Here is a 50,279-nt window from a genome sequence, read left to right as displayed (position 1 = left end):
CGGCCGCGGCGCCGCCGTAGCCGCTGCCGACGATGAGCACGTCCACGGCGGCCGGGCCGGGCGCGGGCGCGCCCAGCCGCTCGACCATCCAGTCCTCCAGCGGACGCGACAGCCAGCGGGTGCCCAGCGGCCGCCGGCCGGCGGCCTCACCGTCAGACGGGGCTGGCGGCGCCTCCTCGAACGGACGAGACATCGACACCCTCCCTGCGGTACTCGGCCAGCGCGGCCTGCATCGCGTTGATCAGCAGTTCTTCGGTGACCGGCTTGTGCAGCAGCGTCAGGCCCGCTTCATGGGCCTCGCGCAGCCGCTCCGGCGCGGTGTCGCCGCTGACGATCAGCGCCGGCAGGCCGGGGAAGGCGCTGCGCAGCGAGCGCACGGCGCTGATGCCGTCCTCGCCGCCGCGCAGGCGGAAGTCGGTCAGCAGCAGGTCCGGCTGCTGACCCATGCTCTTGAGCAGGCCCTCGCGCGTGCTGCCGGCCAGCAGCACCTGGCAGCCATGCGCGCTCAGCAGCGCATGCATGGCCACGCGCACCGGCTCCTCGTCGTCGATCACCAGCACCCGCATCGGCGGCAGCGCCGGGCCCTGTCTCGGCGCCGCGCCGGGTCTCACCAGCGCGATGTCCGCGGCCGTCACGTTCAGCATGAAGCTGGAGCCATGCCCGGGCGCCGATCTCAGCGCCAGATGCAGGTCCAGCAGGTCGACCAGGCGGGTCACGATGGACAGACCCAGACCCAGGCCCTTGGCGCGGTCGCGCTCCGGATTCCCGACCTGATAGAACTCCTCGAAGATGCGCTGCTGCTCGTGCTCGGGAATGCCCATGCCGGTGTCACGCACCGACAGGCGCCAGACTTCCTCGTCCTGGCCGCGGTTGACCTCGATGGCCACCTCGCCGCGCATCGTGTACTTGATGGCGTTGTCGATCAGGTTGCGCACCACGCGCTCGAGCAGCACCGGGTCGCTCTCGACGCAGGCCTCGGGCGGGCAGTCCAGGCGCAGCAGCAGGTGCTTGCGCAGCGCGGCCGGCTGGAACTCCCGCTGCAGCCGGCCCAGCCAGGGCTGCAGGGCGAAGACCTGGTTGTTCACCGGCACCACGTTGGCATCCAGCTTCGAGATGTCCAGCAGCGCATCCATCTGCGAGGACAAGGACTGCAGCGCCAGGTTCATCTGCGTCACGATGACGCGGCCTTCGTCGTCCATCGGCCGCTTGTCCAGCGCCGCGCCGAACAGCGACAGCGTATGCATCGGCTGGCGCAGGTCATGGCTGGCCGAGGCGAGGAAGCGCGTCTTGGCGGCCATCGCGGACTCCGCCTGCGACAGCGCCTGTCGCAGCTGCTGGTTGCTCTTGTTCTGCTGCAGCCGGATCAGCACCGACTCGGCGAAGACGCGGTAGGTGTCGCGCGCCAGGCCGGTCAGGATGACGCCGAAGAAGACGATCAGCCCCGACAGCACCCAGTCGAGCCAGCGGTGCTGCTCGCCGGGCTGGTGGAACAGGCCCCAGGCCAGCGCGTTGGCCAGCGTGACGGGCCACAGGAAGACCTGGAACACGATGCGGTGGCCGGCGGTCGTCGCGACGGCGCCGGCGCACAGGCCCAGCAGCACGATCGTCTGCACCATCCGCTGGAAATCGCTCAGGTGCGGTGCCGCGACCAGCGACACGCTGAACACCAGGCCATTGGCCAGACTCAGCCAGATCGCCCAGTCCAGGCGCTGCTCGAGCGGGCGCTCGTGCATCTCGGGCAGCCGGCCCAGCACGGCCCAGCGCGCCGCCAGCACCACGAAGACCGTCGCCAGCCAACCGTAGGCCAGCCAGGGCGACATCACCTGCGCCGCCATCACCGCCATCATCAGCGCGGCGATGCTCACCGGGTAGGGGACGCGGCGGCCCTGCTTGCCGATCAGGCGCAGCAGCTCGAGCTCGACGCTCGCCTGCTCGGCGCTGCGCTCACCCGCCATGACCGGAGGGGGCAGCGCCTGGCCGCTGCCGCGAGTGGAGATGCATGGGTTGTGTAAGGCTTGTACTGGGCCGGCAATATATCTTGCCGAACCCTCATGCCCAAGTACCGCCGCTGGGGGCAGCGCCCCAGTGCGACCGGGTCGCCATGCAAATCGCGAGAAAGGCTAAAAAGCGCAGCGCGGATAAAACTATGCCGACCACCGCCACCCCATCGGGCTTTGGTAGGTCGGCATAGCACTCCTCCCCTTGATCACGACGCTGAGGTCCAGGCAGCGCGCGATCGGTGCCCAGTATGCGAAGGCGGGGCATCGCCCGATATCCCCCTCAAGAGGGAGAGCCCCGAAGGCATCGACCTTGTGGGCCATCGGCCCTGCGCGCCTGGCGCTCAGGCGATGCGCAGCCGCTCCGGCGCATGGCTGTCGCGCAGCAGTTCCTCCAGCAGCGCGAGGTAGTAGCCGAGCGGCGGCGTCCGCATGCCCGGCCGCTTGGCCAGATCGTCCCAGCGGCGCAGCTGCAGCGCGGCGCTCGCATGCCGCTGGGTCATGAAGCGCAGGCGCTCCTCCGCGTTCATCGGACCGCCCTGCAGCGCCAGGCTGTGACGCGAGGCCTCGGACAGTCCGGGCCCATAGGCGGGATCGGTGCTCACCAGATAGCGCTTGGCATCCACATGCAGCCGGATCGGCTCCAGCACATCGGGTCCGAGCCCGCCCGCGCGCAGCAGCGGCAACGCGGTCAATTCATGCTTGTCATCCCGCAGAGGGGCCGTTGAACCACCGTCCATCAGTTGGCCGATGTCATGCAACAGCGCCGCGGCTACAAGGCTATGCTCCGCGTGCGCCCACTCGGCCAGTTGGGCGCATTGGAGCGCGTGCTCCAGCGCGGTGACCGGCTCCCGGCGCTCGTCGCCGTACTGCAGATGGCCGCGGCGGTGAAACACCGCCTCGACCTTGGCGATCAGGTCCATGACGAATCCTCGACATCGCTCCAAGGGCGGAGCGGCGCCAGTCTCAACCCCGCCGATGACGGATCTGTGAAGCGCCGATGGGGTTCTCATTCAAATCGACTGAACAGTGGCCTCAGTTCCGATGAACCGACGACGTACGGCGCACACGGACACTTGCCTCCATTCCGGACACCTGGGCCCCTCGACGGCCCGGGGCCTGCCCCAGGAACCTGCCCAGGACGCGAGCTTTCCATGACCACGATCGACGACCAGCCTCACGACCCCGACAACGCCCCGACGCAGCCGGCCGAGACGGCCGCCCTGTCGATGGCGCCGGTCGCCGAGCCGGCGCCGATGCCGGCGGTCAAGACCCGCTACGACGGCGTGGCGATGCTGTTCCACTGGGTGCTGGCGATCGCGATCATCGGCACCTTCTCGGTGGGCTGGTACATGGCCGACCTGCCGTTCTCGCTGACCCGGCTCAAGCTCTTCAACTGGCACAAGTGGGCCGGGGTGACCATCCTGGCGCTGTCGGCGCTGCGGCTGCTGTGGCGCCTGTGGCATCGCCCGCCGGCGGACCTGCCGATGCCGGCCTGGCAGAAGCTGGGCGCGCACGCGGTGCACTGGCTGCTGTACGCGGCGTTCTTCGCAGTGCCGCTGAGCGGCTGGGCCTACAGCTCGGCGGCCGGCTTCCCGATCGTGTGGTTCGGCGTGCTGCCGCTGCCGGACTTCGTGCCCAAGGACAAGGCGCTGGCGGAATCGCTCAAGCAGCTCCACCAGCTTTTCGCCTACGGCCTCGGCCTGCTGGTGCTTGCCCACCTTGGCGCCGTGGTCAAGCACGTCGTCCTCGACAGGGACGGCCTGCTGCGGCGCATGCTCCCGGGCCGCGCCTGAGCGGCATCGGCGCGGCGTCCCCCTGGACAACACCTGACCCCCAAGACTTCCGACCCCGCAGAGGATTCCATGACTGCACGTATGGCCACCCATCTCTCGATCACCGCGCTGTCGGTGCTGAGCGCCGCCTTCATCCTGGTCGCGCCGGCGATGGCGCAGACCAAGCCGGCAACGCCCGCCACCGCGGCCGCGCCCGCCAGCGCCAAGCTGGTGCCGGCGCAGAGCGACATCGCCTTCACCTTCCGCCAGATGGGTGTGCCGGTGGACGGCCACTTCAAGAAATTCGACGCCCAGGTGGCCTTCGATCCGAAGAACCCGGCCGCCGGCAAGGTCTCGCTGTCGATCGAACTGGGCAGCGCCACGCTGGGCGACGCCGCGACCGACGCGGAGCTGGTCAAGCCCGAGTGGTTCAACGTCAAGAAGATCCCGACCGCCACCTTCCAGAGCACCGCCATCAAGGCGCTGGGCGGCGGCAAGTTCGAGGCCGCCGGCAAGCTCACGATCAAGGGCCAGGCGAAGGACGTGGTCGTGCCGGTGACGCTGGCGCAGGCCGGCGGCACCACGACCGCCACCGGCGCGTTCGCGATCAAGCGGCTGGACTTCAACATCGGCGAGGGCGAGTGGAAGGACACCTCCATGGTCGCCAACGACGTCCAGGTGAAGTTCAAGCTGGCCCTCACCGGCATGGCGCCGCTGTAAGCGGCCGCCGCTCCTCCCGATTTCCCGAGTTCCTCCAACCGGTCCGGGTCCTCGCCCGGTTCCTTTCCCACCCACTGTTCGACAGGACCCCACGATGATGAAGAAAGCCCTGCTGCTCGCCTCCCTGATCGCCGCCGCCGGCCTGGCGCAAGCCCAGAGCGCGACCTACGCGATCGACCCGACGCACACCTACGCCACGTTCGAGATCAAGCACTTCGGCACCTCGACCAACCGCGGCCGCTTCGACAAGAAGGAAGGCACCGTGCAGTTCGACAAGGCCGGCAAGTCGGGCAAGGTCGAGGTCACCTTCGACATGAACGGCATCAGCACCGGCTCGACCCAGTTCGACAACCACCTGAAGAGCAAGGACTTCTTCGACGTGGCCAACAACCCGACGGCCAAGTTCGTCGGCGACAAGTTCACCTTCTCGGGCGACAAGGTGGCCTCCGTGTCCGGCCAGCTGACGCTCAAAGGCAAGACCGCCCCGGTGACGCTGACCGCGACCAACTTCAACTGCTACGACAACCCGATGCTCAAGCGCGAGGTCTGCGGCGGCGACTTCGAAACCACCTTCGACCGCACCGCCTTCGGCGTGGACTACGGCATCCAGTACGGCTTCTCGAAGGACATCAAGGTCATCATCCAGGTGGAGGCGGTGAAGCAGTAATTCCCCCGGGAATCCTTCACACCCAATGCCGGAAGGCCCGCGAAAGCGGGCCTTTCGCGTTTGCGGCGGGCCCCCCGACGGGGGCCGGGCGGCCGCGCCGACGTCCCGGCCTGTCGCGGATCGGCGCAGTCCATCCCAGCCCCCGCACGGCGCGTCGCCCACCCCCTCGGCCGGCCAGGGGACTTGCGTACAGTGCGCCCCATACGACAGGTCCTCCCATGAACGCGCCGACTCCCGCCTCCCCCACCCCGCGCCAGCGTTGGCAAAGCTTCATGAAAGCCGCCGAGCAGGGTTTTCACAGCTACGGCAGCTGGCTGGTGTCCATCACCTGGAAGCGCTTCACGCTGCTGTCGGTGATGCTGATCATCGGCGCCAACATCCTCCAGACCCTCCCCCCCTTCTCCTTCAGCTGGCAGTTGCCGGTCGAGACCACCGAGACCATCCACCCGCCCAAGGACCTGCGCCGGGATCGTGATCGCGAACGCGAGAAGGCGGCGGAGAAGGCCGCCGCGAAGGCCGAGAAGAAGGCCGCGGAGGCCGAGCGGGCCGCCCGGTCGCGACAGTCGGGCGAGGACGCCGAGGCCGAACAGGCGGCCTCCGCCGCCAGCGGCATCCAGGCCGAGGACCTCGAAGGCCTGCGCTACGAAGTCCAGATCGACAAGCGCGGCGTGCGCATCGTGCCGCGCAAGCCGCTCGGCGCCGCCAGCGCGGCGGCCAGCGGCAGCGCCTCCGACGCCGAGGTGACCGATCCCAACCTGCCGGCCATCGACATCCGCATTCCCAACGAGAAGCAGCGCGACGCGGTGCGCGAGGCGGTCCGCACCGCGGTCAACGACGCCAAGCGCGTGCTGGAAGAAGCCGCCGAGGAAGCGCGCCAGGCCAAGGCCGAGGCCGAGGAGGCCAAGGACGAACTCGAACAGGCCCAGCGCGAGACCTCCCGCAAGACCCGCTACCGCACCGTCCACCTCGGCGACTTCCTCGACAAGCTCGCCATCCTGGTGGTGCTGGCCTCGGCCCTGCTGAAGGCGACCTACAAGGGCCGGCTGCAGGCCGAGGTGAAGGCCGCCAAGGCCACCGAGACCGCCGAGGCCGAATCGCTGCGCCGCCAGGTGGTCGAGGCCCGCATGGCCGCGATGCAGGCCCAGGTCGAACCGCACTTCCTGTTCAACACGCTGGCCTCGATCGATCACCTGATCGAGACCGATCCGCCGCGCGCCTCCCAGATGCAGCGCAACCTGATCGCGCTGCTGCGGGCCTCGATGCCGACGATGCGCGAGGCCAACGCCAACGGCGGCGTGCGCGACCTGGGCCGCGAGATGGCGGTGATCCGGCCTTACCTCGAGATCCTGCAGGTCCGCATGGAGGAACGGCTGGTCTCCCGCATCGACGTGCCCGACGGCCTGCTGTCCGCTGAGTTCCCGCCGATGATGATCCAGAGCCTGGTCGAGAACGCCATCAAGCACGGCCTCGAGCCCAAGGCCGAGGGCGGCAGCTTGACCCTCAAGGCCGAGATCGTCCACGGCAAGCTGCAGGTCACCGTCGCCGACACCGGCCTGGGCTTCGGCCGGGCCGCGACCTCCGGCACCGGCGTCGGCCTGGCCAACATCCGCGAGCGCCTGTCGCTGCTCTACGGCAAGGCGGCCAGCCTGACCGTCGCGGAGAACCAGCCCTCCGGCACCGTCGTCACCATCACCGTCCCCTACCGGACGTCCGCTCACCACGCGCAGGAGCAAGGAGCACACGCATGAAAACGCTGTTCAAGACCCTTCTGATCCTCGGCTTCATCCTGGTCGGCGTTGCGACGCTGCTGGGCTGGGGCGCCGTCCACCTGCTCGGCGACACGCCCGGGGTGCATCTCACCATCGACGGCGACGACGTCGTCTGGACCAGCCTCGGCTTGGCCGATGCCTTCGGCGCCGGACTGGGCCTGATCATCGCCATCGGGGTGATGTGCCTGATCGTGCCGCTGCTGCTCCTGCTCGGCCTGGGCCTGCCGCTGTTGATCATCGGCGCGCTGGTGGTGGCCGGCCTGGCGGCGCTGGTGGGCGTCGGCGCGATCGTCGGCTCGCCGCTGATCCTGATCGGCTTCGTCATCTGGCTGCTGGTGCGCGACAAGCCGCGCAAGGCGCCTGCGGTGCCGCCCGCCGCGCCGATCGCCTCGACCGGGCCCGGCGCGCCCACCGAGCCGACCCTGCACGCGTGAACCTCCCGCCGGTCTCCGGGCCGGCGCCTGCCCTAACATCGCCCCTCATGAGCGACACCACCCCCGCCCCCCGCGCCGTCCTCGCCGACGATGAACGACTGATGCGCGAGCAGCTGCGCAGCCGCATCGCCGAGGTCTGGCCCGAGCTCCAGATCGTCGCCGAGGCCAAGAATGGCCTGGAGGCCGTCGAGCTGGTCAAGGAACACCGGCCGGATCTGGTCTTCCTCGACATCCGCATGCCGGGCCTGACCGGCGTGGAAGCCGCCAAGCAGATCGCGCAGCTGCCCGACGACGACGAGTGGGCACTGCCCGAGATCGTCTTCATCACCGCCTACGACCAGTACGCGGTCGAGGCCTTCGAGCAGGGCGTCTGCGACTACGTGCTCAAGCCCGCCGAGCGCGACCGGCTGCAGGTCACCGTCGGACGCATCAAGAAGCGCCTGGCCCAGCGCAGCGGCGAGGCCGAGCCCGACGGTCCGGCCACCGGCACGCTGCAGCAGCTGCTGCACTCGCTGTCGGCGCGGGTGAACAACGCCAGCGGCGCACCCAAGTACCTGCAATGGATCCAGGCCTCGGTCGGCCAGACCATCCAGATGATCCCGGTGGAGGACGTGCTGTTCTTCATCAGCGACGAGAAGTACACCCGCGTCCAGACGCCGACCGTCGAGGCGCTGATCCGCAAGCCGATCAAGGAGCTGGTCGAGGAGCTCGACCCGCAGCTGTTCTGGCAGATCCACCGTTCGACGCTGGTCAACGTGAAGGCGATCAACGGCATCAGCCGCGACTTCCGCGGCCGCCAGCTCGTCGGCGTGCGCGGGCTCGACGAAAAGCTGGAAGTTAGCCGCAGCTACACCCACCTCTTCAAAGGCATGTGACGCGACTGCGAGTCGGGCGCCGGGCGGTGTTGCAAATCCTCGCCATAGCGCTGCTATGGCTGCGGTTTGCGCCTAGCCCGGCACCCGACTCGCAGCCGCGTGCCTCGGGGGAGGCATTCTTTTAAATTCAGCGGGGGGCTTTGAGCTTGACGCCGGCCGCCTTCATCGCGCGGCGGACTTCCGGGGCGCTCTCGAAATCGGAATCCATGTCCGGCTGCACCGTCTCGAGGCCGTGGGTGGAGTCCAGGTCGCCGGGGCCGCGGGGGCGGCGCGAGGGCGTGCGCAGGCCAAGGCCCAGCGCCATCAGCGCGTAGAACAGGAACGCGATCCGCGGGGCGTCGATCAGGCTGTCGAAGAGGCCGACGATCACGAAGGCCGACAGGCCGCCCACCACCGCCGGCGACAGCGGATGACGGCGGCCAGCACCGAAAGTGCAGCGCCACAGCACCGTCACCAGCAGGCTGCTCCACAGCGCCAGGCCGAAGAGGCCCTGCTCGAACAGCACATGCAAGGGCAGGCTCTTCATGTGGAAGGGCATGTGGTTGCGGTCGCTGGTGAAGTACCAGCGCGCCAGGCCCTCGCTGAAATCGCCGTTGTGCAGCAGCGGACCGTGCACGCTGTCGGCGACCGACACCGACGCGATCTCCAGCACGCCGCCGCGCCAGTTCTGCGTCACCGACGCCACCAGCCGCCGCGGCGCCCAGGTCGAACCGCCGAAGTCCGGCGGCGCATGCCCGAGCTTCAGCTGCACCGGCTGCCAGGCACCGCCCAGCGGCTCGACGTCGGCTTCGCGGTCGACGCAGCGCAGCGGATAGAGCAGGAACTTCTCGCAGATCTCGACGCGCAGCCGCGTCTTGAACTGGGTCCGCAAGGTCACCGTCGCCGCCACCTCGCCCGCCACCGCTGGCACCCGCTGGCTGAGGCGGAACATCTCGCCGTTGCCCATCATGTGCAGGCCGCTGGTCAGCGTGACGGTCGGTCGCGGCGATGGCTCCGCGCCCGGCAGCCCGGCAGCCAGGCCGTCTCCGCGAGCGGGATTCAGGCGATAGTCGCCGACGCGCTCATCGAAGGGACCGCCATTGGCGAAGCTCGCCGGGAAGCGGCCGCTGCCCTTGCCGAGCAGCCATTCGTCCATCGTCTTGAGCAGGTCCAGGCCGACGCGCCAGTGCTCGAGGCGCCCCTCGAAGTCCTGCTGCCCGGTCGACATCCGCTGTCCGATGTAGGCGCCACCGCCCAGGGCCGCGACCACCGCACAGGCCAGCAGGCAGCCGGTCCAGACCAGGCCCCGGATCCGCCAGCCGACGGTGCGCAGGTCGGCGCCAACGCGCGGCGACCATTGCGTCGAGATCCACGCGATCGCCAGCACGGCCAGCACCGCCGCGACCGGTCCCAACCCCCGACCATCGCCCCAGTGCGCCGCGACCAGGCCGGCGCCCACCAGCGTGGCCATCCACACCACCGCGAACGCGAAGGCCTGCGCCGGCTGCGTCAGCCCGCCACGCCACAGCCAGCCCAGCCCCAGGCCCAGCAGCACCACCGCGCCGTCGATCAGGTAGGCACCCTTGGGCACGAGGTCGATCAACAGCCCGCCGCCGAGCGCCAGCAGCAGCGCCGGCAAGGGCGACAGCAACAGCAGCGCCCGCTGCTGCCCGCGAGGCCAGGCCGCGCGCGAGGCCGGCATCGCCAACAGCACCGCGACGCTGCCGGCGAGCGCGAGCAAGGCCCGATAACCGCCGGCGCCAAACAGTACCCAGGCCGCCAGCCCGGTGCCTGCGATCACGCCGGCGGACCAGCCCAGCGGCACTGAGCCGCTCACCTGGACCCCGCTGCCGGACAGCGATCCTTCCTGCCGCGCCGCCGCCAGCGCCTCGCGGCGCTGCACCGCCCACAGCAGCGCGCACAGCGCCATGCCGACCGGCACCGCCAGATAGACGCCGCGGGAGAAGGTCGTCAGCGACGCATAGAACGCCAGCAGCAGCACCGCCAGCGCACCGAGGAAGCGCAGCGGGCGGCGCTCCCGCATCGCCCACAGCAGCGCGAACGGCAGGCTCAGCGCGAGGGCGCCGTCCAGCGACGCGCCACCGACATTCATCTCCCAGAACAGCGAGGTGGTCCGGTAGTCGGTCGAGAAGTCCAGCAGCCCGGTATAGACCCAGCGCTCCCACAGCGCGCCCAGCGAGGTGCTCAGCAGCACCAGCACCCAGGCCGCGCGGGACAGGCGCTGCACCGACGAGGGCCGCAGGTCGGAGGCCTTCTGCCACAGCGGCAGCAACAGCAGCACCAGGAAGAAGCTCTTGCCGGCGCGCAGGCTGTTCATCGGCTCCTGGAAGCCTTGCCAGAAGCCGGATTGCATGCCGCCGGCGTGCTCGAAGCCGCGCCACACGGCGATGAACGTCGACAGGGCGAAGACCGCCATCAGCACCCGCACGGCAGCGCGCCAGCGCAGCGTGCGGTAGCGCCACGGCACCGGCTTCTGCGCGGGCGCCGTGAGCGCGAGCGCTGCATAGCCGCCCGCCGCCACCGCCAGCACGACCAGATCCAGTTCCTCGAAGGTGATCCAACCGGTCCAGGGCGCGAAGCCGATCGCCGGCACCAGCGCCGGCACCAGGAAGGGCAGCGCGCGCCAGCCGAAGAAGCTGGCGACGGCCAGGGCCGTCCAAAGTGCCACGGCGGCGACCGGCTCGATCGGGTAATGACGCGCGAGCCAGAGCCCGGCAACCGCGCAGGCGGCACTGGCCGCCAAGGTGGCCAATGCCGGCAGGCGCCGAGGCAGGACGATGTTCATGCGCGTGCTCGTCCCAGGCTGCTGGCGATGCACCATTGCGCCGGCCAGTAGCTCGCCAGCACCCAGAAGCTGGCCATGTCGAGCGGGCCGGCGAACTTGTTGATCGCCAGCATCGCGTCGGACAGCACGAACAGCGTGCCGCCCCAGGCGGCCCAGCGCGCCAGCGGCTCGTCGGACTGGCCGACGCTGCCGCGCCACCAGGCCCACGCCTGCGCGGCCATGGTCGCCAGGCAGACCACGTAGACCACCACCGGCGCCTGCAGCGCGGCCGGAATGCTGGACCAGAGCCGGCCCAGCACCATCGCCGCGATGACGCCGAACATCAGGAAGGGCCAGCGCACCGCGCCCAGCCGCTTGCGCGTGCAGAAGCCGACGATGTAGCAGACGTGCGCCGCCAGGAAGCTCACCAGCCCGGGCAGGAAGCCCTGCTCCGGCCAGAGCAATGCCACGTCACCGACCAGCGAGCACAGCAGGCCGGCCCGCAGCCAGCGCGCCAGGCGCGGCTGCTGCAGGCCCCGCGGCCAGGCGTACAGCAGGATGAGGACGGTCGTCAGCGGCTTGAAGACGAAGGCTAGCGTCGGCGGCAGCTGGGGCGGCTGGGACAGCGCGAGGATGGCGAGGGCGGCGCTGAGGAAGGTCAGCAGCGGCAATGCGACACCCATCCGGGAGGCGGGCTTGGCAGCGGAGGCGGTCATGCGGCCGCATTCTGCCGTTTGCCGATGGCCTCCATCCCCCTGGACCCGGTGACATGGCAGACCTTACAGGGGGCAGGAGGCCGCGCGCCGCGGTCAGAGATAGCCGCTCCCGCGGTCGAGCGCCTGCATCCGTTCATGCAGCGAGGCCTCGGGGACCTGGAACTTCTGCGCCAGCTTGCGGGCGCTCAGCATGCCGTGGTCCATCAACCGGTAGATCGCGACCTCCGGCATCAGCAGGTCCAGCGCGAAGTGGTGGGCCTCCTGCTCGATGCGCTGCGGGCAGCAGGTCGACAAGGTGGTCAGGGTCTCCGGCGGCACCGGCCCGTGGCCCAGCAGGTGGTGGCCCAGCGCATGCGCCAGCACGATGCGCCGCCGCAGCGCCTCCTCGCCCAGGTTGATCTCGATCACCGGGCGGTCGTCGAGGTAGAGCAGGCGGCCGCGATACGGGTACAGCGGCTCCTGCGCGCCACCGCGATCGCGCACCTCGACGCCCGCGCCCTCGGCCAGGCGCTGCGCGTTGATCGGCAGGGTGGCCGGGTTCCAGTGGGCCTTGCGAAGTTCGTCAGCGATCGTGCCGATGAGGCGGTGGCGAGCGGCGGCCTCTTCGGGCGGCAGCGCGTCGCTGAAGCGCGACTTCGGGAACGGAGCGGCGGACATGGGGTCTCCTCGGCGGGCGCAGAGGGACCGGATGCTAGGAAGGCGGACTGGGCCTCGTAATGACCCGAACCAGTAAGAATCTTTGGCTCGCGCCCCTGCCGCCGTGGGTCGGCTGACTGGCGTTGCTCAGCGCTCGTCCTTCGCCGCCTGCGCCTGCCGGGCCGCGGTCTCCGCAGCCTTGGCGGCCAGTTGCTCGCGCATGCGCTTGAGCTTCTCCCGCGGGTCTTCCTTGATGCCGCTCTCGTTGAGCTTCATCTCCGCGATGAAGCGCGAAGGCACGCCCACCACGGTCTCGCGATTCTTCTTGCGACGGCGCAGCGTCGACACCGCCAGCGTGCGTCGCGCGCGGGTGATGCCGACGTACATCAGCCGGCGCTCCTCCTCGACGCGCTGCGGCGTGAGGTCCTCGTTCTCCGCCTTGAACGGCAGCAGGCCCTCGTTGACCCCGGCCAGCAGCACATGCGGCCACTCCAGGCCCTTGGAGGCATGCAGCGTCGTCAGCACGACCTGGTCCTGCTCCTCCTGGCGTTCGGCCAGCGACAGGATGACGCTGATCGTCTGCGCGACCTCCAGCAGCGATTGGCGCGGGCTCTCGGTGGTGATGCCGCCGTCGGTGGAGATCTCGCCGCCGCAGCGCTTGGCGACCCAGTCGACGAAGTCGAGCACGTTGCCCCAGCGGGCCTGCGCGACCTTCTCGTTCTCCTCCTGGTCGACGAGGTACTGCTCGTAGCCGATGTCCTTGAGCCACTCCATCATCAGCGCCTTGCCCTCCTCGCCCCCGACGGCATGGCGCGCGCGGTACTCGAGGTCGACGACATAGCGGCCGAACTCGTGCAGGCCGTGCAGCGCTTTGCTCGACAGCGTCGCCTTCAGCGATTCGGCGAACAGCGACTCGAACATCGACAGCTTCCACTTGGCCGAGAAGTCGCTCAGGTGGCCCAGCGTCTGGTGGCCGATGCCGCGCTTGGGCGTGGTCACCGCGCGCAGGAAGGCCGGGTCGTCGTCCTGGTTGACCAGCAGGCGCAGCCAGGCGCAGAGGTCCTTGATCTCGGTGCGGTCGAAGAAGCTCTGGCCGCCGGAGACCTTGTACGGGATCTCGGCCCGGCGCAGCGCCTGCTCGAAGATGCGGGCCTGGTGGTTGGCGCGGTACAGGATGGCGAAGTCGGAGAACTTGGTCGTCGGATGGTTCGCGCGGATCGACTGGATGCGCGCGACGGCACGTTCGGCCTCATGCTCCTCGCCATCGGCCTCGATCAGCGTGATGGGATCGCCTTCGCCGAACTCGCTCCACAGCGTCTTGGGGAACAGCTTCGGATTGCCGCCGATCACGTTGTTGGCCGCGCGCAGGATCGCGCTGGTGGAGCGGTAGTTCTGCTCCAGCGGGATCACCTTGAGCTGCGGGAAATCGACCGGCAGCTTCTTGAGGTTCTCGATCGTCGCGCCGCGCCAGCCGTAGATGGACTGGTCATCGTCGCCCACGGCGGTGAACATCGCGCGCTCGCCCACCAGGCACTTCAGCAGCTCGTACTGGACGGCGTTGGTGTCCTGGTACTCGTCGACCAGCACGTAGCGCAGCGTCTCCTGCCACTTGCCGCGCGCTTCCTCGTTGGTCTGCAGCAGCCGCAGCGGCATGCCGATCAGGTCGTCGAAGTCCACCGCCTGGTAGGCGGTCAGGCGTTCCTGGTAGCGCTGCATGACGACGGCGGCGGCGCGCTCCATGTCGTCCTTGGCGTAGGCCAGCGCCTGCTGCGGGCTGAGGTTCTGGTTCTTCCACAGCGAGATCGTCCACTGCCAGGACTTGGCGGTCGCCGCGTCGGTGGTGCCGCCCGCGTCGCGGAGCACGGACAGCACGTCGTCCGAGTCCAGGATCGAGAACTGCTCCTTGAGCCCGAGGTGGCGGCCGTCCTCGCGCAGGATGCGCACGCCCAGCGAGTGGAAGGTCGAGATCACCAGCTCCGAGCCCGCCTTGCTGCCCACCAGATGCTTGGCGCGCTCGCGCATCTCCTGCGAGGCCTTGTTCGTGAAGGTGATCGCGGCGATGTTCTTCGGCCGGTAGCCCTCGGACATCAGCTTGGCGATCTTCTGCGTGATCACGCTGGTCTTGCCCGAACCCGCGCCCGCGATCACCAGGCACGGTCCCGCGAGGTGATGCACGGCCTGCAACTGGGCGGGATTGAGCTGCGTCTTGGACATGGAACGTGCGGGACAGGGAACTGCGGGCGGGCCGGGGATGATAGCGGGACGTAAAGTGCGAACCATGAACACAGCCGCCAACATCGTCGTCGCGCTTGTCGCGCTCATCCACGTCTACATCCTGGTGCTGGAGATGTTTCTCTGGACCACGCCCACCGGCCGGAAGGCCTTCGGGCTGACGCCCGAGTTCGCCGAGGCGAGCAAGGTGCTCGCCGCCAACCAGGGCCTCTACAACGGCTTCCTGGCCGCGGGCCTGATCTGGGGACTGGTGCTGGGCGCCGCGGGCGGTCCGGTGAAGGTCTTCTTCCTGGCCTGCGTGCTGGTGGCCGGGCTCTACGGTGCCGCGACCGCCAGCCGCAAGATCCTCTTCATCCAGGCGCTGCCGGCCGCGATCGGCCTGGCGCTGCTGCTCCTGAGCTGAGCGGGCAGCGCGCGCCGCTCAATCGGGCAGCACGACGCCGCGCCGCGCGGCCATCTGCTGCAGTTCGCCGCTGGCGCGCAGGCGCTGCATGCCGGCGTCGACCAGCGCGAGCCAGGACTCGCCCGCCGGCTCGCGACCGAATGCGAAATGCCCCTTGAGCTGCGCGAATGGCGGCGCGCAGAGGACCACCTGGTCGCCCAGGCCCAGCTCCTGGATCACCGGCTCCGAGTTGCGCTGGTTGGCGGCGATCAGGTCCAGTCGCCCCAGCTGCAGCATGCGCAGCGCGGTGGCCAGGTCACGCACGACGGTGACCGTCAGCCCGGCGCGCGCCTGCTCGAAGCGCTCGCCGTAGACCCAGCCCTGCACCGCGCCGATGCGCAGCCGCTGCAGCGCCTGGAAGTCGCCCCACCACAGGCCCTCTTCCCGCCGGCGCGCGTAGAAGACCAGTGCGTCCTCGTAGAAAGCCTGGCGAGAGAAGCGCATCAGCCGCTCCCGCTCCGGCGTCCGGTAGGGACCGACCAGGATCTGTGCCGGGCCGCGCTCGATCATCGATTGCGCCCGCAGCCAGGGATAGAACTCGTAGCGCGGCGTGTGGCCCGCAGGAATCAGGATCGCATCAAGCAGGTCCACCGCCAGGCCGCGCGGTCTGGCACTGTCGGCGCCAGGCTCGAAGAGCCGGGCGAAGGTGGTGCCCACGATCCGCACCGGCCCCGATCGCGGCCGGCCCGGTGCGGCATTGCCGCTCGGGTGGCCGCCCTGCAGGGGCTCCGTCCGGACCGCCCCGGACACGGCCAGGGCGGTGGCGCCGAGCGCGGCATGGCGGAGCAGTTGGCGGCGGAGGGCGTCCATGTGAGCGCCCATGATAGGCGCCCGGTCCGGCCGGAGGCAGCCCCGCGACGCGGGGTTGCGGCCTCAGGAACCGCGGGTCTCGGCGGCGAGGTGCTCCGGCATCAGCGCCCCGGGAATGAAGACCGGCTCGCGGATCGGATCGCGGCCGATGTCCTCCGCGTACGAGCCATGCACCGCGAAGGCGGCGGACAGCACCGCATGGACTCGGGCCATGGCGTCGTAGGACGGCGAGGAGCCGCCCGCGAAGAACACCTTCGACTCACCCACGCCCAGGCCGCAGAGGCCATAGAGGCGCTCGCCGACCCGGGCGCAGAACTGGTCGGAAATCTGCCGCCCGATCAGCGAAGGCAGCCGGACCAGGTAGTCGCCGGTGGCGCTGTCCACCGCCCAGCGTTCGGACAGGCGGATCCAGTGCGCGTTCTTCCCGTCGATGCAGCTCTCCAGCACACCGCGCAGCCAAGGGGAGCATTCGGGATCGGTCACCGCGTCCCGCCAGCAGGTCCGCCAGTCGGCGACCGACATCGACCGGATTTCGAAACTCACGCGCATCTCCTCGCGTCACCATCCACGGCGACAGGAGGACGATCGTAGGAAGACGCCCGCGCCCGAACAATTCGCCTGAACTCGGGCGCGTGTGACACATCGGTGGCGCCCCACCTCGCGAAGTAGTCGATTCGCCAGGGCGTTCCGACGCACCCGACAGCGGGTTGCGCGAGATGACTAGCTCATCGAGGTCGTCACCCCGTCATCTGGTCGGGGCGATCCCGGGGCGTCCGCGCTCAGCCGGTGCGCAGCAGCAGCCAGGCGACGACCGCCGCCAGCGCCAGGACCAGCGCGACGCCGGCCAGCCGTTCCGCCAGCGACGCGCCGGGCGCCTTGGGACGCTCATCGGCCTCGTGTTCCAGCGGCGGCGGTGGCGGCAGCAGCGGCATCGGCGCGGAGGCCGGCGCGCCAGCGGAGGTGGATCGCGTCGCCGGCGCGGGCTCCGCTTCGATCCAGTCGCGCACCGCCTGCGCCAGCAGCTGGCGGTCGGTGAAGGAGCGGCCGTCCATCATGGCGCGGTCCAGCAGTTGGTCCAGGCTCTCGCGCTGAGCGGCGGTCAACGACAGCCACGACTGCAGCGAGGCGACCGGCGTCGCCCCCGGCTCGGGTTCTTCCTCGAAGCCTTCCTCGGTCGCGTCTCGGCGCGGCAGCCGGCCATTGACCAGCAGCCCCAGCAGGCGGCCCAGCGTGTGGGCCTCGCTGTTGGCGTCCGGCCGCCCGCCGGCGCGCTGGCGCGCGTTCGCCAGCGGCTCGGCGGCGCGCACCAGCGCGGCGGGGGCCTGGCTGTCGCGCGGGGCGAGGCCCTGGCCGAGCCAGTGCAGTTGCTGCGCGGGGCTCAGCCACAAGGTGCCGGGATCGAGTTCGTGCAGCACCAGGCCCTGGGCATGGGCGGCTTCCAGCAGGTCGACGAGATCCAGCAGCAGCTGCATCCGGCGCTTGAGCGGCAGCGCCATCGCGACGCGCAATAGCGGCGCGCCCTCCATCGCGGGCACCACGAGGTAGGGCAAACCGGTCGGGCTCAACCCGCTGTCCAGCGGCGCGCCGTAGGCCGGATGCTGGAAGCGCGACAGGGCCTCGGAGTCCTCGGCGAAGCGCATCAGCACGGCCTGCGCGTCGACCTCATGGCGATAGACCAGCGCCAGGCCGGTCTGGGCCGCGGCCTTGCCGTGCTCGACGCGGAACCAGAAGCCGGAGGCGCATTCGAACAGCTCGGCGGCGACGCGCCAGACGCCCAGGCGCTCCCCGACCGCCGGCAGCGCGGCGACCGCCCGGCCGGCCTTGGCAGCGGCCGGATCGTGCGGGGCGCGGGATTCCGGCGCGTGCGGGGCGGGCGGCTCGATCATGGGCGCGAATCCTAGCGCAGCGATACTTCGGCCCCATGTCCTCCCGCGTCCCCTCTGTCGGCCTGATTCGCCCGCCCGTCGGTGCCCTCGCGGCCCTCGCCGTCATCACGCTGCTGACGACCACCCTACCCGGCCCGGCCGGCGCGGCGCCCTCCCCGTACAAGCAGCCGTCGGCCGCGATCCGCGAACTGCTGGACACGCCTGCGCTGCCGCGGCTCCTGCCCTCGCCGGACCGGCAATCGTTGGCGCTGGTCGAGCAGCGCCGGTACACGCCGCTGGAGGAACTGGCCCGACCCGGACTGAGGCTGGCCGGCGCGCGCTTCGATCCGCGCAATGCGAGCCAGCAGAACCTGGTCGCGGTGCAGCGTGTGCGGTTGCGCTCGCTGCTCGATCCGGAGGCGGCCGAACGCGACGTCGAGCTGCCGGTCGGCGGCACCTGGCACAACTTCGTCTGGGCGCCGGACGGGCAGCGCTTCCTGCTCTCGCGGCGCACGGACACGGCCGATGAACTGTGGGCCGGCGCGACGTCCAACGGCCAGCTCTGGCGCATCTACAACGTGCGTCTGAACAACGCCATCGATCCGGACGACATCGCCTGGCTGAATCCGCGCGAGGCGGTGGTGCTGACCGTCCCCGACGACCGCGGCCCGGTGCCGAACCGGCCGCAGACCGGCCCGGCGATCCAGGAAACGCATGGCAAGGCGTCGCCCGAGCGCACCTATCCGGACCTGCTGCGCAACCCGCGCGACGAAGACCTGTTCGAGTACTTCGCGCGCTCGCAGCTGACGCTGATCGACATCGCCAGCGGCCAGAGCCGCGACATCGGCACGCCGGGCCTGTTCACCAGCGTGTCCAGCGTCGGCAACGGGCAGGCGCTGCTGACCGAGCGGCTGGTGCGGCCGTTCAGCTACGCGCTCACCTTCGACGACTTCCCGACCGTCGTGGAGGTGCGTCAGCGCGACGGCAAGGTCCTGCGCGAGTTGGCCAAGATGCCGCTCAAGCAGGGCGTGGCCATCGATGGCGCGCTGCCTGGCCCGCGGGTCTTCTATCCGTCCCCGACCAAGGACGCGGCGATCTACTGGGTGGAAGCGCTCGACGGCGGCAACCCCGCCAACCGCGCCGCCTTCCGCGATCGCGTGATGCGGCTGGACCCGCCCTACACCGGCGAGCCCTCCGAGGTGCAGCGCATGCCCTACCGCTTCACGCGGCTGCGCTTCCTGGACGACGGCGTGCATGGCCTGTTGACGGAGGAGGACCGCAACCGGGGCTGGTCGCGGACCTACCTGCTGCCGCTCAACGGCCGGCAGAGCCGGCCCTTGTTCGAGCACTCGGTGCGCGAGCGCTACCGCCACCCCGGCTTCCCCTTCATGCGGACCCTGCCCAACGGGCATCAGGTCGCGCAGACGCTCAACGGCGACCTGCTGCTGTCGGGCCAGGGCGCGAGCCCGAAGGGCGACCGGCCGTTCCTCGACAAGCTGTCGCTGCGCGACCTGAGCGTGCAGCGGCTGTTCCAGTCGGCCGAGGGCGTGTACGAGCAGCCGGTGGCGCTGCTGGAGGACCGGCGGCTGGTGACGCAGCGAGAGACCGAGCATGAGCCGCCCAACCTGAGCCTGCGCGAGAACGGCAAGGTCACGCCGCTGACGCGGATCAAGGATCCGGCGCCACAGCTCAAGGCGGTGCGGCGGGAGCTGGTGAGTTTCAAGCGCAGCGATGGCGTGGAGCTGTCGTTCTGGATGTACCTGCCGCCGGATTTGAAGGAGGGCGAGAAGCGGCCGGCGCTGGTGTGGGCGTATCCGCTGGAGTTCAACGATGCTGCGATCGCGGGTCAGTTGAGCGGATCGCCGGGCCGGTACATGAGCTTCTCGGGCATCAGTCCGTTGAATCTGCTGATGGATGGGTATGTGGTGCTGATGGACGCGACGATGCCGGTGGTGGGTGACTCGCGGAACATGAATGACAGCTTCATCGAGCAGGTCACGTCGAATGCGCGGGCGATCGTGGACAAGGCGGAGGATCTGGGCGTGGTGGATCCGAGGCGGGTGGCGATTGGTGGTCACAGCTACGGGGCCTTCATGGCGGTGAACCTGCTGGCGCACACGAAGCTGTTCCGATGCGGCATCGCTCGCAGCGGGGCCTACAACCGCACCCTGACGCCGTTTGGTTTCCAGAGCGAGCGCCGCTCCCTCTGGGATGCAAAGGATGTCTACCTGAAGCTGTCGCCCTTCCTTTTTGCGAACCAGATCAAGGATCCGCTGCTGCTGATTCATGGTGAGGCGGACAACAACTCCGGCACTTTCCCGATGCAGAGCGAGCGTCTGTACCAGGCCTTGGCGGGTCTGGGCGGCACTGCCCGCTACGTGCTGCTGCCTTTCGAGGCGCACGGCTACACCTCGCGCGAGTCAGCTGGCCAGGTGCAATGGGAGATGAGTCAATGGTTGAAGGGATGTGTCGGCGATCCCCGAGCCGAAGCCCGCCCCCGGGCGTCCCCTGGCTCCGCCCCCCCCACCACCGCCCCGCCGTCGTCGCAGTGAGCGACTCGTCCGACGTGCTTGGCCGAGGCCGCCGGCGAAGCCGAAGCGTCGTCCTCTGACTGGGCGCCGTCTGTTTGAGCAGAGCGAGCCGAAGGTGAGCGTCGCGAGTTGGCGCCCCGAGCTTCGGCTTCGCCGGCGGCCTCGGCCAAGCGCGTTCGCTCCGTCTTCCACGCGCCTCCCGCCGCCTCACCCAGATCGACCGCCTCGCTCAGATCTGCCGCGCCGCGAACGTATCGCAATCTCTGAGATCCCCCTGTGCCATTCCGCGCTTGAACCACCGCTGCCGCTGTTCGCTGGTGCCGTGGGTGAAGCTTTCTGGCACGACCGCGCGTCCGGCGTTTCGCTGAAGTGTGTCGTCGCCGATTTTGGCGGCTGCATTGAGGGCTTCTTCGACATCGCCGGCCTCGAGCCAGCCTTTGGTCTGCTGGGAGTGGTGAGCCCACACGCCGGCGAAGCAATCGGCCTGGAGTTCGACGCGAACGCTGGTGGCGTTGGCTGCTTGTTCGGATTGCCGACGACGAGCCGCTTCAACCTTCTGGGTGATGCCGAGCTGATGCTGGACGTGATGGCCGACCTCATGGGCGATGACGTAGGCCTGGGCGAAGTCGCCGGGGGCGCCGAGGCGTTCGCGGAGGGTCTGATAGAAGCTGAGGTCGATATAGACCTTGCTGTCGCCGGGGCAGTAGAACGGTCCCATGGCGGCCTGGCCCATGCCGCAGGCGGTGGGTTCGCTGCCTTCGAAGAGGCGGAGCTTGGGGGCTTGGTAGGTCTTGCCGCCGGCCTGGAAGAGCTGGGTCCAGACCTCTTCGGTATCGGCCAGCACCACGCTGACGAATCTGGCGGGCGCGTCCTGCGGATGGCTGGGCGCGACGGGCCGCTGCTCGCCGCCGGTCTGGACGGTGCTGCCGTCGAGTGCGCTGAGCACCGTCAGCGGGTTGATGCCGAAGGCCCAGGAGGCCAGCAGGGCGATGACGATGCCGCCGATGCCGATGCCGCGTCCGCCGAGCATCGGGAAGCCGCCTCCGCCGCCACCGCCGCCGCGTGCGTCCTCGACGTTGTCGCTCTCGCGTTGTCCTTCCCACTTCATGGTGCACTCCTGCCGCCGGCCCGCCGGCTCCAACGATGCGCAAGGATGGCACAGCGCGCCGGACGGCGCTGTCGGACGGCGCCTCGCCATGCCCGCGCTGCCTCGATCAGGGGACAGCGACGGCTCAGTCGGCCGCCAGCGCGCCGCCGCCCGGCGCCGTCGACTCGTTGGCAGGCAGGATCAGATGGAATTCGGCCCCGCCGCCTTCGCGGTTGGCGGCGTACAGCCGGCCGCCGTGCATCTCGACGATGCGCCGGCTGATCGGCAGGCCCAGGCCGGTGCCGCCGGAGCCGTCCTTGGTCGTGCTCGACTGGACGAAGGGATCGAAGATGCGCTCCAGTTCGTCGACCGGAATACCCGGTCCGCGATCGGCCACGCACAGGTGCAGCGCGCCATCGGGGGTCCGTTGCCCGCGCAGCTCGATCGTGCCGCCCTGCGGCGCGAACTTGATCGCATTGGCCAGCACGTTGCGCACCGCCTGCTGGAAGCGCAGCGGATCGACGCTCGCCGGCAGCGGCTCGGGCAACTCGGCGGCCAACGTCAGCTGCCGCTTGGCGGTCAATGGCGCGAGTTCCCGCATCACCGCGCCCACCGGCTCGCGCAGGTCCTGCGCGCGGAGGTCCAGCGCGCCGACGGCATCGAGCTTGGACGCATCCAGCAGGTCGTTGACGAGCGCCAGCATGCGCTGGCCGGAGCCGTGGATGTCCGAGAACATCGCATGCAGCCGCTCCTGCCCGCCGCTGCGCGCCATGCCCAGCTCGGAGAAGCCGAGGATGGATTGCAAGGGCGTGCGCAGCTCATGGCTGATGTTGGCCAGGAATTCGGTCTTGGTGCGCGAGGCCTCTTCCGCCGCGTCGCGCGCCTGGCGCGTGAGCCGCTCGGCCGCGGCGCGTTCGGTGATGTCGACCGCGCTGCCGGCGTAGCCGAGCAGTTCGCCGTCGCGGCGCAGCGGCACCGTCGCGATCTGGTAGCGACGTGGGGCGCCCTCGCCGTTGCGGATGGTGGCCTCGACGCTGCGCACGCCCTCGTCGCCGCCGAAGAGCCCGGCCACCGCCTCGCGGTCGGCCGGCTCGGCGAGGTCGGCCAGCCGGCGGCCGACGGCCTCGTCCGGACGCCCACGATGCAGCGTCGTCCAGCGTGCGTTCACGAAGGTCAGCGTGCCCGATGGATTGGTGCGGAAGATCACCTCCTGCACGCTCTTGAGCAGCACGCGCATGTCGCGCTCCCGGTCGGCGAGCTGCTCGTGCGCGCCCTCCAGGGCTTCCATCGCCTCGGCCCGCGCCTGCAGGCTGCGCCTCACGGTGACCGTCGCCAGCGCGATCAGGGCCAGTGCCAGGGCGCCGATCAGCATCAGCCAGCGCAGGCCGGCATGCCAGCGACCGAGGACCTCCTCGACCGACTGTTCGACGCCGACCATCAGCGAGCGCCGCGGCGCCGCGCGGTAGGCCACGACGACCTCGCCCGGCAACGCGCCGGCGCCGATGTAGGTGCCGTGCTCGCGCCCGCGACGCAAGGCGTCGAACGCGGGGTGGCCGTCCAGCCGCTGGCCGGGCAGCTGGTGCAGCGTTTCCATCGCCGCGAGCAGCTGGCCGTCGGTCGAGGCGAGCCACGCGGCGCTGTGCCCGGTGGGCAGCGCCCGCTGCTGGACCTGCGTCAACGCATCCGGATTGATCAGCGCCAGCAGCCAGCGCGGCTCCCGCTCGCGCGCGCCGGGCGCGACCCCGGCTTCCGTGGTCACACCGCTTGCCGCGGCGTCCGGCGGTGCCGGCAGTTGCAGCAGCAGCGGCAGCATCCCCACCGGCGAACTGCGCGGTGGTCGGCCCCGAGCCAGGTCCGCGAGCCCGCGCCCCGGCCGCAAGGGCATCAGCAGGTCGCGATCCGGGCCGGGCAGCCGGCCGAAGTCGTCCAGCGGCACTTCCAGGCCGATCTCATCGGCATTCGTGCTGATCAGGACCTTCCCGCGGGTATCCAGCAAGGACACGCTGCGGATGAACGGCAGGCCCACCAGCACATGGCTGAAATGCGCCTCCAGGTGTTCGGCTTCATGCGGATCGGCGATCGACCGCGTCAACCCGTCGCCGATCGCATGCAGGGACAGCGACGCGGTCTCGATGGTGCGGCTCGCGTCGCTTTCCAGCACCTGCGCCAGCAGCGCGCCACGGGCGCGGGCTTCGTCGATCGCTTCCTGGCGGCCGACCCAGGCCGGGCCGATCAGGCCCGCCAGCGTGCCCGCCGCCACGACGACGCCCGCCCACAGCGCCGCGCGGCGCAGGCGCTGAAGGGATCGGACGGCCGGACCGAGCATCGCCGAGACTCCGCCTCAGGGCACCACGATCGCGCCCAGCCCGTGACGCTCCGCCGCGGCCCGCAGCCGGCCGTCGCGCTTGATGCGCGCGACGAACTCGTCGAGTCGCACCAGCCAGGCCGCATCGCCGCGCCGGATCGCGTAGGCATACGGCAGGACATGGAAGGGTTTGGGCGGCGCGATCAGATGCGCCCAGTCGGCGTTGTCGAGCAGCCGCCGGCTGTAGGGGTAGTCGGTCATGAAGACGTCGGCCCGGCCCGACTCCAGTTCCCGTTCGCGCGTCGCCGGCGGCTGGACGATCAGGAGCCGCGCGCGCTTGAGCGCCTCGCGCATCACCTGCTCCATCGAGGTGCCCGCCTGCACGGCGACCACCACGCCCGGCTGGTCGATGTCCTCCCAGCGCTTGACGACCCGGCTCGCGCGGCTCGCGATCGCGTAGATGTCGCTCTGCAGGTAGGGCTGGGTGAAGGCCAGCGCCGCCTTGCGCTGCGGCAGCACGGCCACCGCGAACATCGCCACGTCGCAGCGGTCCCCTTCGAGATCCGGAATCAGGCGCTGGAACGAGGACTCGACATAGCGCAGGCGCACGCCCAGGTCCTTGGCGAGCTCGTTGGAGAGATCGATGTCCAGGCCGCTGAGCGTCTCGTCGCGCGGATGGCGGTAGGTGATGCCGTAGTAGTCCGGCCAGATGCAGACCCGCAGCACGCCGCTGGACTGGACCCGCTGCAGCGTGCCGCCGGCGCTCGGCATGGCGGTCGGCGCGGACGCCGTCGGGGCGCCGCGCACGGCCGGCGCGGCCGCAAGCAGCCCCACGGCCGCCGTCATCACGGCAAGCCGGCCCGCCATGGCCCATCCGGTCCTTCGCATCGTCATCGCATCTCCTCGGACCCGGATTGCACCAGAGTTCGCCCCACCGGACCGCAAGGGATGCCCCGATCTCCCACGGATGTCACATCGACTATCAGTTTTATCGCTTATTAATGGGGATATTGCCCACCTAAAAGTTTGGGAAATTCGGCAAAATCGACTCATGACTGCCATTGCCCGGACCCCTGACGACATGCAAGAGGACTTCAGCACCCGCGAAGTCGCGCAGCGCCTCGGCATGGCGGTCCGATCGGTACAGCTGATGGTCGATCGCGGGGAACTGCAAGCCTGGCGTACCCCGGGCGGTCACCGGCGCATCCTGCGGGCCTCGCTCGACGCCTGGCTGACCGGCCGGGGCCTCGCGCCGACCAAACCCGCCGAACTGGCGCCCGCCGACGGCGCGCCGCAGCGGCTGAAAGCGCTGCTCATCGAGGACTCGGTCCATTACCAGAACCTGGTGATGCTGCTCGCGCAGCAGGAGTTCCCCGACCTCGACCTGCACACGGCCAACGACGGCATCGGCGGCCTGGTGATGTACGGGCAGCTGCAGCCGGAGATCCTGCTGGTCGACATCCTGCTGCCCGGCATCGACGGCGCGGCGCTGGTGACCAGCCTGCGCTCGCAGCCGCAATTCGCCAGCAGCGAGCTGATTTTCGTCACCGCGCTGGACGAACAGCAGCGCTCGCCTTACGCGTTCGCGCTCGCCGGCCTGCCGCTGGTGCACAAGCCGCGGCTCGTCACCGATCTGCCACCGCTGCTCGCGGCGGCTGTCCAGCGCATCCAGGCCCGTCAGCCGCAATTCGCCGGCTGAGCATGGCCACCCGCATCCGGGTCCTCCTGGTGGAGGACGACACCACGCTGCAGCGCTTCGTCGCGATGGCGCTGGAGGACGACGAGGTGCGCCTGCAAGCCTGCATCTCGGTCGACGAAGCGCTGCTGGCACTGGCGACGCAGAGTTTCGACCTCGTCATCAGCGACCTGATGCTGCCTGGCCGGCACGGGCTGGACTTGCTGCAGACGCTCAAGCAGCGGCCCGAGCTGCGCGGCAACGCGCGGCTGGCCGTGTTCAGCGCCGGCCTGAATCCGACGGTGCGCGAGCAGCTCGAGACGCTGGGCGTGACGCGTTTCCTGTCCAAGCCCTGCTCGCTGGCGGACCTGCAGTCCTGCCTGGACGGCCTGCGCGACGCACCGCCGCAACCTGCGGCGATGCCGTCGATCCATCGCGCCGCGATCGAGCAGTACTTCGGCGGCAATGCCGCGCTGTACCAGGCGTTCCTGGCGCGCTGCAGGCTGCAGTTCCCGATCGACATCGCCAGCGGCCGCAGCGCCTGCGAGCGAGGCGAGCATGTGAAGCTCCGCCACCTCGCGCACAGCCTCAAGAGCGTGCTGCTGACGCTGGGCCACGCCGACGCCGCCGAGGTGGCGCGCCAACTCGAGCTGGATGCGCTGGAAGCCGCCTCCGGTTCGGAAGACGCGCTGGCCGCGGTGCGCGCCGCTTGGCCGGTGCTCGAGGACGCGCTCGCGCGCCTGCTGTGAAGCGGTGCCCGCAGGCGCCTCAGATCGCCAGCGGATCGACGTCCACCGCCCAGCGCGTCAGCCCCTTCTGACGGCGCTTGAGCGCGTGCAGCTCGGGCAGCCAGGCCCGCAGGAAGCGCTGCAGCTGCGCGCGGCTGCCGGCCTCGATCAGCATCTGGAAGCGCTCGCTGTCCGCGACCCGCGCCACCGCCATCGGCACCGGCGGATACAGCAGCAGCCCGAGCGACAGGGGCAGCGCCTGCGCCGCCTCCTGCGCCGCGGTCAGGAAGTCACGCGCGGCCTCGACGCTGCGCCCTTCCGCGCGCACCAGCGCCAGATGCGCGAACGGCGGCAGGTTGGCCGACATGCGCTCATGCAGCTGGCTCGACGCGAAGGCCTCGTAATCGTGCTTCTGCAGCGACTGGTAGAGCGCGTGCTCGGGATACCAGGTCTGCACCCACATCTCGCTGGCGGCGGCCTGCGCCGCGTCACGGCCCGCGCGCCCGCCCGCCTGCATCAGCAGCGAGAAGAGCCGCTCCGGCGCGCGGAAGTCGCTGCTGAACAGCGCGCCGTCCGGGTTCACCGCCGCGACCAGCGTGATGCGGCGGAAGTCGTGTCCCTTGGCCACCATCTGCGTGCCGACCAGGATGTCGACATCGCCTTCATGCACCGCGGCCAGCTGCGATTCGAGGCTGCCCTTGAGCTTGGTGGTGTCGGCGTCGATGCGGGCCACGCGTGCGCCGGGCAGCGCCAGCGCGAGCTGCTCCTCCAGGCGCTCGGTGCCGCGTCCCAGCGGCGCGATGTCCGGATTGCCGCAGGACGGACAGGCACGCGGCACGCGGGCCGACACGCCGCAGTGGTGGCAGCGCAGCGTGCGGTCCTCCTTGTGGAAGACCTGATGCGCGCTGCAATGCGGGCAGTCGCTCTTCCAGTTGCACTGGTCGCAATGCAGCACCGGCGCGTAGCCGCGGCGGTTCAGGAAGACCAGGCTCTGCTCGCCGCGATCGAGCCGCTTGCGCAGCGCGTCCAGCAGCGGCACCGACAGCGTGGTGGTGACGCCCTTCTTGCGCTCGAGCCGGTTCATGTCGAACAGCCGCACCCGCGGCAACGCGCCGCCGCCGATGCGCTCGGTCAGGTCGATGCGTCGGTAGCGGCCGCCGAGGGCATGCTGCCAGCTCTCCAGCGAGGGCGTCGCCGAGCCCAGCAGCACCGGGACCTTCTCCAGGTGGCCGCGGTAGACCGCCAGGTCCCGCGCCGAGTAGCGCGCGCCGTCCTGCTGTTTGTAGGAGGGGTCGTGCTCCTCGTCGACGACGATCAGTCCAAGCCGCGGCATCGACGCGAAGACCGCCAGCCGCGTGCCCAGCACCAGCTGCGCACGGCCCAGGTGTGCCGCGAGCCAGTGGCGCAGGCGCTGCGCCGGCGTGAGCCCGCTGTGCAGCGACACGATCGCGTGGCCGGCGAAGCGCTCGGCGAAACGCGCCTCGAGCTGCGGCGTCAGGTTGATCTCGGGCACCAGCACCAGCACCTGCTGGCCGCGCTCGAGCGCGGCCTCGGCGGCGCGCAGGTAGATCTCGGTCTTGCCGCTGCCGGTCAGGCCCCAGAGCAGCGCTGGCTGGGGGGCCTCTCGACCCGCCAGTTCCAGGACGGCGTCGAGCGCCGCCTGCTGCTGGGCGGTCAGCGCGGGACGGTCAGCGGGCGTGATCGGCGCGGCCGCTGCTTGCGTCGCCGCGGCCGCGTCGGCCTTGTCCAGCTTCTTCAGCCGGGCCTGCAGCTGCTTGGCATCCAGGTCCCGCAGCTGCGGCGGCAGCACCGCCAGCGCCAGTTCGCCGATGCTGCGCTGGTAATAGCTCGCGGCGAATTCCACCAGTCGCCGCCAGCGGTCGGACAGCGGCGGCAGCGCATCGAGCGCCTCGCCCACCGGGCGCAGTTCCGATTCGGGCAGGCGTTCGTCCTCGGGCAAGTCCTGGCCCTCGGCCAGGTCGTCCCACACCAGCCCCATCACGTCCCGGCGGCCCAGCGTCACATGCACCAGGGTGCCCGGGGTCAAGTCTTGCGGCCCGAGGTAGTCCAGCGGTCCGGTCAGCCCGCTGTGCTGCGGCGCCTCCACGGCGACCCGCACCCGGCGTGAGGGCGGCGCTTCGCTCATCGGGCGCGTCCTCTGGATCGTTCGCGTCCCGTCGCGGCGTCGCCTGCGGCCTCCATCGGCCATGAGGAAAACGCGCCAAGTGCCTGATTTCCAACGGTGTTCACAACGGGGTCGACAGCCTGTGGATAACTTTGTGGGAAACGTCCCGGGATTTTCGAGGCCGGCGGGATTGCCGCCGCGAGGGGCTGTCGGCGTCAAATTCCGGGGAAACACTGCCTCCCCTTTGGAATCAACGACTTACGCGCCCATCGGGGAAAGCCCTAGCTGCAGGCCGGCGCATGTGCTGCGTTTGGGTGACATGCACGGATTTGGGGATAACTAGGCCGCCTCGCCGCGCAGTTTGCGCGAATGCCGGTGCACTTCGTCGACCAGTTCGGCCACGCTTTCCGGCGGCGTGAACTGGCTGATGCCATGGCCGAGGTTGAAGACATGGCCGCCCCATGCGCCATCCGCGCGGCGCGGCGCGCCGAAGCTGTCGAGCACCGCGCGCGCCTGCTCGCGCACCGCGGCCGGCGGCGCGAACAGCACATTCGGATCGAGGTTGCCCTGCAGCGCGACGCGGTCCTGCACCTGCGCCCGCGCGCGGCCCAGGTTCACCGTCCAGTCCAGGCCGACGACATCGGCGCCAGCGTCCGCGATCTCGTCCAGCCACAGGCCGCCGCCCTTGGTGAACAGCAGCTTGGGAATGCGTCGACCGTCATGTTCGCCCTTGAGCTGCGCCAGCACGCGGCGCGAGTAGGCCAGGCTGAACTGCTGGAACTGGCCGTCGGCCAGCACGCCGCCCCAGGAGTCGAAGACCATCACGGCCTGCGCGCCGGCCTCGATCTGCGCATTCAGGTAGGCGGCGACCGCGTCGGCGTTGATGGACAGGATGCGATGCATCAGGTCCGGGCGGGCGTACATCAGGCTCTTGACGTGGCGGTAGTCGTCGGAGCCGCCGCCTTCCACCATGTAGCAGGCCAGCGTCCACGGACTGCCGGAGAAGCCGATCAGCGGCACGCGACCGTTCAGCGCGCGGCGGATCGAGCTCACCGCGTCGAAGACGTAGCGCAGTCTGTCCATGTCGGGCACGGCCAGCGCGTTCACCGCCGCCTCATCGCGCACGACCTTCTCGAACTTGGGGCCCTCGCCCTGCGCGAACGACAGGCCCAGGCCCATCGCGTCCGGCACGGTCAGGATGTCGCTAAAGAGAATGGCCGCGTCCAGCGGATAGCGCTCCAGCGGCTGCAGCGTGACCTCGGTCGCGTAGTCCGTGTTGGTGGCCAGGCCCATGAAGCTGCCCGCCTTGGCGCGGGTGTCGCGGTATTCAGGCAGGTAGCGGCCGGCCTGGCGCATCAGCCAGACGGGGGTGTATTCGGTGGGCTGGCGCAGGCAGGCGCGCAGGAAGACGTCGTTCTGAAGGGGGGCGCTCATGGGAGGGCGATTATCCTCGGGGCTCCCTGCTCTTGAATTCCCGTGGCTGGCACACGATATGCCGGTGCGCATATGGAGGATCCGCGAATGACATCGACCCCGTCCCGTTTGCTTGCCGCCGCGCGCACTGCAGCGGCCGCCACGCTGATCGTTGGCGCGCCCCTGGCGCTCACCGGCTGCGGCTACAACGAATTCCAGAGCCTCGACGAGCAGGTCAACGCCAGCTGGTCCGAGGTGCTGAGCCAGTACCAGCGCCGCAGCGACCTCATTCCCAACATCGTCAACACGGTCAAGGGCGAGGCCAACTTCGAGCAGGAGACGCTGACCAAGGTCGTCGAGGCCCGCGCCAAGGCCACCAGCATCCAGGTCACGCCGGAGCTGGCGCGCGACCCGGCCGCGCTGCAGAAGTTCCAGGCCGCGCAGGGCGAGCTCTCCAGCGCGCTGAGCCGGCTGATGGTCGTCAGCGAGCGCTATCCGCAGCTGCAGGCCAACCAGGGCTTCCGCGACCTGCGCGTGCAGCTCGAGGGCACCGAGAACCGCATCACCGTCGCCCGCAACCGCTACATCAAGTCGGTGCAGGAGTACAACGTGCTGACGCGGCGCTTCCCCACGAACTTGACGGCGAAAGTCTTCGGCTACGAGGTCAAGCCCAACTTCACCGTGCAGAACGAGGCCGCGATCTCCGCGCCGCCGACGGTGAGCTTCGACAAGCCCGCTCCGGCCACGGCACCCGCCACGCCGGCGCCGGCCGCCTCGCCGGCGTCGAACTGAGGACCCGCGCATGCGGGCGGCCTCGGTGGCGGCGCGACTCCCGGCGATGAACGAGGCCGGCGTCGGGCGCTGGCCCGCGGTGCTGCGGCTGTTCGCGCTCGCCTGTCTGGGCCTGCTGATGAGCGCCGGCCTGCTGCCGCGCGCGCGGGCGCAGGATGTGCAGGCGGTGCCTGCGCTCAGCGGTCGCGTCGTCGACCAGACCGGCACGCTGAGCGTCGCGCAGCAACAGGCGATCGATGCCAAGCTCGCCGCCTTCGAGCGCGAGGCCGGGCCGCAGATCGTCGTGCTGATGGTGCCGACGACCGCGCCCGAGGACATCGCGGCCTATGCGCAGCGGGTCGGCGACCAGTGGAAGATCGGCCGCCGGGAGGTCGGCGACGGGCTGCTGATCGTCGTGGCCAAGAACGACCGCCGCATCAACATCCAGACGGCCAAGGCGCTGGAGGGCGCGGTGCCGGACCTTGCCGCGCGCCAGATCATCGAGCGCGACATCACGCCCGCCTTCAAAGCCGGCGACTACGCCGGGGGACTGAATCGGGCGATCGACTCGCTGCAGGCCCGCATCCGCGGCGAGCACCTGCCCGCGCCGACCCAGCGGCCTTCGAAGCCGACCGGTGGCCACGGCATCGACCTGGGCGAGATCGCGATGATCGCGTTCCTCGGCGTGCCGCTCGCCGGCGCGCTGCTGACCGCGATCTTCGGCCGCAAGATCGGCAGCCTCTTCACCGGCGCGGGCGCCGGCGCGGTGGGCTGGGGGTTGAGCGGCAGCCTGCTGCTGGGCGTCGGTGCGGCGATCGCCTCGCTGATCCTGGTCGGCGTGCTCGGCATCGGCGCGGCGCGACGCAGCGCCGGATCCTCCGGGGCCTACCGGCGCAGCGCCCACGGATCGGGCGGCATCGTGCCGCCGATCATCTGGGGCGGTGGCGGCGGTGGTGGTGGTGGCAGTTGGGGCGGCGGCGACGGTGGCGGCTTCTCGTCCGGCGGCGGCGGAGACTTCGGCGGCGGTGGCGCCTCGGGAGACTGGTGATGAACCGACGGACCGATCATGAGGCCCGCCACGCTGGCGACGCCAGCCGGCTGGGACGATTCTTCCGCCACCGCTTCTGGGACGAGGCCGACGTGCGTCGCGTGCTGCCGGCGGCGGCGATGGCCCGGCTGTCCGCGCGGGTCACCGAGAGCGAGTTGCGTCATGCCGGCGAGATCCGGGTCTGCGTCGAGGCCAGCCTGCCGATCAGCTACCTGTGGCGTGGCCTGTCGGCGCGGCAGCGGGCGCTGGCGCTGTTCGGCAAGCTGCGGGTGTGGGACACCGAGCACAACAACGGCGTGCTGGTCTACCTGCTGCTGGCGGAGCACGCGATCGAGATCGTGGCCGACCGGGGCCTGAACCGCCGCGTCAGCGCGGCGCAATGGCAGGCCATCGTCGACGGACTGCGGCAATCGCTCCGCGAAGGCCGCTTCGAGCAGGGCCTGGTGGACGCGATCCAGGCGGTGGAGCGCCTGCTCGCCGAGCACTACCCGCCCGATCCTGGCGCGCCGCCGCGCAATGAATTGCCGGACGCGGTCGTCGTGCTCTGACTCGCCTCGCCCGCTACGCGGCTCGGCCGCAATCTCGTCGACGGCCGAGTCCGCTGGCGGTCCTGCAGCTCAAAGGCTCTTGATCGGCTTGAGCTTCCAGCCGAAGCGCTCTGCCTTCGGACCGCCCTTGAGCTTGGGGAACACCAGCTCCTTCGCCGGCACGGTCACGTCCGGCAGATGGTCGAGCAGGTGGCGGATCAGCGTGAGCCGTCCGCGGCGCTGGTCGTTGAAGTCGACCAGCGTCCAGGGCGCGTGCTTGGTGTGCGTGTGCTCGAGCATGCGGTCGCGCGCGCGGCCGTAGTCCTGGTAATGCTTGCGGGCCTCGAGGTCGATCGGCGAGAGCTTCCACTGCTTGAGCGGATCCTCGGCGCGTTCGGCGAAGCGCTCCTCCTGCTGCTGCTGGTCGACGGTGAGCCAGTACTTGAACAGCAGCAGGCCGTCGTCGACCAGCAGCCGTTCCAGGCGGGGCACCTGGTCAAGGAAGTCCTCGGTCTGCTGCGGCGTGCAGAAGCCCATCACGGCCTCGACACCGGCGCGGTTGTACCAGCTGCGGTCGAAGAGCACGATCTCGCCAGCGGACGGCAGGTGGCTGAGGTAGCGCTGGAAGTACCACTCGCCCTGCTCGCGCTCGCTGGGCTTGCCCAGCGCCACGGTGCGGCATTGGCGGGGATTGAGCGTCTCGGAGATCGCGTTGATGACGCCGCCCTTCCCGGCGGTGTCGCGACCTTCGATGATCACCAGCAGCCGCTTGCGCGTGTGCTGCAGCCACCGGGCCAGGTTGTTGAGCTCGACCTGCAGAGGCTGCAGGCGGTCCAGGTAGTCGGACTTGGAGAGCTTGTCCCCGTTACCGCTGTTCCCGCCTGACCGGTCGCTCCGCTTCGCGTCGTTCTTGGACTTCTTGTCGCCCATGCTCGCTCCGTACAGTGAAGGACGGGGCAGCTTACCGCGGCACGTGCAGATCAGAGCAGTTCGAGCGTCTGCATCCCCGCCCAGCTCTCGCCGGGCGCGAGTTCGACCGGCTTGAGCACCTGCGCCGCCTCGACGCAGAGCATCTGCTTCCAGCCGCCTTCGGGCATGTCAGGAAGGGCATCGCCCTTGGCCTGGCCGGGGTTCCAGACCACCGCGTCGGCGAAGCCCTGCTGGCGGATCGCGAGTCGGCGGTCGCCGTCGCGCAGGGTCAGGCTGTGCCGGACGTCCTGGTAGATGCGGTCGGTTTCGCCGTCCAGGCGCAGCAGATCCTCGTGCTGGGTCGCGGCGCGTTCCGTCGTCGAGTCCCAGTACGCCAGACCCGACAGGCCCTGGAGCGATGCGGACATGATCTGGGTCAGCCTCAGGTAGGTGTGCAGCGCGGCGCTGAAGGACAGCGGCGTGTCGCCCTGGTTCTCGCAGGCCAGTTCGATCTCGAGCGCCCGACCGGCGATGCGCAGACTGATCTCGGCCTCGAAGGCATGCGGCCAGACCATGCGGGTGGCGCCGTCGTCGTTCAGGCGCAGCACCGCCAATGCGTCGTCCTTGCCGGACTCGGCGCTGACCAGTTGCCACGGCTTCCCACGGGCGAAGCCGTGACGCTGCAGCGGGCCGCGCGTCGCGAACTGCGGAAAGATCACCGGCACGCCGCCACGGATCGCCTGGCCGGTGGCAAAAGCGCTCCGGGGCGACAGGTAAAGCTGCTCGTCGGCGCCCGCGGGCACCCAGGACACCAGGTGCGCACCATGCAGCAGCAGCGTCGCGCGGGCACCGTCGGGCGCGCGAAGTTCGATGGCCTCGAGGCCCTGGTAGCGGGTGATGGAGATCGGAGTGGTCATGCTGAAAAAAGAAAACCCACCGGCGCGAACCGGTGGGTGGGAGCGGCTGGCGCGTCGCGGCGCCGGCCGGTTCCGGGTTCGTGGTCGAGACCCTTAGTTTTTCACAGGCTGGCGCGCCCGGGGACCCGGCAGCAGACCATTGGGGGCGTAGACCAGACGGTTGCTGGCCAAGCCCGCGATGTCGTAGCTGCGGTCCGTCAGGTTGTTGATGACCTGCGTCAGCAGCGCGCCGATGAGGCCCTGGTTGTTGTTCTGCTCGGCGCTCGACGCCGAGGCCTTGCCGTCCCAGAGCAGCGTGCCGGTGCGAAGGTCGACCAGCTTGGCCTGCACCTCGACGATGGTCTCGCTCATCAGCACCTTGTAGACCGAGCCGTACTGCTTCACGTCGACGTACAGCACCGCGTCCGCGCCAAAGATCTGGCGCAGCTTGCCGGCGTCGATGTGGCGGGCGTCGGAAGCCGTGGTGACGCCATTCGTGCGCAGCGTCTCATCGACCAGCGACACCGGCAGCACGTAGTAGCCCGCTTCGCCCAGCGGCATCGACAGGTTGGACAGCACGCCGTAGGTGGCGTTCACGTCCGGCGTGTCGTTGACCGGTGGCAGCACCAGCAGCGAGGCCGGCTTGGCTTCCTTGAACGCGGTGTAGTCGTAGGGCTTGGACGGCGAGGCACAGGCGGTCAGCGCAGCCAGCACGGCCACGGCGCCGAGGCGACGGATCAGGGACATCAGGTTCGTCATGTGTCGTTCTCCTCGGCGCTCAGACGCCGCTGGCCGCCTTGGCGGGCGCGGCGGCTGCGGCCGCGGTCTTCTCGGACGGCTTCTTCAGCAGGAAGTCCACGTAGGCGGCGGACTCCGGGAACAGCGCGCGTTCGGCTTCCAGGTGCGCACGGGCGGCGTCGTCATTGCCGACCTTCGCGTACAGCAGCGCCAGGTGACCGTGCAGGCCAGGCGGCGTCGCCTCGTTGGCGGCCTTGTTCTTGATCAGCTGGGCTTCGAGCTGCGTGATCTGGTCGCCGGGCGCGGTGCCGTTGGTCTTGAAGTACTGGTAGACGCTGTTCTGGTAGCCGGCCCATTGGTAGAGCGGCTTCTGCGGCGTGCCGCAGGCGGTCAGCAGCGCGGCGACGGCCACGGCTGCGCCCACGCGGAACGCGTGCTTGATGCGGAGGGTCATGGTCGGGCTCCTGTTCAGCGGGCGGCTTGCGGCTTCCAGGCGCCGCTGTCGATGCCGGCGACCATCGTGTTGACGGCCTCCTTGATGGCCAGGTCCAGGACCTTGCCGTTCAGCGTCGCGTCGTAGCTGGCGGTGCCGCCGAAGCCGACGACTTCGCGCGTCGACAGCTCGTATTCGCCAGCGCCCTGGGCCGAGTACACGACTTCCGAGGTCTGGCTGTTCACCACGTTCAGCGTGACCTTGGCATAGGCGATCTGCTTCTTGCCGCGGCCCAGCACGCCGAACAGCTGCTGGTCGCCGACTTCCTTGCGGCCGAATTCGGTCACCGAGCCGGTCACCAGGTAGTCCGCGCCCTTGATCGTCAGGGCGCTGTTCTTGAACTTGGCTTCCTGCTGCGCTTCCTCGAGGTTGTCGCGGTCCAGCACGCTGAAGCGGTTGGTCTGCTGCAGGTGGGCGATCAGGATCGACTTGGACTGGTTGCCCAGGCGGTCGATCGCGTCGGCGAACATGCCGCGCATGAAGCTGGAGCGGTTCTCGAACTTGCCGACCGCGATCGGCGCGCGCTGGCCCTGGTACTGGACCGGGGCGGGCGCGGCGCGCGGGACTTCGATGGTGCGGGACTGCTCGGTCGCGCAGCCGAACAGGGCCGCCAGGGCGAGCGCCAGCGTGGCGCGGCGCGCCAGGACGTTGAATGACATGGAAACTCCCTCAAAAACGACACCGGCGGGACGCCGGCGGATGCTCCGGTCGAGGCCGGATGTTGGCAGTGTGCGTCACCGAACAGAGCGGTCCGGGCGACGCTGAAAAGAACATCGGCAGGAGTGCGAGTTTTTCGCAGTCCTGCCGATGCAGTGTGTGGTGCACACGCCGCATCGATCGCCGATGCGGGTGTGAGGGGGCTCAGCGCTTGGCGCGGAACTTCCGCAGCGCGGCGATCTGAGCGGCCATGGCCGCGAATTCGCTTTGCGCCTTGGCGAAGTCGATGTCGCTCTTGGCGTTCTTCATCGCGTCCTCGGCGGCCTTCTTCGCGGCCTCGGCGCGGGCCTCGTCGAGGTCCTTGCCGCGGATGGCGGTGTCGGCCAGCACGGTCACGACGTCGGGCTGCACTTCCAGCAGGCCGCCGGCGACGAAGACGAATTCCTCGTCGCCGTCCGGGCGCTGGATGCGGACCGCGCCCGGCTTGATGCGGGTGATCAGCGGGGTGTGCTTGGGCAGGATGCCCAGCTCGCCGCCTTCGCCCGGCAGCGCCACGAATTTCGCCTCGCCCGAGAAGATCTGCTCTTCCGCCGAGACCACGTTCACGTGGAGGGTTGCCATTGCGATTTCCTATTCGTTAGCTTCGAAGGACCGGTTCTCATCCGTGAAGACGAGAGACCGGCAAGCAAGCAGACGGTGCGCTGGCTAGGCGTCGCGCGGAGCCGGACTCAATGTCCGGCGAGCACGACAACGACGCCAGCATGCCGTATGCGCCGCTTGCCGGCTTACTGGATCTTCTTGGCCTTTTCGAAGGCTTCGTCGATGGTGCCGACCATGTAGAAGGCCTGTTCCGGCAGGTGGTCGCACTCGCCGTTGACGATCATCTTGAAGCCGCGGATGGTTTCCTTCAGCGGGACGTACTTGCCGGGCGAGCCGGTGAACACTTCCGCGACGTGGAACGGCTGCGACAGGAAACGCTGGATCTTGCGAGCGCGGGCCACGGCCAGCTTGTCTTCCGGCGACAGCTCGTCCATGCCCAGGATCGCGATGATGTCGCGCAGTTCCTTGTAGCGCTGCAGCACCGACTGCACCGAGCGCGTCGTGTTGTAGTGCTCTTCGCCGATGACGTTCGGGTCGATCTGACGCGAGGTCGAGTCCAGCGGGTCCACCGCGGGGTAGATACCCAGCGAGGCGATGTCACGCGACAGCACCACGGTGGCGTCCAGGTGGGCGAAGGTCGTGGCAGGCGACGGGTCGGTCAGGTCGTCCGCAGGGACGTACACGGCCTGGATCGAGGTGATCGAGCCGACCTTGGTCGACGTGATCCGCTCCTGCAGACGGCCCATTTCCTCGGCCAGCGTCGGCTGGTAGCCCACCGCGGACGGCATGCGACCCAGCAGCGCGGACACTTCGGTACCGGCCAGCGTGTAGCGATAGATGTTGTCCACGAAGAACAGCACGTCACGGCCTTCGTCGCGGAACGACTCGGCCATCGTCAGGCCGGTCAGCGCCACGCGCAGACGGTTGCCCGGGGGCTCGTTCATCTGGCCGTAGACCATCGCGACCTTGGACGCGCTCAGGTCGTCCTGGTTCACGACGCCCGCGTCGGACATCTCGTGATAGAAGTCGTTGCCCTCACGGGTACGCTCGCCGACACCAGCGAACACCGACAGACCCGAGTGAGCCTTGGCGATGTTGTTGATCAGCTCCATCATGTTCACGGTCTTGCCGACGCCGGCGCCGCCGAACAGACCCACCTTGCCGCCCTTGGCGAACGGGCAGATCAGGTCGATCACCTTGATGCCGGTTTCCAGCAGTTCCTGCGACGGGCTCAGCTCGTCGTAGGCCGGGGCCTTGCGGTGGATCGAGGCGACCTGGTCGCGGGCCACGTCGCCGCGCTCGTCGATCGGGTTGCCCAGCACGTCCATGATGCGACCCAGGGTCGCCTGGCCCACCGGCACCTGGATGGTGTCGCCGGTGTTGTAGACCTCGGTACCGCGGCGCAGGCCGTCGGACGAGCCCAGCGCGATGGTGCGGACCACGCCGTCGCCCAGCTGCTGCTGCACTTCCAGCGTCAGGGCCGAGCCTTCCATCTTCAGGGCGTCGAACACCTTCGGCATCTGGTCGCGCGGGAATTCCACGTCGACCACGGCGCCGATGCACTGAACGATCTTGCCCACCGATTGAGTGTTAGCCATTTCTTCGTTCCTTCAATTCCAAATCTGTTGCCTGCGATCGATCGCCGGGATCAACCGCTGATGGCGGCCGCGCCGCTGACGATTTCCGACAGTTCCTTCGTGATCGCGGCCTGGCGGGTCTTGTTGTAGACCAGTTTCAGCTCGCCGATCAGCGTGCCGGCGTTGTCGGTCGCGGCCTTCATGGCCACCATGCGCGCCGATTGCTCGGACGCCATGTTCTCCGCCACGGCCTGATAGACCAGGGCTTCGGTGTAGCGCACCAGCAGTTCGTTGATCACCGTCGGGGCGTCGGGTTCGTACAGGTAATCCCATGCGTGACCCGCGGCATCCGTCTCCAGCGACTCGGCCGTCAGCGGCAGCAGCTGCTGCACCACCGGCTCCTGCTTCATCGTGTTGACGAAGCGCGTGTAGCAGAGATAGACCGCCGACAGCTTGCCTTCCGCGTAGGCGTCCAGCAGCGTCTTGACCGGGCCGACCAGCTTCTCGAGCTGGGGGCTGTCGCCGAGCTGCGTCGCATGCGCGACGACCTTGGCGCCGATCCGGTTCATGAAGCCCAGACCCTTGTTGCCGATCGCGACCACTTCCGCCTTCTGACCCGCCTGCTCGATGTCCTTGAGCTTGCTGGTCGTCGCGCGAAGCAGGTTGGTGTTCAGGCCACCGCACAGGCCCTTGTCGGTCGTGACCACCACGAAGCCCGCCGTCTTGGCGTCGGGATGCGACACCATGAACGGATGGCGGTACTCGGGATTGGCCTTCGACAGATTGGCGGCGATGTTGCCCACCTTTTCCGCGTACGGACGGGCCGCGCGCATCCGATCCTGCGCCTTGCGCATCTTCGAAGCGGCGACCATTTCCATGGCCTTGGTGATCTTCTTGGTGTTCTCGACCGACTTGATCTTGCCGCGAATTTCCTTGCCTGCTGCCATGATTTCTCCTGTGAGGGCCGGGTCTTGCCTGACTTCAGCGAGACCCGGTCATGGTTGCTTAGGCGAAGGACTTCTTGAACGACGTGATGGCGGCGTTCAGTTCGGCTTCGGCGTCCTTGTCCATGGCCTTGTCGCTTTCCAGCTTGCTCAGCAGGGCGGCGTGCGAGGTCTTCAGGAACTGGTGCAGGCCGTGCTCGAACGACAGGACCTTCTTCACCTCGATGTCGTCCATGAAGCCCTTGTTGGCCGCATACAGCGACGCGCCCATCAGGCTGATCGACAGCGGGCTGTACTGGGCCTGCTTCAGCAGCTCGGTCACGCGGGCACCGCGGTCCAGCTGCTTGCGGGTCGCGGCGTCCAGGTCCGAGGCGAACTGCGCGAAGGCGGCCAGCTCACGGTACTGGGCCAGGTCGGTACGGATACCGCCGGACAGCGACTTGATCAGCTTGGTCTGCGCTGCGCCACCGACGCGCGACACCGAGATACCGGCGTTGATCGCGGGACGGATGCCGGCGTTGAACAGGTTGGTTTCCAGGAAGATCTGGCCGTCGGTGATCGAGATCACGTTCGTCGGAACGAAGGCCGACACGTCGCCGGCTTGCGTCTCGATGATCGGCAGCGCGGTCAGCGAGCCGGTCTTGCCCTTGACCTCACCCTTGGTGAAGGCCTCGACGTACTCGGCGTTCACGCGGGCGGCGCGCTCCAGCAGACGGCTGTGGAGATAGAACACGTCGCCGGGGAACGCTTCGCGGCCCGGAGGACGGCGCAGCAGCAGCGAGACCTGACGGTAGGCGACGGCCTGCTTGGACAGGTCGTCGTACACGATCAGCGCGTCCTGGCCGCGGTCGCGGAAGTACTCGCCCATCGTGCAGCCCGAGTAGGCCGACACGTATTGCATCGCGGCGGATTCAGACGCCGAGGCGGCGACGACGATGGTGTACTCCATCGCGCCAGCGGCTTCCAGCGCGCGCACGACGTTCTTGATCGACGAAGCCTTCTGGCCGATCGCGACGTACACGCAGGTCATGTTCTGACCCTTCTGGTTGATGATCGCGTCGATCGCCACGGCGGTCTTGCCGGTCTGGCGGTCGCCGATGATCAGCTCGCGCTGGCCACGGCCGACGGGCACCATCGAGTCGATCGACTTCAGGCCGGTCTGCACCGGCTGGTCGACGGACTTGCGGGCGATCACGCCCGGGGCGACCTTCTCGATGACGTCGGTCATCTTGGCGTTGATCGGGCCCTTGCCGTCGATCGGCTGACCCAGCGCGTTCACGACGCGGCCGATCAGCTCGGGGCCGACCGGCACTTCCAGGATGCGGCCGGTGCACTTGACGGTGTCGCCTTCGACGATGTGCTCGTAGGCGCCCAGGATCACGGCGCCGACGGAGTCGCGCTCCAGGTTCAGCGCCAGACCGAAGGTCTGCGAGCCGTCGGCGGCAGCCGGGAACTCCAGCATTTCGCCTTGCATCACGTCGGACAGGCCGTGCACGCGCACGATGCCGTCGGACACGGACACCACGGTGCCCTGGTTGCGCACGTCGGTGGACGCGCCAAGGCCTTCGATGCGGCTCTTGATCAGTTCGGAAATTTCAGCGGGATTCAGTTGCATTGCTTGCTCCCAACGGCATCCCGCCGAAGCGGGACACCAGGGTGAATCGGGGGGATCTTTGGCAGTCGGGCTGGGACCGGAGGCTTGCGCCTCAGGCCGTCAGCGCCACTTTCATGCGTTCCAGGCGGGCCTTCACCGAGGTGTCCAGCACCTCGTCGCCGACCACCACACGGATACCGCCGATCAGGCCAGGCTCCAGCTCGACGCGGGCTTGCAGCTTGCGACCGAAGCGCTTCTCCAGCGACGCGACCACGTCGGCCAGCTGGGCCGGCTCGATCGGGTAGGCGCTGAAGATCTGCGCGTCGGACACGCCGGAAGCGGCGTTGGCCAGTTCGTGGAACTGCTGGACCATCGCCGGCAGCGCCGACAGGCGGCCGTTGGCGATCACCTCGCGCAGGAAGTTCTGCACGCCGGGCAGCAGCGTCTGCTTGCTGGCCGCCGACATGACCTGGAACACCTGTTCGGTGCCCACCTTCGGGTCTTCGGCGAACTGGCGCAGTTGGCTGTCGCCGGCGACGAGCGCCAGCGCGGCCAACTGCTCGTTCCAGGCCTTCAGGTCCTGCGAGGACGCGACCTGGAACAGCGCTTCGGCGTAGGGACGGGCAATGGTTGCGAGTTCAGCCATGATTACAGCTCCGTCTTGAGACGGTTCAGCAATTCGGCGTGCACGCTGGCATTGACCTCGCGCTGCAGGATCTGCTCGGCGCCCTTGACGGCCAGCGCGGCGACCTGCTCGCGCAGGGCCTCACGGGCACGCACCGACTGCTGCTCGGCCTCGGCCTTCGCAGCGGCGATGATCTTGGCGCCTTCGTCCTCCGCGCGCTTCTTCGCTTCGTCCACGATGGCGGCGCCGCGCTTCTCGGCGTCGGACAGCAGCTTCGTGGTTTCGTTGCGGGTCTGCGCCAGTTGCTCGTCGACCTTCTTGTTGGCGTTGGCCAGCTCGGCCTTCGCCTGGTCAGCAGCGGCCAGGCCAGTACGGATCTTGTCCGCGCGCTCGTCCAGCGCCTTCACGATCGGCGGCCAGATGAACTTCATCGTGACGAACACGAGAATCGCGAAGGGGATCCACTGGATGAACAGGCTAGCGTTGATATTCACGGCACGATCCTTTCAGTCGTGAAAGGGGTCGTGGCGGATTAGCGCAGCACGAAGGGATTGGCGAAGGCGAACAGCAGGGCGATGGCGACGCCGATCAGGAAGGCCGCGTCGATCAGGCCAGCCAGAATGAACATCTTGGTTTGCAGTTCGTTCATCAGCTCGGGTTGACGGGCCGAGGACTCCAGGAACTTGCCGCCCATCAGCGCGATGCCGATGGAAGCGCCGATCGCGCCCAGACCAACGATGATGCCGCAAGCCAGAGCGACCAGACCGAGGATGTTTTCCATGTTTTGCTCCTGAGAGAGTTAGATAAAAAGGAAAGGGAAAGGGAATCGAGAAACCGAGGATCGCGGCTGTCCGTCCGGATCAGTGCGCGTCGTGCGCCTGGCCCAGGTAGATCAGCGTCAGCATCATGAAGATGAAGGCCTGCAGCGTGATCACGAGGATGTGGAACAGCGTCCAGACCGTGCCGGCGATGACGTGGCCGATGGCCAGGCCGATGCCGGTGCCGGTCAGGGCCCAGCCGCCGCCCATCAGGGCGATCAGCATGAACACGAGTTCGCCGGCGAACATGTTGCCGAACAACCGCATGCCATGAGACACCGTCTTGGCGATGAACTCGATGACCTGCATGAGGAAGTTGAAGGGCCACAGCGCCCAGTGGTCGCCGAACGGCGCGGCGATCAGCTCATGGGCCCAGCCGCCCAGGCCCTTGATCTTGATGTTGTAGAAGAAGCACAGCAGCAGCACGCCGGTGGACAGGCCCAGGGTCGTCGACAGGTCGGCGGTCGGGACGACGCGCTGGTAGGCGTGATGGGGATCGTGGCCGGTGGAGGCGACGTAGCTGGACCACAGCGACGGCAGCGCGTCGACCGGCAGCATGTCCATCGCATTCATGAAGAAGATCCACACGAACACGGTCAGCGCCAGCGGGCCGACGAGCTTGCGGCTCTTCTCGTTGTGGATCAGCGCCTTGGCCTGGTTGTCGACCATCTCGACCAGGATCTCGACGGCGGCCTGGAAGCGGCCCGGCACGCCGGCATGCGCCTTGCGTGCGGCACGCCACAGGAAGAAGACGGCCAGCAGCCCGAGGACCGAGGTGTACAGCAGCGAGTCGAAATTGAAGACGCTGAAGTCGACGATGTTCGTCTGCTTGACGTCCTCGAACTGGAAATTCTTCTGCCAGTGCTGCAAGTGGTGGGTGATGTATTCACCCGAGGTCGGCGCGTGTCCTTCTGCTGCCATGGTTGCTTTCCGTCTCTATTTTCTGATTCGACCCCGCCGAAGCAGGGCCAGCCAATTTGCCTTCAGGGTCACGACGAGGGTCGACAGCAGCGCTGGCCAACTCAACGACGAGAACCCCACGGCGACCGCCACCAGAATGGCGACCGCCAAGATGATCTTGATCAGCTCCCACACCATGAACGACAGCACCGCGGTGCCGCCGCCCATCGCCGGGCGCCGGGTCATGCCCCACGCCATCAGGGCGTTCGGCAGGACCACCGAGACGGCACCGAACAGCGCCGACCAGGTTTTGTCGGCGTGCAGGGACAGCAGACCCCACAGCGCGACCATGACCGCCCCCGCCGCCGCCTGCCAGGTCAACAACGACCAGGCCGACATCGCCGGGAGCCGGGCCCGCAAGTCCTGCGCTTGTTCTCGCGTCAGGGGCTTGAAAGCCGATTCGCCGTCCGCACATTCCTCGATTCCATCGTCCCAGCGATCCTGGCTGGCGGCGCCTCGGGCCTTCGCCTGATTCGGCTGAACGGTCCTGGGCGGCTCGGCGGGCGGCGCATCGGATGCGCGCGCTGGATCGGGATTCACGGCTTCAAGGGGCGAGCGGCAAAACCACGGGATTATAGGGGGTCTGACCTTACAGACCCTTAACAGGCTGCGGCGGCGGCCCATCGGCGCCGACTTGACAGCTTGTGCGAAGCCCGCATAGCCAGGGCGCGGGCCCTGTTCATCGAGGCTGGCGGATTTCCACCGTCAGGACCCGCGAGGTGCGCGCGCAACACCTGTCCCCCGCGGGCCACTCGGGATTTCCCTCAGCCGCTCCAAAGGCACGCACCGCTCGTCATGGCGCCGTAGCGCCCTCGGTCGACCTCAGCTCGGCCAGCGCGCGAACTGCACCGGCAGGCCAGCCACCGGCACGCGCATCTTGAGCACGCAACCGGCCCAGGGCTGGGCGGCGAGCTCCGCCTCGCTGCGCTTTTCTCGTGCAGTGGTGACGAAGATGGTGCGCAGGTCCGCACCACCGAAGGTGGGCATCGTGGCGCAGCGCACCGGCAGTTCCACGCGCGTCAGCACCTCGCCCGACGGCGACAGGCGCAGCAGTTGCTGGCCTTCCATCATCGCGACCCAATAGCCGCCCTCGACGTCGACCGCTGCGCCATCAGGCCGGCCGCCATAGCTCTCCAGCGGTTGATCGGCGCCGCGCGGCGCGAATCGCGCGAACACTTCCCGCTCGCCCAGCGTGCCGCTGCCCACATCGAAGGCCATGCGATAGATCTCGTGCGCCTTGGTGTCGGCCCAGTACATCGAGCGGCCGTCCGGGCTCCAGCCCAGGCCGTTGGACGTGGTGATGCCCGACTTCATCGGAACGAAGACGCCGTCGCGCAGGCAATAGAGCGCCGACTCGGGCTGGCGTGCGTCATCGATCGTGCCAACCCACAGGCGCCCTTGCGCGTCGGCCTTGCCGTCGTTGAAGCGGCGCTTGGAGGCGTCGTACGGCGGGTCGAGCAGCTTCACATACTCGCCGGTGGCGGGATCGAAGCGCCACAGCCCGTTGCGCTGAGGGATCAGCAGGCCACCGCCGGCCAGCGGCACGACGCAGCCCGGCTCGTCGTTGAGCGACCATCGGCTCGGCGTCGCCGCACCGCTGTCGAGCCGGAACAACGCCTTGCCTGGAATGTCGACGTAATAGAGACATTGCTCTAGCGGATGCCAGAAGGGCGATTCGCCGAGCAGCGCCGGCGTCAGCGACGCGGGCTCGAGGCGGAAGAACTCGTCCGTGGACGTCGTGGGGTCGGCATGGGGCTGCGAGGTCATGGCGCGATGCTATGCCGGTAACCCGGCGAAACCGGAAACCGCGCCGCCGATGGGGCGAGGCGGCGCCGGCGCAGCGCCGCGGTCATCCGGCCTTGGAGCGTCGGCACCGATCAGGCCAGGTCGACCTTCAGGTAATGGGCGCCGGCGATCGGATTGAAGTAGTACGGCGGGATCTCCTCGAAGCCGAGGCTCTCGTACAAGTCGCGGGCGGCCTCCATGTCGTCGAGCGTGTCCAGCAGCATGCTGGAGTAGCCGGCGCTCGTGGCCCGATCGATCAGGGCCTGCGCCATCGTGCGACCCAGGCCGAAGCGGCGGAACGCCGGGCGGATGAAGAGCCGCTTCATCTCGCAGGCATTGGCGTAGTCCGAGTCCGCCAGCGGTCGGAAACCGCCACAGCCAGCGACCTGCCCGTCCACCAGCGCGAGCAGCAGCGTGCCTTGCGGCGCGTCGTATTCGCCCGGGAGCGAGGCCAGTTCTTCCTCGAAGCCCTGGAAGCAGAGGTCGACGTCCAGGCTCTGCGCGTATTCGCGCATGATCGCGCGCGCTTCTTCCCACAACGCGGGCGAATCGGGGCAGATCAGTCGTATGTCAGGGGTATCCACAGCGGGCGAGTGTAGCGAGGCCGCCCCGGCGTTCAAGCGGTCGGATTGGAGAGCGACGTCGAGGCCGCCGGCGCTCAGGGGCCGGCCGCCGGGCCGTGCAAGGCGAATCCGGGACGATCCAGCAAGCGCTCGTACCAGGCGTCGACCGCCGGCAAGGTCGCATGCGCGATCGGCGCGGCGCGCCAACGATGCGCGGACAGCCCAAGCACCACATCGGCCAGCGTGAAGGCGTCCCCCAGCACGAACGGCCCGCCGGAGCGCTCCAGCTGTTCATCGAGCATCGCCATGTGGCGGTTCCAGTTCGCGACGCCCGCCTCGATCTGCGCGGCATCCCGATGCAGCGCGCTCTGGCGCACCGTCGCCATGAAGGCGTAGCGCCAGCTGTTGTTCAACTCGCCGCCTTGCCAGTCCATCCACATCTCCACCTGCGCGCGGCGTCGCGGCTCGTCCGGCAGCAGGTCGTCGCGACCTTCGCGGCGGGCGAGATAGCGGCAGATGCTGTTGCTCTCCCACATCGAGAACGGCGTGCCGGCCTCGGTGCCCGGTCCAGCCTCCGCATCGATGAGCACCGGCATCATCGCGTTGGGATTGAGCACGCGGAAGGCGTCGGCCTTCACGTCGACGTCCTCGCGCACCAGGTCCAGGCCCAGCTCCACGCCGGTCCACAGCACCTTGCGCACATTGATGGACGCCGCGCGTCCGAGCACGCGCAACCCGCTCATGCCGCCGGTGCCGCCGCGGCGTCGCTGGCGAAGCCGAGCACCACGCGCCGCGTGCGAGCCGACTTCTTCTCGATCTTGGTGACGACGACCGCACCGATCTCCGCCGTGTTGCCCACATGCGTGCCGCCACAGGGCTGCAGGTCGACGCCATCGATCTTGAGCACCCGCACCCGGCCGGTGCCGCGCGGCGGCTGCACGCTCATGCTGCGGACCAGCCCGGGATTGGCCTCCAGGTCCTCGTCGCTGATCCAGCTGTGGCTGACCGGATGGGCCTCGGCCACCAGCCGGGCGATGCCGGCCGTCAGCGCCTCCTTGTCCAGCGCGTCGGTCATGTGGAAATCCAGCCGCGCATAGCCGGCGGTGATCGAGCAGCCATCGACCGGATGCGGCACCAGCGCGCACAGCAGATGGGTCGCCGTGTGGAAACGCATGTGGGCGTGGCGGCGCTGCCAGTCGCTGCGGGCCGTCACCGGCGAGCCGGCGTCCAGCCCGGTGAGGTCCTGATCCGGCGCAGGCAGGTGCAGGATCTCGCCGCCCTCGCCCTTGCGGGTGTCGGCGATGCGGAGTTCACGACCGCCGGGCAGCGTCAGCGTGCCGGCGTCGCCGGCCTGGCCACCGCCCTGCGGATAGAACACGGTGCGGTCCAGCAGCAGGCCGCGCTCATCGATCCGCAGCAGCGTCGCCTCGCACTCGCGCAATTGCGCATCCTCGCGGAACAGGTCCACCGTGCTCATCGCAACTCCACCGTCAGGGCATCTCAGAAGGTCGTCGGCGCATTCGACAGCGTGGCCTCGATCGCCTGCAGCTCGACGATCCCGTTGGGCGTCTCGAGCTCGGCGCTCAAGCCGTCGCGCGCCTCGAAGCTGACCAGTCGCACGCCGCTGTCGGGCAGTTTGTCGGTCGGGTGGGCATCGCCCTGCCACTCGATCGGCACCGGCAGGCCTTCCTTGCGCAGCCGGCGGCCGTCCTGGCGCAGCGCGATGCGCCAGCTCAGGTCGCCGCGCGCGGCCTCGACCGCCTCGCCGGCGTCGATGCCCTCGCCGGACCAGGTGGCGAGCGTCGCGTCCAGGCTGGGCACGCGCGCCACCCAGTGCAGCAGCGCCGTGCCCTCATGGGCCAGGCGCTCGCGCACGGCGGGCTGGTCCAGGTCGAACCAGCGGGGCCGACCGGGATCCGGCGCCTCGGGATCGATGGCGATGATTTCCAGATAGCAGCGGGGATAGGTCGGCGGCGCGCTGATGTTGAGCAGCAGGTTGTGCGTGCCCATCAGCGCATGGCGCCCGCCGGGTTGCGGCGCGACCCCGAGGACACGTTCACACCAGGCGCGCCCCTCCTCCAGGGTGTTCGCGGCGACAACGAGATGATCGACTTCCATGCTCATGGCTTCACAACCTCACCTGACCGTGGATCAATGGCGTGACATCGCCGCCAATCCAGCAATGCGCGCCTTCGCGTGCCACATGGATCCGGCCGGCGCGCCCGAGGGCGGCGCCCTGGGCGGCCACGTAGCGATCAGGCGCCAGACCGGCGCCCTGCAGCCATAGTGCCAGACCCGCGTTCAGGCTGCCCGTGACCGGGTCTTCCGGAACGCCGAGTCCGGGCACGAAGGCCCGGACCTCGAACTGCTGTGGCGAGCCCGCAGGATAAGCGCCCACGACGCCCAGCTTGAGGCCGGCCATCGCGACGAAGTCCGGCCGCAGGGCCAGCACCGCCTCGGCCGAGCGCAGCCGCGCCGCCATCCACTGCGGACCGTTGTCGACCCAGACCAGGTCCAGCAGCTCGTCGGCCTCGAGGCGCAATGCGCGCAGCGCCTGCTCGCGCAGGGCCGGCTCGACCGGGCCTTCACGCTTGAGCGGCGGCGCCGCGAAGGCGAGCCGACCACCGTCGCGCCGGATCCGCACCAGCCCGATCGCGCATTGCTGGACCACCTCGCCGGGCTGCTTCGGATCGCCGCCGCTGGCCAGCCAGGCATGGGCCGAGCCCAGTGTCGGATGGCCGGCGAAGGGCAGCTCGCCGCCCGGCGTGAAGATGCGGACGCGGTAGTCCGCGCCGGCATCGGTCGGCGGCAGCAGGAAGGTGGTCTCGGACAGATTGGTCCAGCGGGCGAAGGCGGCCATGGTGGCCTCGTCCAGGCCCGCGCCGTCGACGACGACGGCCAGCGGGTTGCCCTTCAGCGCCTCGGCGGTGAAGACGTCGACCTGGACAAAGCGGCGGAGTTCGGACATGAAGACCCTCGATCGAGAACGGTGAAGTCGACCCGCCCCGCCTGACGGACGGGTGACAGGCGGCAGCGGGTGCCAGAAACAGGGGACATCGCCCCGCTGCCGATGTCAGGCCGCGGCGCGGTAGACGTCGGGACGGAGCCTCTCCATGCCGCGGTCCGGTGCCGCCAGCGGCTGGAAACCATGCCGGGCATAGAGCGCGTGCGCATCCTTGGTGAACAGCGAGAAGCGTCGCAGCCCCTGCAGCGCCGGATGCGCGACGACACGCGCGATCAGCCAGTCGCCCAGCCCCCGCCCCTGCCACTCTTCGAGCACGAAGACATCGCAGAGGTAGGCGAAGGTGGCGCGATCGGTGACCACGCGGGCGTAACCGACGACCGCGCCGGACGGCCCGCGCATCAGCAGGTTCAGCGAGCCCGCCATCGCGCGGCGCATGGTGTCGCGCGGGATGCCCGCTGCCCAGTAGGTGCGGCCGATGAAGCCGTGGATCACCTCCAGGTCGGCCTCGGTCCAGTGCTCGTCGAGCACCGGCTCGAACGGCAGCGGGGCGCGCGCGTCGCTCATGGCGTGGTTTCGGCGGTCGTCAGCGCGAGCGCCTCGTGCAGCATGCGGCCGAGCTTGTCGACGCCTTCGGCGATCAACTCGGGCGTGAGCGTCACGAAGGACAGGCGCAGGGTCCTCGGATCGGGCTGGTGCGCGTAGAACGCGGCGCCCGGCACGTAGGCGATGCCCGCATCGACGGCACGCGGCAGCAGCGTCATCGCGTCCAGGCCCTCGGGCAGGCGGATCCAGAAGAACATGCCGCCCTCGGGGCTCTGCCACTCGCAGCCGGGCGGCAGGCTTTGCGCCAGCGCCTTGGCCATCGCATCGCGGTTGGCCTTGTAGCGGGCGCGGATCTTGGGCACGTGCTCGTCCAGGAAGCCGCCCTTGATGACCTCGTGCACGACGCGCTGGTTGAAGCCCGGCGTGTGCAGGTCGGCCGCCTGCTTGGCCTGCAGCAGCTTGGGATAGACCTCGCTCGGCGCGACGATGTAGCCCAGGCGGAAGCCCGGCGTCAGGACCTTGGAGAAGGAGCCGAGGTAGATGCTGCCCTCGGGCCAGAGCGAGCTCAGCGCAGCCGGCGGCGCCTGGTCGAACCAGAGGTCGCCGTAGGGGTTGTCCTCGACGACGGGCACGCCGGCCTTGCGCGCGGCGGCCACGACGGCCTCGCGCCGCTGGGCGCTCATCACGCGGCCGGTCGGGTTCTGGTAGTTGGGCAGCAGGTACGCGAAGCGCGTGCCCGGCGCGTCGTGCGGCAGCGCCTCGATGGCCGAAGGCAGCGGGCCCTCGTCGTCGCTGGCCAGGCTGGCGAAGATCGGCTCGTAGGGCGTGAAGGCCTGCAGTGCGCCCAGGTAGGTGGGCGTCTCGACGGCCACCGGCGCGCCGGCATCGCACAGCAGCTTGCCGACGAGGTCCAGCCCCTGCTGCGAACCGCTGGTGATCAGCACCTGGTCCGGCGAGACCCGCATCCCCAGCCCCTCGACCTTGGCCGCGACCCATTCGCGCAGCGGCGCGAAGCCTTCGCTGGCGGCGTACTGCAACGCTTCGCGGGCGTTGTGGGTCAGGACCCGATCGCAGGCCGCCTTGATCGCCTCGACCGGGAAGGTGTCCGCGCTGGGCAGGCCGCCCGCCATCGACAGCACGCCGGGCTTCTCGGTGACCTTCAGGATCTCTCGGATGATGGACGGATTCATGCGCGCGGCGCGGCGGGCTTGCGTCCAGGGACTGCGGTTCATGGGGGTTGTCTCCGGTTGAGCGGGCCAGTCTAAGGCGTCGACCAGCACAGAACCAATACACTGAGCCATACCACCGCATCATCTGTATTGGCATGGACACCAGCACAGCCAACGCCGGCATGAGCGCCAGCTCCAGCGTGAATGTCGCGCCGGTCGCCCTCTCCCGCAATGCCAGCCAGCCGCTCGCGCAGCAGCTGGCGCAGCGCTTCGCGGCGCGGATCCAGCAGCGGCTGCTGCTCCCGGGCGCGCGGTTGCCCTCGGTGCGGGACTGCGCGCGGCACCACGGCGTCAGCCCGTACACGGTGGTTGCCGCCTACGACCAATTGCTGGCTCAGGGCCTGCTTGAGGCGCGCAAGAAGCGAGGGTTTTTCGTTCGCGAAACCCGCACGCCGCCGCGCGCGCCGCTGGCCGTCGAAGTGGCGCCCGCGCCGCTGCCGCCGCCGGTCGACGCGAGCGCGCTGACCCGCG

Annotated in this window: 51 protein-coding genes; 14 read left to right on the top strand and 37 right to left on the bottom strand. The window is 69.3% G+C overall.

The window, feature by feature from the left end; all coding sequences use genetic code 11:
* From CS062_RS25865 to CS062_RS16060, 3 genes are all read right to left on the bottom strand, one after another.
* The coding region (locus CS062_RS25865) for a hypothetical protein (RefSeq protein WP_143742368.1) at nt 1–193 on the bottom strand (193 nt) is incomplete at its 3' end.
* Nucleotides 153–1,955, bottom strand: a complete 1,803-nt coding sequence (locus CS062_RS16065) for an ATP-binding response regulator (protein WP_099862609.1) — start codon at nt 1,953–1,955, stop codon at nt 153–155. The genes CS062_RS16065 and CS062_RS25865, both read right to left, overlap by 41 nt.
* 386 nt (nt 1,956–2,341) lie before the next feature.
* A complete protein-coding gene (locus CS062_RS16060) occupies nt 2,342–2,920 on the bottom strand; it encodes an HD domain-containing protein (protein WP_099862608.1) in 579 nt (192 codons plus the stop codon).
* 306 nt (nt 2,921–3,226) lie between these two features.
* Between CS062_RS16060 and CS062_RS16055 the strand changes: the two genes are divergently transcribed.
* From CS062_RS16055 to CS062_RS16030, 6 genes are all read left to right on the top strand, one after another.
* Nucleotides 3,227–3,793 carry a cytochrome b gene (locus CS062_RS16055; protein ID WP_438270481.1) on the top strand — a complete coding sequence of 189 codons (567 nt, stop codon included), beginning with the start codon at nt 3,227–3,229 and terminating at the stop codon, nt 3,791–3,793.
* 150 nt (nt 3,794–3,943) lie between these two features.
* Nucleotides 3,944–4,492: a YceI family protein gene (locus CS062_RS16050; RefSeq protein WP_233218092.1), complete on the top strand. Its 549-nt coding sequence runs from the start codon at nt 3,944–3,946 to the stop codon at nt 4,490–4,492.
* 97 nt (nt 4,493–4,589) lie between these two features.
* The gene (locus tag CS062_RS16045) at nt 4,590–5,159 is read left to right on the top strand and encodes a YceI family protein (RefSeq protein ID WP_099862612.1); all 570 of its coding nucleotides are present in this window, start codon (nt 4,590–4,592) and stop codon (nt 5,157–5,159) included.
* A gap of 218 nt (nt 5,160–5,377) precedes the next feature.
* Nucleotides 5,378–6,907, top strand: coding sequence for a sensor histidine kinase (locus CS062_RS16040; protein WP_233218090.1), 1,530 nt, complete (start codon nt 5,378–5,380; stop codon nt 6,905–6,907).
* A complete protein-coding gene (locus CS062_RS16035; protein WP_099862605.1) occupies nt 6,904–7,362 on the top strand; it encodes a hypothetical protein in 459 nt (152 codons plus the stop codon). Before CS062_RS16040 ends, CS062_RS16035 begins: the two co-directional genes overlap by 4 nt.
* Before the next feature lie 47 nt (nt 7,363–7,409).
* Complete coding sequence (locus CS062_RS16030; protein WP_099862604.1) at nt 7,410–8,237, top strand: LytR/AlgR family response regulator transcription factor; 828 nt, start codon at nt 7,410–7,412, stop codon at nt 8,235–8,237.
* 127 nt (nt 8,238–8,364) lie between these two features.
* Here the strand turns inward: CS062_RS16030 and CS062_RS16025 are convergent, their stop codons facing one another.
* The 4 genes from CS062_RS16025 to CS062_RS16010 form a co-directional block, all read right to left on the bottom strand.
* Nucleotides 8,365–11,022: an O-antigen ligase family protein gene (locus CS062_RS16025; protein ID WP_099862603.1), complete on the bottom strand. Its 2,658-nt coding sequence runs from the start codon at nt 11,020–11,022 to the stop codon at nt 8,365–8,367.
* Entirely contained in the window at nt 11,019–11,717 is a 699-nt protein-coding gene (locus tag CS062_RS16020; RefSeq protein ID WP_099862602.1) for a lysoplasmalogenase, read from the bottom strand. The genes CS062_RS16025 and CS062_RS16020 overlap by 4 nt, the downstream gene beginning before the upstream one ends.
* Nucleotides 11,718–11,810: 93 nt before the next feature.
* Nucleotides 11,811–12,374: an ImmA/IrrE family metallo-endopeptidase gene (locus CS062_RS16015; RefSeq protein WP_099862601.1), complete on the bottom strand. Its 564-nt coding sequence runs from the start codon at nt 12,372–12,374 to the stop codon at nt 11,811–11,813.
* A gap of 126 nt (nt 12,375–12,500) precedes the next feature.
* Complete coding sequence (locus tag CS062_RS16010; RefSeq protein WP_099862600.1) at nt 12,501–14,567, bottom strand: ATP-dependent helicase; 2,067 nt, start codon at nt 14,565–14,567, stop codon at nt 12,501–12,503.
* Nucleotides 14,568–14,631: 64 nt separating this feature from the next.
* On the opposite strand from CS062_RS16010, the gene CS062_RS16005 reads away from it, so the two are divergent.
* Entirely contained in the window at nt 14,632–14,988 is a 357-nt protein-coding gene (locus CS062_RS16005; protein ID WP_099862599.1) for a DUF1304 domain-containing protein, read from the top strand.
* 18 nt (nt 14,989–15,006) lie between these two features.
* Here CS062_RS16005 and CS062_RS16000 read toward each other — a convergent pair whose 3' ends face one another.
* The 3 genes from CS062_RS16000 to CS062_RS15990 form a co-directional block, all read right to left on the bottom strand.
* Nucleotides 15,007–15,837, bottom strand: a complete 831-nt coding sequence (locus CS062_RS16000; RefSeq protein ID WP_158238809.1) for a substrate-binding periplasmic protein — start codon at nt 15,835–15,837, stop codon at nt 15,007–15,009.
* 63 nt (nt 15,838–15,900) lie between these two features.
* Nucleotides 15,901–16,380, bottom strand: a complete 480-nt coding sequence (locus CS062_RS15995; RefSeq protein WP_143742367.1) for a hypothetical protein — start codon at nt 16,378–16,380, stop codon at nt 15,901–15,903.
* 236 nt (nt 16,381–16,616) lie between these two features.
* Entirely contained in the window at nt 16,617–17,723 is a 1,107-nt protein-coding gene (locus CS062_RS15990; RefSeq protein WP_099862596.1) for a hypothetical protein, read from the bottom strand.
* A 35-nt stretch (nt 17,724–17,758) separates the two neighbouring features.
* Between CS062_RS15990 and CS062_RS15985 the strand changes: the two genes are divergently transcribed.
* Complete coding sequence (locus CS062_RS15985; protein ID WP_099862595.1) at nt 17,759–20,254, top strand: alpha/beta hydrolase family protein; 2,496 nt, start codon at nt 17,759–17,761, stop codon at nt 20,252–20,254.
* A 208-nt stretch (nt 20,255–20,462) separates the two neighbouring features.
* On the opposite strand, the gene ypfJ is transcribed toward CS062_RS15985, so the two are convergent.
* The 3 genes from ypfJ to CS062_RS15970 form a co-directional block, all read right to left on the bottom strand.
* Complete coding sequence (ypfJ, locus tag CS062_RS15980) at nt 20,463–21,341, bottom strand: KPN_02809 family neutral zinc metallopeptidase (protein WP_099862594.1); 879 nt, start codon at nt 21,339–21,341, stop codon at nt 20,463–20,465.
* A 124-nt stretch (nt 21,342–21,465) separates the two neighbouring features.
* Complete coding sequence (locus CS062_RS15975) at nt 21,466–23,646, bottom strand: sensor histidine kinase (protein WP_099862593.1); 2,181 nt, start codon at nt 23,644–23,646, stop codon at nt 21,466–21,468.
* Nucleotides 23,647–23,661: 15 nt separating this feature from the next.
* On the bottom strand, nt 23,662–24,492 hold the full coding sequence (locus tag CS062_RS15970; RefSeq protein ID WP_099862592.1) for a substrate-binding periplasmic protein: 831 nt from the start codon (nt 24,490–24,492) through the stop codon (nt 23,662–23,664).
* Between the two features lie 184 nt (nt 24,493–24,676).
* Between CS062_RS15970 and CS062_RS15965 the strand changes: the two genes are divergently transcribed.
* Together CS062_RS15965 and CS062_RS15960 are read left to right on the top strand one after the other, a co-directional pair.
* Nucleotides 24,677–25,324 carry a helix-turn-helix domain-containing protein gene (locus CS062_RS15965; RefSeq protein ID WP_099862591.1) on the top strand — a complete coding sequence of 216 codons (648 nt, stop codon included), beginning with the start codon at nt 24,677–24,679 and terminating at the stop codon, nt 25,322–25,324.
* Between the two features lie 2 nt (nt 25,325–25,326).
* A complete protein-coding gene (locus tag CS062_RS15960) occupies nt 25,327–26,049 on the top strand; it encodes a response regulator (RefSeq protein ID WP_099862590.1) in 723 nt (240 codons plus the stop codon).
* 19 nt (nt 26,050–26,068) lie between these two features.
* On the opposite strand, the gene CS062_RS15955 is transcribed toward CS062_RS15960, so the two are convergent.
* Together CS062_RS15955 and hemE are read right to left on the bottom strand one after the other, a co-directional pair.
* Entirely contained in the window at nt 26,069–28,174 is a 2,106-nt protein-coding gene (locus CS062_RS15955) for a primosomal protein N' (protein ID WP_099862589.1), read from the bottom strand.
* A gap of 318 nt (nt 28,175–28,492) precedes the next feature.
* On the bottom strand, nt 28,493–29,587 hold the full coding sequence (gene hemE / locus CS062_RS15950; RefSeq protein WP_099862588.1) for a uroporphyrinogen decarboxylase: 1,095 nt from the start codon (nt 29,585–29,587) through the stop codon (nt 28,493–28,495).
* Between the two features lie 87 nt (nt 29,588–29,674).
* Here hemE and CS062_RS15945 point away from each other — a divergent pair, with 87 nt between their 5' ends.
* Genes CS062_RS15945 through CS062_RS15935 form a run of 3 tightly spaced genes read left to right on the top strand, consistent with a single transcriptional unit; the run spans nt 29,675 to nt 31,933 of the window.
* On the top strand, nt 29,675–30,358 hold the full coding sequence (locus tag CS062_RS15945; protein ID WP_099862587.1) for a LemA family protein: 684 nt from the start codon (nt 29,675–29,677) through the stop codon (nt 30,356–30,358).
* A 10-nt stretch (nt 30,359–30,368) separates the two neighbouring features.
* Nucleotides 30,369–31,385: a TPM domain-containing protein gene (locus CS062_RS15940; protein WP_368372859.1), complete on the top strand. Its 1,017-nt coding sequence runs from the start codon at nt 30,369–30,371 to the stop codon at nt 31,383–31,385.
* Entirely contained in the window at nt 31,385–31,933 is a 549-nt protein-coding gene (locus tag CS062_RS15935; RefSeq protein WP_099862586.1) for a TPM domain-containing protein, read from the top strand. Before CS062_RS15940 ends, CS062_RS15935 begins: the two co-directional genes overlap by 1 nt.
* 69 nt (nt 31,934–32,002) lie before the next feature.
* Here CS062_RS15935 and ppk2 read toward each other — a convergent pair whose 3' ends face one another.
* The 22 genes from ppk2 to CS062_RS15825 all read right to left on the bottom strand — a co-directional run bounded on the left by ppk2 (nt 32,003) and on the right by CS062_RS15825 (nt 49,811).
* Nucleotides 32,003–32,842: a polyphosphate kinase 2 gene (gene ppk2 / locus CS062_RS15930; protein ID WP_099862585.1), complete on the bottom strand. Its 840-nt coding sequence runs from the start codon at nt 32,840–32,842 to the stop codon at nt 32,003–32,005.
* A gap of 50 nt (nt 32,843–32,892) precedes the next feature.
* The gene (locus CS062_RS15925; protein WP_099862584.1) at nt 32,893–33,738 is read right to left on the bottom strand and encodes a D-hexose-6-phosphate mutarotase; all 846 of its coding nucleotides are present in this window, start codon (nt 33,736–33,738) and stop codon (nt 32,893–32,895) included.
* A gap of 93 nt (nt 33,739–33,831) precedes the next feature.
* Nucleotides 33,832–34,476: a DUF799 domain-containing protein gene (locus tag CS062_RS15920; RefSeq protein WP_199174258.1), complete on the bottom strand. Its 645-nt coding sequence runs from the start codon at nt 34,474–34,476 to the stop codon at nt 33,832–33,834.
* 19 nt (nt 34,477–34,495) lie between these two features.
* Nucleotides 34,496–34,909 (bottom strand): DUF4810 domain-containing protein, encoded by a 414-nt coding sequence (locus tag CS062_RS15915; RefSeq protein WP_099862583.1) that lies wholly within the window; start codon nt 34,907–34,909, stop codon nt 34,496–34,498.
* Between the two features lie 14 nt (nt 34,910–34,923).
* On the bottom strand, nt 34,924–35,607 hold the full coding sequence (locus CS062_RS15910; RefSeq protein WP_099862582.1) for a CsgG/HfaB family protein: 684 nt from the start codon (nt 35,605–35,607) through the stop codon (nt 34,924–34,926).
* A gap of 202 nt (nt 35,608–35,809) precedes the next feature.
* A complete protein-coding gene (locus CS062_RS15905; protein WP_099862581.1) occupies nt 35,810–36,226 on the bottom strand; it encodes a F0F1 ATP synthase subunit epsilon in 417 nt (138 codons plus the stop codon).
* Nucleotides 36,227–36,390: 164 nt separating this feature from the next.
* Nucleotides 36,391–37,803, bottom strand: a complete 1,413-nt coding sequence (gene atpD / locus CS062_RS15900) for a F0F1 ATP synthase subunit beta (RefSeq protein WP_091728394.1) — start codon at nt 37,801–37,803, stop codon at nt 36,391–36,393.
* A 50-nt stretch (nt 37,804–37,853) separates the two neighbouring features.
* Nucleotides 37,854–38,729 carry a F0F1 ATP synthase subunit gamma gene (gene atpG, locus CS062_RS15895; RefSeq protein WP_099862580.1) on the bottom strand — a complete coding sequence of 292 codons (876 nt, stop codon included), beginning with the start codon at nt 38,727–38,729 and terminating at the stop codon, nt 37,854–37,856.
* A 58-nt stretch (nt 38,730–38,787) separates the two neighbouring features.
* Complete coding sequence (gene atpA, locus CS062_RS15890; protein ID WP_099862579.1) at nt 38,788–40,341, bottom strand: F0F1 ATP synthase subunit alpha; 1,554 nt, start codon at nt 40,339–40,341, stop codon at nt 38,788–38,790.
* A gap of 91 nt (nt 40,342–40,432) precedes the next feature.
* Entirely contained in the window at nt 40,433–40,966 is a 534-nt protein-coding gene (locus tag CS062_RS15885; protein WP_099862578.1) for a F0F1 ATP synthase subunit delta, read from the bottom strand.
* 2 nt (nt 40,967–40,968) lie between these two features.
* Nucleotides 40,969–41,439, bottom strand: coding sequence for a F0F1 ATP synthase subunit B (locus CS062_RS15880; protein ID WP_099862577.1), 471 nt, complete (start codon nt 41,437–41,439; stop codon nt 40,969–40,971).
* Nucleotides 41,440–41,477: 38 nt separating this feature from the next.
* Nucleotides 41,478–41,726, bottom strand: coding sequence for a F0F1 ATP synthase subunit C (gene atpE / locus CS062_RS15875; RefSeq protein ID WP_058933479.1), 249 nt, complete (start codon nt 41,724–41,726; stop codon nt 41,478–41,480).
* A gap of 79 nt (nt 41,727–41,805) precedes the next feature.
* A complete protein-coding gene (atpB, locus tag CS062_RS15870) occupies nt 41,806–42,684 on the bottom strand; it encodes a F0F1 ATP synthase subunit A (protein ID WP_099862576.1) in 879 nt (292 codons plus the stop codon).
* A gap of 15 nt (nt 42,685–42,699) precedes the next feature.
* Complete coding sequence (locus tag CS062_RS15865) at nt 42,700–43,263, bottom strand: ATP synthase subunit I (protein WP_233218089.1); 564 nt, start codon at nt 43,261–43,263, stop codon at nt 42,700–42,702.
* Between the two features lie 282 nt (nt 43,264–43,545).
* Nucleotides 43,546–44,490, bottom strand: coding sequence for an SMP-30/gluconolactonase/LRE family protein (locus tag CS062_RS15860; protein ID WP_099862574.1), 945 nt, complete (start codon nt 44,488–44,490; stop codon nt 43,546–43,548).
* 110 nt (nt 44,491–44,600) lie between these two features.
* Nucleotides 44,601–45,092: a GNAT family N-acetyltransferase gene (locus CS062_RS15855; RefSeq protein WP_099862573.1), complete on the bottom strand. Its 492-nt coding sequence runs from the start codon at nt 45,090–45,092 to the stop codon at nt 44,601–44,603.
* Nucleotides 45,093–45,166: 74 nt separating this feature from the next.
* The gene (locus tag CS062_RS15850) at nt 45,167–45,814 is read right to left on the bottom strand and encodes a glutathione S-transferase C-terminal domain-containing protein (RefSeq protein ID WP_099862572.1); all 648 of its coding nucleotides are present in this window, start codon (nt 45,812–45,814) and stop codon (nt 45,167–45,169) included.
* Complete coding sequence (locus tag CS062_RS15845) at nt 45,811–46,548, bottom strand: alanyl-tRNA editing protein (protein ID WP_099862571.1); 738 nt, start codon at nt 46,546–46,548, stop codon at nt 45,811–45,813. Before CS062_RS15845 ends, CS062_RS15850 begins: the two co-directional genes overlap by 4 nt.
* A 23-nt stretch (nt 46,549–46,571) precedes the next feature.
* Nucleotides 46,572–47,189, bottom strand: a complete 618-nt coding sequence (locus CS062_RS15840; protein ID WP_233218088.1) for a VOC family protein — start codon at nt 47,187–47,189, stop codon at nt 46,572–46,574.
* Nucleotides 47,190–47,199: 10 nt separating this feature from the next.
* Nucleotides 47,200–48,039 (bottom strand): PhzF family phenazine biosynthesis protein, encoded by an 840-nt coding sequence (locus CS062_RS15835; protein WP_099862569.1) that lies wholly within the window; start codon nt 48,037–48,039, stop codon nt 47,200–47,202.
* Between the two features lie 105 nt (nt 48,040–48,144).
* A complete protein-coding gene (locus CS062_RS15830) occupies nt 48,145–48,600 on the bottom strand; it encodes a GNAT family N-acetyltransferase (protein ID WP_099862568.1) in 456 nt (151 codons plus the stop codon).
* A complete protein-coding gene (locus CS062_RS15825; protein ID WP_099862567.1) occupies nt 48,597–49,811 on the bottom strand; it encodes an aminotransferase-like domain-containing protein in 1,215 nt (404 codons plus the stop codon). Before CS062_RS15825 ends, CS062_RS15830 begins: the two co-directional genes overlap by 4 nt.
* A gap of 119 nt (nt 49,812–49,930) precedes the next feature.
* Between CS062_RS15825 and CS062_RS15820 the strand changes: the two genes are divergently transcribed.
* The coding region (locus CS062_RS15820) for a GntR family transcriptional regulator (protein WP_143742369.1) at nt 49,931–50,279 on the top strand (349 nt) is incomplete at its 3' end.

This window comes from Roseateles chitinivorans (genome assembly GCF_002761755.1).
Lineage (GTDB): Bacteria > Pseudomonadota > Gammaproteobacteria > Burkholderiales > Burkholderiaceae_C > Roseateles > Roseateles chitinivorans.
This window is presented reverse-complemented; position numbering and strand designations above follow the sequence as displayed.

Coding starts and splice junctions, on each gene's coding strand:
- CS062_RS16040 (WP_233218090.1), top strand. CDS start 5,378: ATGAACGCGCCGACTCCCGCCTCCCCCACCCCGCGCCAGCGTTGGCAA.
- CS062_RS15955 (WP_099862589.1), bottom strand. CDS start 28,174: ATGAGCGAAGCGCCGCCCTCACGCCGGGTGCGGGTCGCCGTGGAGGCG.
- CS062_RS16025 (WP_099862603.1), bottom strand. CDS start 11,022: ATGAACATCGTCCTGCCTCGGCGCCTGCCGGCATTGGCCACCTTGGCG.
- CS062_RS16010 (WP_099862600.1), bottom strand. CDS start 14,567: ATGTCCAAGACGCAGCTCAATCCCGCCCAGTTGCAGGCCGTGCATCAC.
- CS062_RS15860 (WP_099862574.1), bottom strand. CDS start 44,490: ATGACCTCGCAGCCCCATGCCGACCCCACGACGTCCACGGACGAGTTC.
- CS062_RS15925 (WP_099862584.1), bottom strand. CDS start 33,738: ATGACCACTCCGATCTCCATCACCCGCTACCAGGGCCTCGAGGCCATC.
- atpB (WP_099862576.1), bottom strand. CDS start 42,684: ATGGCAGCAGAAGGACACGCGCCGACCTCGGGTGAATACATCACCCAC.
- CS062_RS15840 (WP_233218088.1), bottom strand. CDS start 47,189: ATGGAAGTCGATCATCTCGTTGTCGCCGCGAACACCCTGGAGGAGGGG.
- CS062_RS16060 (WP_099862608.1), bottom strand. CDS start 2,920: ATGGACCTGATCGCCAAGGTCGAGGCGGTGTTTCACCGCCGCGGCCAT.
- CS062_RS15910 (WP_099862582.1), bottom strand. CDS start 35,607: ATGTCATTCAACGTCCTGGCGCGCCGCGCCACGCTGGCGCTCGCCCTG.
- CS062_RS15945 (WP_099862587.1), top strand. CDS start 29,675: ATGACATCGACCCCGTCCCGTTTGCTTGCCGCCGCGCGCACTGCAGCG.
- CS062_RS15835 (WP_099862569.1), bottom strand. CDS start 48,039: ATGTCCGAACTCCGCCGCTTTGTCCAGGTCGACGTCTTCACCGCCGAG.
- CS062_RS15960 (WP_099862590.1), top strand. CDS start 25,327: ATGGCCACCCGCATCCGGGTCCTCCTGGTGGAGGACGACACCACGCTG.
- CS062_RS16000 (WP_158238809.1), bottom strand. CDS start 15,837: ATGGACGCCCTCCGCCGCCAACTGCTCCGCCATGCCGCGCTCGGCGCC.
- CS062_RS16005 (WP_099862599.1), top strand. CDS start 14,632: ATGAACACAGCCGCCAACATCGTCGTCGCGCTTGTCGCGCTCATCCAC.
- CS062_RS15985 (WP_099862595.1), top strand. CDS start 17,759: ATGTCCTCCCGCGTCCCCTCTGTCGGCCTGATTCGCCCGCCCGTCGGT.
- CS062_RS15915 (WP_099862583.1), bottom strand. CDS start 34,909: ATGACCCTCCGCATCAAGCACGCGTTCCGCGTGGGCGCAGCCGTGGCC.
- CS062_RS16035 (WP_099862605.1), top strand. CDS start 6,904: ATGAAAACGCTGTTCAAGACCCTTCTGATCCTCGGCTTCATCCTGGTC.
- CS062_RS15845 (WP_099862571.1), bottom strand. CDS start 46,548: ATGAGCACGGTGGACCTGTTCCGCGAGGATGCGCAATTGCGCGAGTGC.
- CS062_RS16055 (WP_438270481.1), top strand. CDS start 3,227: ATGGCGCCGGTCGCCGAGCCGGCGCCGATGCCGGCGGTCAAGACCCGC.
- CS062_RS15940 (WP_368372859.1), top strand. CDS start 30,369: ATGCGGGCGGCCTCGGTGGCGGCGCGACTCCCGGCGATGAACGAGGCC.
- ppk2 (WP_099862585.1), bottom strand. CDS start 32,842: ATGGGCGACAAGAAGTCCAAGAACGACGCGAAGCGGAGCGACCGGTCA.
- CS062_RS16045 (WP_099862612.1), top strand. CDS start 4,590: ATGAAGAAAGCCCTGCTGCTCGCCTCCCTGATCGCCGCCGCCGGCCTG.
- atpA (WP_099862579.1), bottom strand. CDS start 40,341: ATGCAACTGAATCCCGCTGAAATTTCCGAACTGATCAAGAGCCGCATC.
- CS062_RS15920 (WP_199174258.1), bottom strand. CDS start 34,476: ATGACGAACCTGATGTCCCTGATCCGTCGCCTCGGCGCCGTGGCCGTG.
- CS062_RS15970 (WP_099862592.1), bottom strand. CDS start 24,492: ATGGCGGGCCGGCTTGCCGTGATGACGGCGGCCGTGGGGCTGCTTGCG.
- CS062_RS15885 (WP_099862578.1), bottom strand. CDS start 40,966: ATGGCTGAACTCGCAACCATTGCCCGTCCCTACGCCGAAGCGCTGTTC.
- CS062_RS16015 (WP_099862601.1), bottom strand. CDS start 12,374: ATGTCCGCCGCTCCGTTCCCGAAGTCGCGCTTCAGCGACGCGCTGCCG.
- atpG (WP_099862580.1), bottom strand. CDS start 38,729: ATGGCAGCAGGCAAGGAAATTCGCGGCAAGATCAAGTCGGTCGAGAAC.
- CS062_RS15935 (WP_099862586.1), top strand. CDS start 31,385: ATGAACCGACGGACCGATCATGAGGCCCGCCACGCTGGCGACGCCAGC.
- CS062_RS15905 (WP_099862581.1), bottom strand. CDS start 36,226: ATGGCAACCCTCCACGTGAACGTGGTCTCGGCGGAAGAGCAGATCTTC.
- hemE (WP_099862588.1), bottom strand. CDS start 29,587: ATGAGCGCCCCCCTTCAGAACGACGTCTTCCTGCGCGCCTGCCTGCGC.
- CS062_RS15975 (WP_099862593.1), bottom strand. CDS start 23,646: ATGCTCGGTCCGGCCGTCCGATCCCTTCAGCGCCTGCGCCGCGCGGCG.
- CS062_RS16065 (WP_099862609.1), bottom strand. CDS start 1,955: ATGGCGGGTGAGCGCAGCGCCGAGCAGGCGAGCGTCGAGCTCGAGCTG.
- CS062_RS15830 (WP_099862568.1), bottom strand. CDS start 48,600: ATGAGCGACGCGCGCGCCCCGCTGCCGTTCGAGCCGGTGCTCGACGAG.
- CS062_RS15965 (WP_099862591.1), top strand. CDS start 24,677: ATGACTGCCATTGCCCGGACCCCTGACGACATGCAAGAGGACTTCAGC.
- CS062_RS15990 (WP_099862596.1), bottom strand. CDS start 17,723: ATGATCGAGCCGCCCGCCCCGCACGCGCCGGAATCCCGCGCCCCGCAC.
- atpE (WP_058933479.1), bottom strand. CDS start 41,726: ATGGAAAACATCCTCGGTCTGGTCGCTCTGGCTTGCGGCATCATCGTT.
- atpD (WP_091728394.1), bottom strand. CDS start 37,803: ATGGCTAACACTCAATCGGTGGGCAAGATCGTTCAGTGCATCGGCGCC.
- CS062_RS16050 (WP_233218092.1), top strand. CDS start 3,944: ATGGCGCAGACCAAGCCGGCAACGCCCGCCACCGCGGCCGCGCCCGCC.
- CS062_RS16020 (WP_099862602.1), bottom strand. CDS start 11,717: ATGACCGCCTCCGCTGCCAAGCCCGCCTCCCGGATGGGTGTCGCATTG.
- CS062_RS15825 (WP_099862567.1), bottom strand. CDS start 49,811: ATGAACCGCAGTCCCTGGACGCAAGCCCGCCGCGCCGCGCGCATGAAT.
- CS062_RS16030 (WP_099862604.1), top strand. CDS start 7,410: ATGAGCGACACCACCCCCGCCCCCCGCGCCGTCCTCGCCGACGATGAA.
- ypfJ (WP_099862594.1), bottom strand. CDS start 21,341: ATGAAGTGGGAAGGACAACGCGAGAGCGACAACGTCGAGGACGCACGC.
- CS062_RS15850 (WP_099862572.1), bottom strand. CDS start 45,814: ATGAGCGGGTTGCGCGTGCTCGGACGCGCGGCGTCCATCAATGTGCGC.